The sequence below is a fragment of the Pectobacterium peruviense genome (genome assembly GCF_002847345.1).
In the GTDB taxonomy this organism is placed as follows: Bacteria; Pseudomonadota; Gammaproteobacteria; order Enterobacterales; family Enterobacteriaceae; genus Pectobacterium; species Pectobacterium peruviense.
Genome location: NZ_LXFV01000014.1, coordinates 1 through 57,671, shown reverse-complemented (window position 1 = coordinate 57,671; position 57,671 = coordinate 1). Strand labels below are relative to the sequence as shown.

The following is a 57,671-nucleotide window of genomic DNA, read 5'->3' as shown; positions in this document are numbered from 1 at the left end:
TCCTTTTTTAAGCTACGCAGCAGAAAGCATAAATAATGTGGGGACAAATAATACGAGTAGCACGACGAATCTCGCACCCGCTGCGGCTGATGCCAAGGATTCGGCATCGGAAAAGCATGAGGAAAGCTGGTGGCAGAAAAGTAAAAATAATCTATCTACGACCTGGAATTCGCCACAGAGCCACGATATCTATATCCCGACCATCACCTGGCATAACCGCTGGACATACGATAAAGAAAAGACCGATAGATATAATGAAAGGCCGTGGGGCGCGGGTTACGGCGTTTCCCGTTTAGATAAGGACGGGGACTGGCACGGGCTTTATATCATGGCGTTTAAAGACTCCTATAACAAATGGGAGCCTATCGGTGGCTACGGTTATGAAAAGCGTTGGCGGCCAACCAGCGATCAGGATTTTCAACTGGGCCTAGGCTTTACGGCAGGTTTCACAATGCGTGATAACTGGAACTATATTCCAATTCCCGTCTTGTTGCCTTTGGCATCAATAAGCTACAGCAAACTCTCTTTTCAGGCGACTTACATCCCCGGAACATACAATAACGGTAATGTTTTCTTTGCCTGGTTCAGATGGCAGATTTAATTCTTAGGTCACTGAGCCTCTTTTATTTTATAAAAAGAGGCTCTATTTCTTCTGTAATAAAACATATTTAGCGGCGCAATGGCTATCTTGGCAAAGGTTATTTAACGCCATGCCTCCTCATTGTTGAGTTTATTTTCTGGTTGTCCATTATTTAACCCAATGTAAACCACATTGACTGAAATTCATTCAGCCATCTCCGCTACAATGGCGCTACTTTTTTCTCAGTGGATGCTGTCGTGCCATTACTTATTATCACCACTATTTTGTGGGCATTTTCATTCAGCCTGATTGGCGAATATCTGGCGGGTCAGGTCGATAGCTGGTTTTCTGCGATGTTCCGTTTAACTGCCGCAGCAGTGGTGTTTTTGCCCTTCTTACGTTGGCGGGGCTACGCGCCGCGCGTCATTTTCCTATACATGTTAGTGGGTGCTTGCCAACTGGGTATCATGTACCTGTTTGTGTTCCAGGCATACCTGTACCTGACCGTACCTGAGTTTTTACTCTTCACAGTGATGACGCCGTTGTACGTTACGCTGATTTACGATCTGCTTGCTCGGCAGCGCCTGCGCTTAGGCTACGCGATGAGTGCGCTGCTGGCGGTATTCGGGGCGGCGGTGATCCACTATCACGGCGTGAGTGAGCACTTCTGGTGGGGATTCCTGCTCGTGCAGGTGGCTAATGTGTGTTTTGCCGCTGGTCAGGTTGGTTATAAGCGTCTGATGGAGATTCATCCTGTGCCGCAGCACTGCGCGTTTTCCTGGTTTTATCTGGGAGCTGCGATTGTGACGATAGCTGCATGGCTGCTCTTCGGTAATATGGGTAAATTGCCCACCACAACCTTGCAGTGGGGCGTGTTGCTCTGGCTGGGGATTGGCGCTTCTGGTCTTGGTTATTTTATGTGGAACTACGGCGCAACTCAGGTGGATGCCGGAACGCTCAGCATAATGAATAACTTCCACGTGCCAGCCGGTCTACTGGTCAACTTCGCCATCTGGCACAAAACGCCAGACTGGCTGAGCTTTATCGTGGGGACGGCGATCATTACGTCCTCGTTGTGGGTACACCAGCATTGGGTCGTGAAGCGTCCTTTACGAACGGCAAATGATCACAAGCGTGCTGACGCGCCGAACGAGTAAACGCATCAATGACCGGTTGGCGCTGCTCTCCGTCGCGGACAGCGGCGTACAACCGGCTCCAAAGCCCATCACCCAGCGATTTGGTCACAATCAGCCCTTGGCGTTCAAAACTTTCCACCACCCAGTGCGGTAATGCGGCGATGCCCATGCGGGCGGCGACCATCTGAATCAACAGCAGCGTATTATCCACGCTTTTCAGCGCAGGACTGACGCCCGCTGGCTGTAAAAAGTGACGCCAGACGTCCAGCCGTTGCCGCTGTACCGGATAGATCATCAGGGTTTCGGTGCTGAAATCTTCCGGTTCGATTTTTTCTTTTTTTGCCAGTGGGTGTTCGGGAGCCAGTACCAGCCTGACTTCAAAATCAAACAGAGGCGAATAGTGCAGACCGCTGCGCGGCATAATGTCCGAAGTCATGACCAGATCCAGCTCGCCTTGCTGGAGTGCGGGCTGCGGATCGAACGTCACACCCGATTTAAAATCCATCACCACCTGTGGCCAGTGTTGGTGAAATTCGTCTAGCGCAGGCGTCAGCCACTGAATACAGCTGTGACACTCGATTGCCAGACGCAGCATGGTTTGGTGCGGCTCATGACACGCTTGCAACGCCTGCTGAATTTGCGGTAACACCTGCTCTGCCAACTGCAGCAGAATTTCTCCCTGAGGCGTAAAGCGCAGCGGTTGGCTTTTACGCACGAATAACCTGAACCCAAGGCGCTGTTCCAGATCGCTGAACTGATGGGATAACGCCGATTGGGTTTGATGAAGTGCAGCGGCAGCGGCGGCTAACGATCCAGTATTACGCAGTGCTTGCAGCGTTCGCAGGTGTTTAAATTCGATCATGAGAGTCCTTCACAGTGACAGTGAACAAATTGCGCTTGTGCTTACTACAGTACCTGCGGATTATGGATGTGTAAACATCTGGACGGCTAAATGAGGAGTTAACGATGGCGATTGTGAATCACACACTGGGTTTTCCGCGCGTTGGACTACGCCGTGAACTGAAAAAAGCACAGGAAAGCTACTGGGCAGGTAGCGCAACACAGGAAGAGTTGCTGACTGTTGGACGCGAGCTGCGTGCACGTCATTGGCAACAACAGAAGGATGCTGGCGTTGATCTGTTGCCAGTGGGTGATTTCGCCTGGTACGACCATGTGCTGACGACAAGTCTGCTACTGGGTAACGTACCTGCACGTCATCAGAATGAAGACGGCTCTGTCGATCTGGACACGCTGTTCCGCATTGGCCGTGGACGTGCACCAACCGGTCAACCTGCCGCTGCGGCAGAAATGACCAAGTGGTTTAACACGAACTATCACTACATGGTGCCGGAATTTACCAAAGGGCAGCAGTTCAAGCTGACCTGGACACAGTTGCTGGATGAAGTCGATGAAGCGCTGGCGCTGGGTCATAAAATTAAACCTGTTCTGCTAGGCCCAGTTACCTACCTGTGGTTGGGCAAAGTGAAAGGCGAGCAGTTTGACCGTCTGTCGCTGTTGCAGGACATTCTGCCGGTTTACCAGCAGGTGCTGGCTGAATTGGCGAAGCGTGGCATTGAGTGGGTGCAGATCGATGAACCTGCACTGGCGCTGGAACTGCCGCAAGAGTGGCTGGCCGCGTTTAAACCGGCTTACGATGCACTGCAAGGTCAGGTGAAACTGCTGCTGACGACCTATTTCGATAGCGTTAGCCAGAATCTGGAAACGATCAAAGCGCTGCCGGTCCAAGGGCTGCATATCGACTTGGTTCACGGTAAGGATGATGCCGCTACGCTGAGCGCCCAACTGCCTGCTAACTGGGTACTGTCTCTGGGTGTGATTAACGGGCGTAACGTATGGCGTGCTGACCTGAGCAGCTGGTTCGAGCGTTTACAACCGCTGGTGGGGACGCGCGATCTGTGGCTGGGAAGTTCATGCTCACTGCTACATAGCCCTATCGATCTGAGCGTGGAAGTCCGTCTGGATGATGAAGTGAAGAGCTGGTTTGCCTTTGCGATTCAGAAATGTGCGGAACTGTCACTGCTGTCACAGGCCCTGAACAGCGGGAACGGTCAGGCACTGGAGGCCTACAGCGCGCCGATTCGTGCTCGCCGCACCTCTACCCGTGTGAATAACGCGGCCGTTGCGCAGCGTCTGGCGGCTATCACCGCACAGGACAGTCAGCGCCAGAACGTGTATTCGGTGCGTGCCGATGCTCAGCGCGAGCGCTTTAATCTGCCTGCATGGCCGACGACCACGATTGGTTCTTTCCCACAAACCACCGAAATTCGCGGCCTGCGTCTGGATTTCAAACAGGGGCGTCTGGACGGTAATAACTACCGCACCGGTATTGCTGAACACATCAAGCAAGCTGTGGCTGAGCAGGAGCGTCTGGGTCTGGACGTACTGGTACACGGTGAAGCTGAGCGTAACGACATGGTCGAGTACTTCGGTGAGCATCTGGATGGGTTTGTCTTTACCCAGAATGGTTGGGTGCAGAGCTACGGTTCTCGCTGCGTGAAGCCGCCGGTCATCATCGGTGATGTGAGTCGTCCAGAAGCAATCACCGTTGAATGGGCGAAATACGCACAGTCTCTGACTGACAAGCCGATGAAAGGCATGCTGACAGGTCCGGTGACGATCCTGTGCTGGTCTTTCCCGCGTGAAGACGTCACACGTGAAACCATCGCTAAGCAGATTGCGCTGGCGCTGCGTGATGAAGTTGCCGATTTGGAAGCCGCAGGCATTGGCATCATCCAGATTGACGAACCGGCGTTGCGTGAAGGTCTGCCGCTGCACCGCTCGGATTGGGATGCTTATCTGGCCTGGGCAGTGGATGCCTTCCGTCTGAATGCCGCTGTGGCGAAAGACGATACGCAGATCCATACCCACATGTGTTATTGCGAGTTCAACGACATCATGGATTCTATTGCTGCGCTGGATGCGGACGTGATTACGATTGAAACCTCTCGCTCCGATATGGAGTTGCTGGAGTCGTTTGAAGAGTTCGAATATCCGAATGAAATCGGTCCAGGCGTTTATGATATCCACTCCCCGAACGTTCCGAGCGTGGAATGGATGGAAGCCCTGCTGAAGAAAGCGGCACAGCGTATTCCTGCTGAACGCCTGTGGGTGAACCCGGATTGCGGTCTGAAAACCCGTGGCTGGCCGGAAACGCGTCAGGCTCTGGCAAATATGGTTCAGGCAGCACAGCGTCTGCGTAAAACCCAGTAATATTAATTGCTGATGACATCAGGGAGGTATCGCCTCCCTGATTCTTTTATGCCTTGCTAATAGATAAAATACGCATTATTTCCCATTCCTCCCGATTTTTTATTATTTTCTCTCTTCATTTTTTTCCTTCCTAAAAATTAACTATATTGTCTTTCCTTTAATAAAATAACTGCGCTATCCCCCTTTTTTTCTGCATCAACTGGTCGGTTATTTTCCAGAAATGAATATTTATCTGCTATCGAGACATCTATTATTCAGCGGGTTTAATCGACATCGCCATAAAGCTAGTGAGCATTGTGCCGATAAGGTAAACGGCATGGCGGCGGCTCAAGATGTACTCATCGATCGAGGTTGCTGTATTTTTTAACGTATTACTTATGTTGAAAGTTCACCTGCAATTACTCCTTAGTGGGTATTTAAAATATACCCATTAAGCATATTTGTTTTCCCGAAAAAAAACGATTAATTGCCACTCCGTGACGTTATTAAACGGACGGTGGCTGTGCGCAGTAGTCATTATTATTTATTACCTAAAAGGAGTGAGATGTGAATTTAGCGAATTGGCGTATTGGCTATCGATTAGGCGGCGGATTTGCCATCTTGATTCTGATGTTATTTACCGTGAGTATTTTCTCTCTCTCTAAACTGTCCGGCTTTCAGGATGGTGCCAGAGATATCGTCAAAGAGGTTTACCCACAAACGGTGGATGCGAATGACCTCATCGATAACGTGAATGGGCATTTTGTCGCTTATTTGCAGATGATGCTGGTGTCCGGTAAGGAGCAGCGTCAGGGGTATGTCGATCGGATCATGGCATACCGCAAAGAGATTAGCCGCCTGCTTGATAATCTGGAAAGCAATGCCTCAGGAGAGCTTTCTCGTAAACAGGTAGTGACTATCCGCGCGCTTCGTGCCGAGTTCATAACGTCCGGTGACAAAATTATTAGTGATGCGCTGGCGGGCAATAACGACGTCGCTGTAGAAGAATTCAATAGCAACCTGAACGTGATTCAACGCAAATACCGCGAGTCGGTGAAGCAGTTGGTGAATTACCAAAATGACGCGATGAATAATTCTGTCGAGACCATGGCCGAGGTGTATAACAATACTCGCATGATTTTACTGATTATTTTGGCGATGGGTGCTGCATTTGGGGCGCTGATTGCCTGGGCGATTACCCGCAGCGTAACCCGACCAATCGAGCAGGCTTTGCAAGTGGCAGACCGAGTGGCGCAGGGCGACCTGACCTCACGTATCACCGTTACCAGCAAGGATGAAACCGGATTGCTGCTGCAATCATTGGATCGTATGAACACCAGCCTGAGCTCTATTGTCGGCCAGGTGCGTGATGGGGCGGAAACGATTTCGACTGCGGCATCGCAAATCACGGCAGGGAATCAGGATCTGTCATCGCGCACAGAGGAACAGGCCAGTTCGCTAGAAGAAACGGCAGCCTCGATGGAGCAGTTGGCATCCACCATTAAAAACACGGCGGAAAACACCCAACAGGCGACGGAGATTGCCAATAAGGCCACCGGTGCTGCGCAAAAAAGCGGTGATGTCATGCTTTCTGTGACGCAGAAAATGCGTGGGATACGTGATTCGTCTCAGCGTATGGCGGAGATCATTGGCGTGATTGACGGCATTGCGTTCCAGACCAATATTCTGGCACTGAATGCGGCGGTTGAGGCGGCACGTGCGGGCGAACAAGGGCGTGGTTTTGCAGTAGTGGCGGGGGAAGTGCGTTCACTGGCACAGCGTAGTGCGACTGCCGCACGGGAGATCAAGGACTTAATCGACGATTCCGTGAGCAAAATTCGCGAAGGTATGGATCTTGTCGATACTGCTGAAGAAACAATGGGTGGATTAACGGCTCACGTGAAGGACGTACACGGCATCATCAGTGAGATTTCACAAGCCAGCCGTGAACAGAGCGATGGGATTAACCAGATGAATCTGGCGATTGGACAGATTGATACCACGACCCAGCAAAACGCGGCTCTGGTTGAGGAATCCGCTTCTGCGGCTCTGTCGCTGCAATCGCAGGCTTCTGTTCTGGCAGAGGCGGTGAGCGCGTTTAAAATACAGTCTTATAGCCACGATAGCGCCAGTTCTTATGCGCCGATGCCGATGAGCACGCCAACGCTGTCTCTAGCGCTGATGGGGGCGAAGAAAGCGTAAACTTACCGCAATAATTTGGCCGTGTTGCAACGTGCCGTCTATTCCCGCAGGGGGGCTGTGCCTCCCTGATTCTGTTATTTCGATAGATAGAGTAAAGACGGGTTTTCCTCTTCTTATTCAGCCTGTTATCCTTTTTTAAGAAAAATTCGCATCTCTTTATTTTTAATATCAAACATGTCTGACTATCCTTTTATGTAATTGAGACGTTATTAATGTTAATTATTGGTGGATTAATCTGTGATTTTTCCGATCGAAACTTGATTTCTGATAGTTAAAATCTATTTATTATCTATTTTTGAATGATTTAAACGATCAAATTGTAAAGATAAGAAACAAATTGCCGATAAAATGAATAACACAGGAACGGCTATGGATGCACGAATACGGAGAGGGAAGGTCATCATCTCACCTCGATAACGTCTCTGCGGTCTTATCAACCGTATTTGTACTACTGTTAGATTTATTGCCACTTTTACACCTCAACATCTGAGGGAAACTATTTGATTTTTGATCGCGCCTCTCATGCTGAGAGCGTGCGTAGAAATGCCTGCCTAAAGGTATCTCTGGTGCGTCAGAGGGAAACCGCTTTTTCCTTCAGATAGCCAGCCATTCTCCGCCCTGTGGTTCCACAAGCTGCGACATGTGCGCAATTGATATTGCTATGCATTACCTAAAAGGAGTGAGACATGAATTTAGCAAACTGGCGTATTGGTTATCGATTGGGAGCGGGATTTGCCATCCTGATTGTGATGTTGTTCGTCGTGAGTATTTTTTCCCTGTCTAAGCTATCCAGCTTTCAGGATAGTGCCAGAAGCATCGTGAAGGATGTTTATCCACAGACGGTGGATGCCAATAATCTCATCGATAATGTCACCAGTATTTTGGTTGCCTATCAGCGGCTCATGCTGGTCTCTGATCAGGTGCAAATTCAGACAAACGTTACGCGTGTGAATGAGTTCCGTCAGGAAATTGGTCGTCTGCTGGACAAGCTAGAAAGCCAAACCGTTGAAGAACGTTCGGTCACCCAGCTACGTGCTATCCGCGCGATTCGTACCGAGTTTCTGAAATCTGGCGATAAAATCATTAGCGAAGTCGTGGCGGGCAATCGGGAAGCGGCGATCGAGGAGTTCAACAATAATCTGAACGTGGTACAGCGGCAGTACCGTGATGCAGTGAAGCAATTAGTGAATTACCAAGATGATGCGATGGACACCTCCGTTGAAGCCATGGCAGAGGTATACAGTAATACCCGCATGATTTTATTGCTGATTTTAGTACTGGGTGCCGTATTTGGGGCGTTGATTGCGTGGTCGATCACGCGCAGCGTAACCCGACCGATACAGCAGGCTTTGCAAGTGGCAGACAGAGTGGCACAGGGCGACCTGACCTCTCGCATCACTGTTACCAGCAAAGATGAAACGGGATTGCTGCTGCAATCGTTGGATCACATGAACACGAGCCTGAGTACGATTGTCGGGCAGGTGCGTGACGGGGCGGAAACGATCTCAAGCGCGGCCTCGCAGATCGCCGCAGGGAATCAGGATCTGTCATCGCGCACCGAAGAGCAGGCCAGCTCACTGGAAGAAACGGCAGCTTCAATGGAACAGCTGACCTCTACCATTAAAAATACGGCGGAAAACACGCAGCAGGCGACAGACATTGCGAACAAAGCCTCTGGTGCTGCTAAGCAAAGCGGTGACGTCATGGTTTCCGTCACGCAGAAAATGCGTGGGATACGTGATTCATCCCAGCGTATGGCTGAGATCATTGGCGTGATTGACGGCATTGCCTTCCAGACCAATATTCTGGCGCTTAACGCAGCGGTTGAGGCGGCGCGTGCAGGCGAGCAAGGGCGTGGTTTTGCGGTGGTGGCGGGGGAAGTTCGTTCTCTGGCACAGCGCAGTGCGACAGCCGCTCGTGAGATTAAAGATTTGATCGACGACTCCGTGAGCAAAATTCAGGAAGGGATGTCGCTGGTGGATAACGCCGAAGAAACGATGAGCGGCTTAACGGGCTACGTGCGGGATGTGAATGAGATCATCAGCGAAATCTCTCAGGCCAGCCGCGAACAGAGCGACGGGATTAACCAGATGAACCTGGCGGTTGGGCAAATTGATACCACGACCCAGCAGAATGCGGCGCTGGTTGAAGAATCGGCCTCGGCGGCACTTTCCCTGCAAGCACAGGCCTCTGTTCTGGCAGAAGCGGTGAGCACATTTAAACTGCTGTCGTATGGCAACGGCAAAACTGCTTCTTACGCATCAGCACCAACGCGTACACCAGCGCTGTCCTTAGCGCCAGCAGCGGCGAAAGATCAGGGTAACAACGGTGATTGGACGACGTTCTAAGGTTGGCTTTGTAAAACGCTGAAACCCAAACGCCACCGTTGTTCGGTGGCGTTTTAGATTGTAGGTAAGAACGAAAACGTGTGATGGTGTTACGCCACACCGTTTTTCTGAAACCATGCCAGCATACGTTGCCAACCGTCACGAGCGGATTCTTCATGGTAGCTAGGGCGATAATCGGCATGGAAAGCATGTCCGGCATCAGGGTAGACAATAATTTCTGCCGTCGCGTTGGCTGCACGCAGCGCCTGCCGCATGATATCCACGTGTTCTAGCGGAATACTCCCGTCTTTCGCGCCGTATAACCCCAGCACAGGCGCTTCCAATTCTGTTGCGATATCGACAGGATGTTTGGGGCTATTCAGCGTTTTCTCACCGGTAAATTTGCCGTACCAGGCAACGGCGGCTTTGAGCTGCGGATTATGCGCGGCGTAGAGCCAGGTGATGCGCCCGCCCCAACAAAATCCCGTTATCGCCAGCTTACTGGCATCGCCACCCTGTTTAATCGCCCAGTTGGCGGTGTGATCGAGATCGGACAGCACCTGCGAGTCAGGAACCTTATGCACCAACTCGGTCAGGATTTGCTGAATGTCGTTATATTGGCTAGGGTCGCCCTGACGAAAATACAGCTCTGGCGCAATAGCCATATAGCCCTGCTTAGCCAGCCTGCGGCAAACATCCTGAATGTGTTGATGAACACCGAAAATCTCCTGCACCACCAGGACAATAGGGAATGGCCCGTCATGGTTCGCCGGTCTGGCGATATACGCGGGTAGCTGTTCCCCCTGAGAAGGAATGGTGGTTTCACTGGCAATGATACCGACAGAATCCGTCGTAATGATGGAGAAGCTCTGCGGTTCCACTGCTGGGGATAACCCTTGTGGAAGATGTTTGAAGGTCGTCTGTTCATCAGTCTTCATTACGCGCTCTCCTGTTACCAGCCAGCTGGCTTTCATATAAAGAGGGATTTCAGAACATCGATGATAAATACTATCAATGATTAAAGAATCTACACTAGAAGACAATTAATCGGCAAAAATGAATTACCCACTCGATAAAGAGTGATTCAAGTCACATTTTTTATGTATGTTAATGTCCGTTTCTTTTTTGTAGGTGACTCTCGTCACTTAAAAAAATGGAATGATGCGCTAGAGTCTTTTACTGGACGGACGCTTACAGACTGCGACAAGCAGCATAGATGAGGCGTTCGGCACGATTTCTCTGAATACCCAACTGATTGCCCGGGAGGCAGTTATGTCTACATCTGATGTGTTCCATCTTGGTCTGGTTAAGAACGATTTACAGGGCGCAACGCTGGCTATCGTGCCTGGCGATCCTGAGCGTGTTGAAAAAATTGCTCGCCTGATGGATAACCCGGTACATCTGGCATCACACCGTGAATTTACATCCTGGCGTGCTGAGCTGGACGGCAAAACGGTGATTGTCTGCTCGACAGGTATTGGTGGGCCGTCAACGTCAATCGCGGTAGAAGAATTGGCACAGCTCGGTATTCGTACTTTCCTGCGTGTTGGCACGACGGGGGCGATTCAGTCTGGCATCAATGTGGGTGATGTATTGGTCACCACCGCAGCCGTCCGTCTTGACGGTGCGAGCCTGCACTTTGCGCCGATGGAGTTCCCAGCCGTTGCTGATTTCGGTTGTACCACCGCGCTGGTGGATGCAGCGAAGGCGTCGGGTGCGGCATTGCACGTTGGCATCACGGCGTCTTCCGACACGTTCTATCCTGGTCAAGAACGTTATGACACCTTCTCTGGACGCGTGGTACGTCGCTTCCGCGGTTCGATGGAAGAGTGGCAGAGCATGGGTGTGCTGAACTATGAAATGGAATCCGCCACGTTGCTGACCATGTGCGCCAGCCAAGGGTTAAAAGCGGGCATGATCGCGGGTGTGATCGTGAACCGCACCCAGCAGGAAATTCCAGATGCGGCGACTATGAAGCTGGCCGAAACCACCGTCATCAAGGTGTTGCTGGATGCCACTCGCCGTTTATTAGCGGCTGAATAAGCACAAAAGTTGATGGTATTTTGGGCTGGTCATCGCAGAGGCCAGCCTTTATCCTAATAACTTGTTCTGGTTTATTGGGTTAACCTGCGACGCGCTCTGCGTGTGTAATACGGTTGCCTTGCTCGCCTTTCAACCTCGCAAGGAGATGTATGACCGAACCAACGTTGCTTCATCCCTCTTTATTACCGCTGGACGGCGGAATCAATTTCCGTGATTTAGGTGGCAACCGGGCTGCTGATGGGCGGCTTATCCGACACGGTAAACTTTTTCGCTCTGGCTCGCTGGATCTGCTGAGTCAGGCGGACTGTGAACACCTTGCTGGCGTGCCTATTTCTCATGTCGTGGACTATCGGGATGCCGATGAAATTGCGCAGAAGCCCGATATATTATGGACTGGAGCCAATTATCACGCCTATCCAGCTAATCCATTACGCCACGAAGTGACAGCCAATCTGGATTCGTTGGGATCTGATGTGTTGGCGGCCTTTGATTCCCGAGCGTTTATGTTGGAACTCTACCGCCGCTTGCCTTTCAATAATTCTGCCTATAAACAGCTGGTGTCGTTGCTATTGCGATCGGATGAGGGTGGGCTGGTGCAGCACTGCGCGGTGGGTAAAGATCGCACGGGTATCGGTTCGGCGCTGGTGATGTTTGCGCTGGGGGCAGATGAGCAAACCGTGATGGAAGATTACCTGCTCACGGACACGACACTGACGCCATTCCGCCAGCAGCTACTGGCGCATTTGTCGGAAACGCTGAATGAGAAAGCGCTCGGGCAGTTCTCTTATGTGCTATCAGTACAGGAAGAGTTCATCGTGACGGCGTTGCAGGCTATCTACGAACGACACGGATCGATCGATAGCTGGCTTGAAGTGGAATACGGTCTGGATAATCGTGCGCGGAATTATTTGCAGGATAAATATCTGATTGCAGGATAATTACCTGGTTTATTTTACAATAATGCGTTTTTCGAATCCGTTATTGTGGTCATAATTAGTTCTCTTATCGGTTCATTTTACTAAGTTTAACCAACGCCCGATGAATTTCATCAGGCGTTTTGCGTTTGTTAAATCAGGGAGGAACATGTCTCATATCATAGGGATAGATTTAGGTACGACAAACAGTTTGGTTTCCTTCTGGGATGGCGAGAAAGCCGTACTGATCCCCAATGCACACGGTGATTACCTCACTCCCTCGGTTATCGGCCTTGATGATAACGGCGATCTATTGGTCGGTCGTGTTGCCAAAGAACGCTTGATTACTCACCCACTTAAAACCGCAGCATTGTTCAAACGCTACATGGGGACGAAAAAGTCCTACTCGCTCGGCGATGTACAGACCTACCAGCCTGAGGAATTATCTTCTTTTCTGTTACGCGTGCTGAAAGCCGATGCTGAGGCATTTCTTGGTGCGCCCGTGACAGAAGCGGTCATCAGCGTGCCGGCTTACTTTAATGACAAACAGCGTAAAGCAACGCAGATTGCAGGGCAGCTCGCCGGCCTTAAGGTAGAGCGCTTGGTGAATGAACCGACCGCGGCTGCGCTAAGTTACGGCTTACATGTTAATGATCCAGAAAGCCGTTTTTTAGTATTCGATCTGGGCGGTGGCACCTTTGATGTGTCGGTCCTGACGCTGTTTGACGGCATTATGGAAGTGAATGCCACAGCAGGGCACAACATGCTGGGGGGCGAAGATTTTGTCGATACGCTGGTCAAAGCGTTTCTGAATGTGCATGCGTTGACGTCGCTCGGCTTGTCTGAAATGAGCCGCCTGCGTCAGCATATCGAAATGATGAAGCGCGAGTTAACGCTGCAACACGAGGCGACGATAGCGCCAGAGTTCGGTGGTGTAGCGTATCCGTGGCATCTTACCCGCGATGATTTCGAATCACTTTGTGCTCCTTTAATTGATGCGTTACGGCAGCCTATCGAGCGGGCATTGAACGATGCAGCCATTACTCCGCGTGAGTTGAATTGTGTCATTCTGGTCGGGGGAGCCAGCCGTATGCCCGTGGTAAGAAGCCTGGCTGCCAGGCTGTTCGGCCAGTACCCGGTCGCGACGTTAAACCCTGATGAAATCGTAGCGTTGGGTGCTGCGGTGCAGGCTGGGCTCAAGGCGCGTAGCCAAGGGTTATCGGAGGTCGTGCTGACCGATGTGTGCCCGTTTACTCTAGGGTTGGAAACGGCACGTCGCTTGCCGGATGGACACCTGGAAAGTGGTTATTATACGCCGATCATTGATCGTAATACGGTCGTCCCCGTGAGCCGGGAAAAGGTGTTCAGCACTTGTCATGAAGGGCAAACCAATATGTTGTTGCAAATCTATCAAGGAGAAAGTCGTCTGACGCGCAATAACGTCAAATTGGGTGAGCTGGAAATTGAGTTTCCGCCCACACCAGAAGACGAACCCATTGTGCGGGTGCGTTATACCTACGATATCAACGGCATTTTGGAAGTGCAGGCGACAGACCTCCATGAGGGCAACAGTAAATCAACGATTATCCGCAATGATAGCTGCGATTTGTCGGACGTTGAGATTCAGATGCGCTTACAGCAGTTGGCAGAGATAAAAATACACCCGCGTGAGCGTATGGAAAGTCGACTGTTACTGGCGCGCGGTGAGCGTTTATATGAGCAATTAACGGGCGGAGCACGAGAGCGCATCGCACATGAATTGCAAGCCTTTGAAGATGCATTGGAAACGCAGGACACCTTGCATATTCGCCGGGTAACAAAAGAGATACAGAGCGTATTTGATGAGATGGAGCCTCATTCGTTATGAAAACGTCATGCTGGGTATTTTTAGGGATTGAAGAAACGGTCGACCAAATGGCCATTCGACGTGCGTATGCGCGTTTGTTACGGCAGCATAATCCAGAAGATGACGCCGAAGCGTTTAAAGTGCTCCGTGCAGCGTATGAAGATGCGCTCTTGCAGGCACGCTATCTGGTGGCTAAAGGGGATGTCGAGCAGCAGGGAAATCCTGCGCCAGAGACGGCAGCAGAGGCTAAGAACATTAGCAATCCTGCGGCTAATACAGCGAACGATGACATTGCTGTGATGCAGGATACGATGCAGCAAATTGCAGCGATAAAGCAGCGTGTGGCGACAATCTATGCGGATTTTCAGTGCCGTATCGACGATGACGTTTGGCGTGACGTGCTATCGACATCGGTACTAGACCGTCTCGAAATCAAACAGCCTGTTTCACTGTGGCTGTTTGGCTTTTTAGGCCAATGTGCTTTCTTGCCAGACTCGGTGAAGCAATGCTTATTGGAGACGTTCGACTGGGAACAAAACTTGCTGTTGCTAAAGCGGCACTATTCACCACAGCAGGTGGAGGATGTGCTGGAATGGCTGAATGATGAAGATGTATGGCATATCCCAGTGCGGGGGTTGCGGTTTCCTTCCGGTATAACTGGCGAGGATGTAGACCGCTATTTCCACGATCGGGAACAACTGGTTCGCCTCGTTTATCAGCATGATAATGCGGTATTTGATCGGCAACTGGCGCAGGTGTTATCGCGAGAAATCTGCGATCCAGAGCTGCTCTGTTGGGCTATAACCCACTACCATCACCTTGGTGATTTTTCTCCTGCTCGCGAGTGCTGTCGTCAATTAATTGCGATGGTGCCGGAGCAAATAGACGGTTACCTGCGGTTAGCGCAGATCGAGTTGGATGAGCAACAGTATCTGCTTGCAGCCGATGCGTTTAATCAGGTTCTTGAGATGCAAAGCGATCACGCCGTGGCGTTGAAGGGATTGGCTGGTTGTTTTCTGGCTCAAGGGCTGTTCTTTGAAGCTCGGGAACTGTATCGCTATCTCTGCACGCTGGTGCCGTATGACGTAGAAGCGCAGATTCAGGTGCTTAAAATCAATGCGCAGACGATTGCTGGTGGCTTCACAACGATTAAACCAAAGCGTTACAGCATGGAATACTGTGAAGAAGTCGCAGAATGCTACCTGCAAAATGGTGCTTATACGCTGAGCATCGATTTTATCCAACATCTGATGGCGCGCGCGGAACACAACGCTACGTCACCTTGGCGCGTAATCCGAGGCAGTATTTTTGAGGTCATCTACCGCTCACTTTTCGTCAAGCATGGCGATTTCAGCCAGCGTCATCTTTCCTCGACGCTCTATATGACACTTGGCGATGCCTATTATCGGATGAAGCAGTATGAGAACGCACGGCAGGCCTACACATGGGCGATGGAGGAAGCGCAGCGGCAAGAAGAGAATGGCTACGATGCGCGGATTCGCTTAGCGCGAACCCTGTACGAAATGGAGACGTACAAGGACATGATCCCGCTATTGGAAAATGTATTGAGCTATCATCAGGACAATTCCGAAGTCTGGTTTATGCTCTCGGAGGCTTTCCGTTTTACTGATGAACCTGATAAGGCGTTGACGTGTGTGGATAAGGCGATTGCGCTGGATGCATCACATTGGGTGTATTTTTCCGCCCGTTCGATAATGTTGCTTTATACCTTTCATCGTTACCATGAAGCGTTACCCGATCTGGATTTTGCGGTGAGGTGCAAACCGTCCGATGATGGACTCTGGCATCGTCGCGGTATATGTCTAAGTCGCTTAGGGCGACACCGTGAAGCGATAGACTGTTTTGACGAAGCGATCGAGTGGGGCACTCGGCGGCCGATTACCGCGCTGGAATTGTTGAAATCTGCCTTCGAATTAGGCCTGTATGACAAGGCTCAGCATGGCGTGAGGCTATACCAGGAATACGGTGGCGATATGGATGATATCGGCGAGTGGTTGATGAAACTGGAGCGGATAGCGCCGGGGCGGCAGGGAGTAGATAACGCATGAGCGTAGAAAACCAGGAAAATACGCAGCTTTTATCCAAGATTCAGCTATGGGGACTGGGGTTGTCAGCCATTCTGACGGAAATGAATCGCGATCGGCATGATGTGCTGGATGGCGGTGGTGATAAACAGGAAGCGCTGGGGGCGATCCGACATATTCTGAAACGGGATTGGGGCATTGAAACTCGCGAAGCGCTGCTGCGTCAGATCCATCGACTGATCAATGGCCACGGGCACGGGCCTGGTTACCGCCGTCTACAGCATAGGTTGTCTGCGATGTCTGAAGCGGAGATAGATGCGTATATTCAGCGCCGTCGGCATGACGAAGAACATTACAGTGAATTGCTGATAGTGAGGCTCAATCGGTTTGCGTTGGATCGTACTGGGATTGATGCCTGGGACGAAGGGCGTAGCGTCAATCTGTGCCGCTGGGGTATGGCTGTGGGCATGGTGGGCGAAGAGGAAGGTTGGGATATGATCATGTCTATGGCGCGGGATGCGCAACAGAAATATGACAGCTGGTATCACTTTGCCATTAGTTACGTGGTCGGACGGCAATATTGGCGCTCACTGGTGACGGAGGATTTTATTAACGATCAGATGGATATTCTGCGTCGCTTAGCGGGTAATCCTGAAAGCCCGTGGAACACGTTGGACTGGCGTTTACCGCTAGGTAGTACCACGGCGGTTATCCCTTAACCAATGTACAGGAGGCCTCTCTGTTGAGAAGCCTCCTGAGTTAGCGCGTTTGGCGCATGAACGTTTTGTCGCGATTAACCCGTATTACGCATACCTGCTGCGACGCCAGCGATGGTAACCATCAGCGCCAGCTCCAGATTGGCATCTGGCTGTTCCTGCTTACGTGAACGATGCAACAGTTCGGCCTGCAACACGTTCAGGGGATCGGTATAGACGTTACGCAGTGCGATCGACTCGGCGATCCACGGCAGATCTGCCATCAGGTGATCGTCGTTGGAGATCGCCAGCACGATGTTGATGTCGGCGGCCAACTGATCGCGCAGCTGCTTCCCTAACGGCCACAGCTTCTCTTCTACCAGACGCTGATCGTAATACTCTGCCAGCCACAAGTCGGCTTTGGCGAACACCATTTCCAGCATCCCGATCCGCGTCGAGAAGAACGGCCAGTCGCGGCACATAGTTTCCAACTGCTCCTGCTTGCCGTCATCGACCACTTTCTGTAGTCCAGCTCCTGCACCGAGCCACGCTGGTAGCATTAGACGGTTCTGCGTCCAGGCGAAAATCCACGGGATCGCGCGTAGGCTTTCCACACCGCCGTTTGGACGACGCTTAGCCGGACGTGACCCTAGCGGCAGTTTACCCAACTCCAACTCCGGCGTCGCGGCGCGGAAGTAAGGAACGAAATCCGGGTTCTCACGAACGTATCCGCGGTACATATCGCAGGACACGCGGGACAGTTCATCCATCACATCGTGCCATTCCTGTTTTGGTTCAGGCGGTGGCAGCAGGTTCGCTTCCAGAATTGCACCGGTGTACAGCGCCAGGCTGCTGATGGTGACTTCCGGCAGGCCGTATTTAAAGCGGATCATCTCGCCCTGTTCCGTCACGCGTAGGCCACCTTTCAGGCTGCCCGGCGGTTGTGATAACAGCGCGGCGTGAGCTGGCGCGCCACCGCGACCGATGGAGCCACCGCGTCCGTGGAACAGCGTCAGTGCGATGCCCGCTTTCTCACAGGTTTTGATCAGCGCGTCTTGTGCACGGTACTGTGCCCAGGATGCGGCCATCACGCCCGCGTCTTTCGCCGAGTCGGAATAGCCGATCATGACCATCTGCTTGCCTTGGATAAAGCCGCGATACCAGTCGATGTTCAGCAACTGCGTCATGACATCATCGGCGTTGTTCAGGTCGTCCAGTGTTTCAAACAGTGGCGCGACCGGCAGGGCAAACGGGCAACCCGCTTCTTTGAGCAGCAGTTGAACGGCCAGCACGTCGGAAGGCGTGCGCGCCATTGAAATAACGTAAGCGGCAATAGAACCCTGTGGCGCTTTCGCGATCACCCGACAGGTATCCAGCACTTCCTTGGTATCCGCACTCGGTTCCCAGTAGCGCGGCAGCAGCGGGCGTTTGGAACTGAGCTCACGGATCAGGAAGGCCTGCTTATCGGATTCTGACCAGCTTTCATAATCGCCCAGACCCAGATAACGGGTAATTTCAGCCAGCGCGTCGGTGTGGCGGGTGCTTTCCTGACGGACGTCGATGCGCACCAATGGCACACCAAAGCAGCGTACGCGACGCAGCGTATCCAGCAGGCGACCATCGGCAATAATGCCCATGCCGCAGGTTTTCAGAGATTGGTAGCAGGCGTGGAGCGGTTCCCAAAGCTGCTCATTGGTAATCAGCAAGTCTTTAGGTGGCAGACGTTCTTCACCCGTCAGGCGTGCTTCCAGATAGCTCAGCGTGCTACTCAACTGAGAGCGTAGTGACTTCATGATAGCGCGGTACGGTTCCTGAACCTCGCTGCCACCGGCCCGCTCCAGCAGCTCCGGTGTACATTCGGACATCGACAGCTCGGAAACCAGCACCTGAATATCACGCAGGAACAGATCGGCGGCTTTCCAGCGGCTGAGTAACAGCACATGGCGAGTGACTTCTGCCGTGACGTTTGGGTTACCGTCGCGGTCGCCGCCCATCCAGGAGGTAAAGCGTACAGGTACGGCGTCAACCGGCAGACGGTAGCCGAAAGCCTGTTCCAACTGTTCATCCAGTTCACGTAAGAACGCAGGCACGCCTTCCCACAGGCTGTTTTCCACCACGGCGAAGCCCCATTTGGCTTCATCTACCGGGGTAGGGCGAATTTTGCGGATCTCATCGGTATGCCAGGACTGTGCGATCAGTTGGCGCAGACGGCGCATGACCTGATTGCGCTCATAATCAGCCAGATCGTTGTGATCGAGCTGCTTGAGGCAGGTATTCACTTCTACCAGTTTGTGGATCAGCGTCCGGCGGGTGATCTCGGTCGGGTGTGCGGTCAGCACCAGCTCAATCGACAGCGATTCCACTGCGTCACGGATATCTCGTTCAGTCAGATTTTTACTTTCTTTCAGGCGCTCAAAAGCGTTGGAAAGCTGTGCCGGATTACTCGCCGCTTCACCGTGTGGTGAAATCGTATGATATTGCTCAGCGGTATTGGTCAGGTTAAGGAACTGGCTGAATGCGCGGGCAACGGGCAACAGTTCATCGTTAGACAGGTTTTGCAGTGTGGTCAGCAACTCCTGACGATGCTTTTCATTCCCCGCGCGGGATGACTTTGACAACTTGCGGATTGTTTCGACTTTATCAAGGATGTTTTCACCCAGTGCTTCTTTGATTGTATCGCCGAGTAGTGTGCCGAGCATACTGACGTTACTGCGCATTGCGGAATATTGTTCGTTCATAGTTACCCTGACCATCCCTACCATTTTTGTAAGTTTATTTCACTTGACATATTTTGACGCACTGCCTCCATCTAGCCACGATAAGGCGAGTTCGTCAATTGACGATTCTTTCTTCTCCTTATTCTTTGTACTTGTATTGGTGAGGGTTTGGCAATTTGTGAAATTTAATTACAGCGGCGCGGATATTAGGCTAACTAATATACTCGTCATACTTCAAGTTGCATGTGCGTTGGCTACGTTCAGTCACCCGAATCACTTACCTGAGTAAGCTCATCGGAATTCCTTCGCTTGCCGCCTTCCTGAAACTCGAATTATTTAGAGTAGCGTGGAGAGAAAGAACGCGGGGCGCAGCGGCCCCGCGAGGGCGATTATGACTGCTTAGAGGCTCTGACAACCAGAATGTAGGTCAGAGTAAAGGAAAGTACGATGGCGATCGCCATACCGGAGATGGCATAGCTGAAGTACGGGCCGATATAGGCTGGCAGGCTGAAAATACTCGACAGAATGTAGCCATATAGCCGGACACCGAAGTACGCGATAAAGGCTGAGGCGATGGAGCTGGCAACGGTGGCGGAGATAAACGCTTTTTTATACTTGGTCAGTACGCCGAAGAGTGCAGGTTCGGTAATACCGAGCAGCGCGGAAACCCCAGCAGACAGTACGACAGATTTGTCCTGACGGGTTTTGGCATGGAAGTAAATAGCAAATGTTGCCCCAGCAATCGCCATATTAGCCATACACATCATTGGCATCAGCATATCGAAGCCTTGATTGCTGAAATTTTGCAGCGCAATCGGCGTCATCGCGTGGTGCATGCCAGTCAGGATAGCGACAGGTCGAATCGCACCGACCACGAAACCAGCAAAGATAGACGACACATCGAACAGGCTCTGAATAAACAGTGCCAGCAGTTTGCCGAGATAGATCCCGAATGGCCCGATAACCGTGAGGGACACCAGTGCGGCGATAAACAGCGTCAGCGTTGGCGTAAATACGGTTTTCAGGATCGAAGGCATGATGCGGTCGACCCAACGATGGATATAGCTCAACGCCAGCACGGAGAAAATCACTGGGATGACGCTAGCAGCATAGTTGAACACGGGAATGGGCAGTACTCCCACGAAGTAAAAGGCGCTGACTGCATTAGGGCTATTGCTGGCTAGTGCCTTCGCCGCTTCCATTAGCGACGGGTACATCAGGCAAGCAGCGACAGCCGCTGCCAGATATTCGTTCGTTTTAAATATCCTGGCCGCTGAGATGGCGAGGAAGAAGGGTAGGAAATAGAACACGCCGCTGGCGATCAGATCGATAACGATAACGGTATCGGTTTTGGCAGAGACTACTTTCAAGGCGATCAGCCCTGCCAGCAGCCCTTTGATCATCCCCGCGCCCGCGATAGCAGGCACGATGGGACCAAATACGCCAGAAACCGTATCCATGAACAGCGAAATCAGCCCTTTTTTCTGCTTCGGCGCGTCTGGCTGTGCCGTGGCGGTAGGAGAAAGCTGCGCGTTCAACAGTTCATAATACTCATTGACCTGTGGCCCGATAATAATTTGAAATTGTTCACTTTGGTGTTGTGCACCTAATATCCCGGGCAGGTTTTTGATTGCGTCGGTTTGTACTTTACTTTCATCAATTAAATCAAACCGAAGCCGTGTCATACAGTGCCAGGCTTTATTTATATTATCGTTTCCGCCAACCAGTTTAATGATTGACTGAATAACCTCATTTTTTCCCATGGAATAAACCCCTGCATAGCACTATGTTATTTTTGGTCAAATCATTCCTGCTGATAATAAGAAACTAAAAATAAAAAAACAAACCAATAAAACATGAACTTCATCACATGATTCGGTGTTTAAGGGGTTTTTGTTACCCATAATTAATAATTGGTCTGGTTTTTTGTTTAATTCATTGGTTTTTTCAAACCAAAATAATTCTTTTAACTAAGAGGTTTACAATAAAGGAAAAAATAAGTAGAAAACAAAAAAAGAAACTGATTTTAGACTGTGTTTTTACCGGGCGTGACTATTCCGGTAAACACATCGGAGGATATTTTTGTGTTGCCGACAATCATTACTGACATTGAATGTCTTGTTACCCGCCCTGACCGCCATAATTTGGTGACGGTGGTGGTGCATACGAATAAAAACGTTACAGGTTATGGGTGTGCGACCTTCCAGCAGCGCCCGCTAGCCGTAAAGGCGATGGTGGACGAGTATCTCAAACCGCTGCTATTGGGAAGAGATGCTAACCATATCGAAGATTTGTGGCACATGATGATGGTCAACGCCTATTGGCGTAACGGGCCGGTTATCAACAATGCGGTCGCGGGTGTCGACATGGCGCTGTGGGACATCAAGGGTAAGCTGGCGGATATGCCGCTCTATCACCTGTTTGGTGGGAAATCTCGCGATGCGATTGCCGCATACAGCCATGCTGCCAGCGATACGCTGGATGGACTGTATCAGGAAGTCGAACGGCTTTATGCGCAGGGCTATCGCCATATCCGCTGCCAGTTAGGGTTCTATGGTGGTAATCCCGATGCGCTGCACAGCACGCGGCAGCCAACGGAGGGAGCCTATTACGATCAGGATCAGTACATGGCTAACACGCTTGCCATGTTCCGTGCCCTACGGGAGAAATATGGCGATCGTTTTCACATCCTACATGATGTTCATGAGCGCTTGTTCCCGAATCAGGCAGTGCAGTTCGCCAAAGCAGTAGAAGTTTATCGTCCCTATTTTATCGAAGATATTTTGCCGCCTGCACAAAACGAGTGGCTGGCGCAGATCCGCAGTCAGAGCGCGGTGCCGCTGGCTACGGGAGAGTTGTTTAACAACCCGGCCGAGTGGCAAAATCTGGTGATTAACCGTCAGGTTGATTTCATGCGCTGCCATGTCTCACAAATTGGCGGAATTACGCCAGCGCTGAAGCTGGGTGCATTCTGTCAGAACTTTGGCGTTCGGTTAGCGTGGCACTGTCCGCCGGATATGACGCCCATAGGCGCGGCGGTCAACATCCACCTCAATATCCACCTGCACAACGCCGCGATTCAGGAATTTGTTGCTTACCCGGACAATACCCGCAAGGTCTTCCCGCAGGCGGTCGAACCGGAGAATGGCTATCTGTACCCGATTGAGCGCCCCGGTATTGGCGTTGGTATCGATCTGGACGCGGCGCGGCAGTTCCCCGTGGTGTATCGTCCGCACGAGTGGACGCAGAGTCGCCTGCCAGATGGCACGATGCATACGCCTTGAGTCGCCTACTGCGACTGGCGGAAGGCCAGGTTATCGAGGTTTAAGCCTTGCCACTATGTGGCATAGGCTATGCTGAGTTGCCTATTGTGAATAGGTGCTAATCCGCTGTTTGTTCAAGATGATTGGCTTTAAAAAGCGAAACGCCTTTTTGCCGTATCGCCGAAATCCATATGTCAGCCATCCAACTGCCAATGTCAAAGCACCGTATGACGGTTTCTCTGATAATACGGTGCTCGTTCGCTATGGTGGTTGGCATTAGGGCACTGTCATCAGTATTAATACAGATCGATAATGGTCCTGAACGTAAGCCATAGCGATTAAATTTTCCGCCAGGCTCCAACCAGTCTGGTTGCGGCGGGTTCCAGCGAAATAGAGGATGCTCGTGGTATTTTTCAAGGCGGCCAATATAAATATTTGAGGTTGGGCATGCTTCAATGACCAAGCCGAGTCGACTGTATTTTTCCATCAGAAAATCCTGTATTGCTTCGTACAACCGAAGTTCTCCTGATGAAAGTAGATCCTCATCTTCTTGTATTTGGGGCGAAAAACACTCTCCGCTGTCTGGTTGGCAGTTAACGGAAATGATACGGTTGATCCAGTCTTGTTCATGTTCTTCTAGCCCACTATTCAGATAGCGTTGCCAGAGCGTTTTTGCTGTTTTACGATCTTTATCGTCCCCCTTATCTTCCAGTAACAACGCTATATCAGGGGCCCACTCCGTGCGATTAGCCAAATCAGCCTGCATATCCTGATAATCAATCCAGTTGCGCCTTAACAACCAGGCACGATAAAGCTGATTAGGTGTATAGATATCGTTGAATATCTGCTGTGACCAGTGATGAATTTTGTCGCGTAGCTGGTGCATCACCGGAATATGTTCAGCAGTGTGTTGAGAGAGCTGTACTGCCTGATGATAGGCCCACACTAAATTATCCAGATGTTGCCCTGCCGTAAGGTACGCACGGCGTTGGCGTTGTGCCCAAAGCGTGACGTCTATCCCTAGCGCTAACCCGTGTCCGATTCGATCCCCTTCACGTAACTGACAAAACTCTACCGCTTCGTCTATCGCCCGAAGGCCACTGAGCAGGTGGCTGTAATCCTCACCGGCGTGTACGGTAATGAAAGGGCGTGGCAAGCGAATGGATTGCAACATGCCAGCGGGGTGTTTAGCGGCGCGTAATACGCGCAAAACGGGAGCAAACACTTCGATGGGCAGTTCATTTTCATTACCTGCAACATCATAGCCACGCACCAGGCGGCGTACATCAATGGTTTTTGCTGGCTGGCTGATATCCGGCTGGTAGGAAACTTCCTGAAGCGTCACTGATGCCGAGAACTTTTCGAACGCGCGGACTTGCTGTAATAATTTGGTGCGAAAATATTGCCAACGTTTATCGTGTGGAGATGAGTTTTTAGGGATGCTGCGGGTAAAATGAACGACTAAATGTGCTTGTTCAGGCACATGCCAGCGCTGGTGTTGTGCAAAAAAATCTCTCAGCTTATGGTGATAAATATTGGGACGCCGTTCAATATCTCCTATCACTTCGTCCGGTGAGACGCGATATTCACGCGATACAGTAGCGGATAGATCGTAACGCACGACCTGCTCTTTGGAATAGGACTTATTGGTGCGGCGAATGTCTGTAGTGAAAAATTCAACAAACTGACCTAACCCAACCGCAGAAACTACCATGTAGTTACGCAGAATCATACAAGCCCGAATCAGGTTATCCAGGCCGCTTTGATAACTGACAGTACGTCTTTGTAACATCAGGCCACAGCAGAACAAGAGCCATCGTTTGTGACCGGGGTAGTCGGTTGGCGATGTGGCATGATGCAGTAACTGTTGTTGGGCATTATTGGCACCATAAGACTCAACGTACTCACGCAGCAGCCACTTTTGCTGTTCGGGCAGATCAAGTGGGGTGAAATCGATCTCTGCTGTTGTGCCGGAGTAAATCTGTTCCAGCAGACAGGCGCTGTACCCTGAAATCCACGCGGGTAACTGGTTTTTCTTCAGGCGTTCACTTTCAAACAGGCGATACTCTTCACGCTGTGGCCAGATGAGCGTCGGTTTTAAACGCACATCCCCCATCATAAAACTGAGCATGGATAATGAGGTATAGCCATGTCCGTTAAAATGCACATGGTTATCGGCATAATGCCTGTCGCTTTGGTCTGCGGGAAACGCAAAGGCGCACTGACGTGTGGTCAATAGCGTAACCAGCTCCCACTCATCCAACACCTGCTGTTGCACTAATTGCACATAAGCACGGGCAATGATCCACGCGGGGTCAATCACCGAGCAGAGTTTAAGCCAGGCATCCAGATGTTCCTGACGGACTTCAAAACAGTCTCCCTGCCAAATGAGAAAGGTATCAGCAAGCTGAGCCAATAGGCTGAAACTATCCTGCTGATATGAGGGTAATTGCCACTGTTGCAGATTACTGGCAATATCCTCTTTACGTAGATGGTTACCAAAAGAAAATTGGTAGTCTTTTACTGCCAGAGTCAACAGACGTTTTTCTTCAGAGGTCACATCCAGATTGATGACTTGGTGGATATGCTGTTGCAAATGGAAATGAAATAGCCTGTCCGATGCCAGATAAGCACAAGGTACTAGCCAACGTGGATCTTGGGTATACATTGTTACCCTCCATACATGCGATCGCGTTTGATTCGATAGCATGAATGAGTTTCTGTCTGTGCTTTGTAAGGGAGATCAAAAAGTGGATGTTTCCATATGATTTCCAGTAAAAGGCCAATTTTCGAGATTTCAATATCTTTTATATTTTTAAAGTGTTCTATTTCAGGCGTTTTCTGTGATTTTTTGGGAGAATTTTTTTTCTCTTCTAACGTCAAAAAACCATCAATGTTATTTTTTAGGTTCTTGCTTTTTGATAAAAAAGTATGCCTATGTCTTATATTTTCGGATGGATCCATTGTGGCAACATCTGGCATCATGATCTTTTCTGTTTTTAAACAACATAAAAGAGAGTTCATGAATATATATTCGAAACGAATTGTGATGTCAGTGAAACGTTCTCTTAGGATATTAAAATTACGATCAGCCTTCATTCTGTGAAGTTGTGAAAACACATTGTAAAATACTTCACTTAGTAGAGGGAGTAGATTGGTGTTATTAAATGAGCTGAGATTGTTCTTATTATCCCTAATCCATTTAATGATTCCCTCTGTTATTTCATCGTCACCGGCCCCTTTTTCATGAGATGCCAATTCCATTCCAATTCCGTCTACATCGAAAACCATATAAGAATAGAAGTGCAAGCGTTTCAATATACTATTGAATAGTTCTTTGTAATTACTCGGGTTAAGATTTCCTGTTACGGCTAGTATAGACCAAAATAGAATCTCAAATGCTCGTCCAAAAAGAACGTTATGACGCTTATTATCATCGCTGTAACTATATATTAATATTAATTTCTTTGTATTAGGACTGGCTTGTGGAATGGTACTATCACTCTCTGCTTCAAAGTAAAATTTCTTAAACTCTATCGGCGGCATCTCCCATAGAGTATTGATAGATTTTATGTTTTCTTTAGCTATTTTTATTGCAGAGTCTATGGCGTTTTCACTACCATTCACTTTAGCACGACACCGATTTTGAATATGATAAAAATCACTCTTTCCCCAGTCATACATCGTATTTTGTATAAAGGGATTAAAAGATATTAGGTGATATAGGAAAAGTGTTTTTTTATTCATTTCTGGCGTTTTATTATTGTTGTCGATAATATCAAGATAAGATATTGCATCTGTAAGTTCTTGACCTTTCCGCCTTATTTCCGCTAACCCCTTAAATTTTTGCCATAAATCTTCTCTGGGGTTATTCTGATTTTCTAAATCAATAGGATGAAAAAGTCTGACTCGTTGCACCAGTTCACGAGCATTTCCAGGTTCCAACCACTCTGTCTTGCTAGACACTTTGTCTTCTCTATATTCGGCATCATGACAAAAAGCATAAAATAATGAAATAAATTTTTCGTGGTAGGTTTTATACTCTTCCTCTTGATTACCCTTGCTCCCAGTATATTGTATAGATAAGTTGGGTAATAGTTGGGCAATAGGCTGAAGTGGTAGTCGATTATGAAGCGGGAAAATTTTTGTCAAATAGGCATGCGATAGATTTCTTGCTGCTACCTTTCTCTCCTCAAAGTTACTGGACTTTTCATCTTTTGCTAAAATCCCTTCAAATTCCATCGTTGTGGTATGTTGGTAAAGATCGTCATCACCGCTCACAATGGGCAATATTAGCGGGCAGGAAAGCAAGCAGCGAATATCATCTAATGTGCTAAATGCCTTATCGATCTTCATATCAAGGTCATCGATAGGGAGCACCAGAGCATCGCAGTCAAGAATCTCTACGCTTGCGATTAAATATTCATGGAAATACCGTTCTAGGTGGATGCCGGAACGATATTTTTGGATGCGATCAATACCTCTGAGATCTTCAAAATCAGATTTGTTTCCTAGCGCATTTGATAGATTTTTTAATGCTTTTAGAAATTTATCTTGGTTGCACCCTTTGTTAGCTATGTTTTTAAGTTTCTGTTCTACTGCGGCATAGATAGACGCTATAATTACCTCAGAGAAATTATCTTCAATATGCAGCAATGTTGGATCTATAGTGTCGATGAAATATAAATTAGGCGTGTCTGAAGGCGGTTTTTTTTGTGTGTTCCAGATGGTTTCAATATTACGTAAAAAAATTGTTTTTCCTGCTCCCCGAGTGCCACTGATAAAAATAGCATGATGGTAACAGCTTAATTTTCCTTTTTGATCTTCGCTATCTTTTATTTTTTTCTTATACACCCTTGCTGTCAGTCCCATTGCTCTTAGCCTATCGGCTAATGTCACACTGGCTGCCTTTTGCCATAACCCACTATTTTCAACTATAGAATTTTCTGAAACAAAGTCACTTTGATATTCCGTTAAATCAAGGTTGAAATTTATTTTTTCCATGATTAATTCATCTATAATAATTAGCTTTAAAATAATAAACTAAAGTGTTGGGGATTTAATCCACTGAGAATAAATGAAAGTAGCATAAAAAAGTCAGAACTAGAATTGAAAGCGTCCTGATCAAAAAAATCATGCCCGCCATTTTATGAATATAAATCATAAGCTATAAAATAAGTAGCCTGATAATAGTTTTAATTAAATATCATCGAGTGGTGTATATGAGCATTTAATCAATGATGCCAATATGCTAGCATCTTGTTGATCGTGGCTTCATGCTTCTATCATCATCTTCGGGCTGAGGTTTTTTCTTTTTATCGAACGTCCGCTTCCGTTAAAGAATAGACCTGAATCATGTAACTGATTTAAATATAAAGGTTTTATTATGGAATGTTTAGATTTGTCATTTGAAGTCGTTAGCAACACCAATGCGACTGCACAGTATACCGGTGGGTGTTCCGGCGAACGTAGCGATTGCTGCACGCGAGTTTGCACTCGCGCAGGCAATGATGACCAAAATTCCGGTCTTGATGCGTGGGAAAAGTACCTTGAGGTGAATGCTGGTGTGCTTCAGTATTAATCTTTAGTTTGGAATCGCCCTTAATGGGCGATTTTATTAGGAATAAGGGATGAACAGAAAAAAATATAAGATAAAAGAGACCGTTGATATTTTTATATCAGAGGATGAGCAGGAAAGTACGGTTCTATTAACGTTCCATATTATGACTACACGTGACAGAATAGAAATAAAAACGAATAAGAATGTTGCGAGTTTTATTGCTAACTTGGATGGTGAGAAAAGTATTGATGATATTATTCATTTCATGGGAAGTTTTCGACTGGATGAGATATCTAAACTGATGGAGTTTCTTCTAAATCAGCACCTAATTTTCGATGTGGAGGATAAAGAGAATGATAATTTACGCTTCTCCAGGCAAATTACATTTTGGGATGATTTTGTTCTGGATCGTTCAGGAAAAGAAACACAAGCTATCTTAGAAAATAAAAAAATTGTTTTATTTGGCTGCGGTGCCGTAGGCGCTAAAATTATTGAAATTCTTGTTCGTGCGGGTATTAATAATGTCACTTTGATAGATTATAAATCCATGTCCGCCTCGAATGCAGTAAGACATTGTTATTATAGTGCTGATTACATTGGAAAGCCTAAGGTAGAGGCGCTTTCTGAGTTCTTAACCAAGATTAATAAAAATATTAAAACTCATACAAATTTTGATAAACTTGTACCCAATAGTGATTTATCAACCTTAATTCCTGATGATGCTGACTTAGTTATTAACACATGTGATGAACCTTATATAGGCCATACTTCATTGAAATTGGGACGATATGTCCAATCAAAGAATATACCATTTTATGTTGCTGGTGGATTCGATGCCCATTTGATGAGCTCGGGGGAGTTAATTTTTCCACCGAGAACGCCCTGTATTGATTGTGCTCAGCACACCTTTTCAAAGGCATTAAAAGAGTGGAAGCCAGTTTACAGTATGGTCGAGAGTCAGACTTCGACCTCTTTAACGCCAGTGCAGAGTAATCGCTATATTCCTGGTGGTCCAGGGGGGCTGGCAATGATGAGTGGTTTTTCCGCTAATCTATGTTGTATGCAGTTGTTACACTTTCTTTTAGATGACTCCGCATTTTCTTACAATAATCATCGCCATGAGTATCTTCCAAACAGCGGTCTGATGACTCAATTCGAATTGGTAAAGCAAAATGGATGCAAAATCTGTAATGGATAATTTTAGATTGCGTCAAAGTGTTGGCATTGTTGTTCAAGACGACATGGTAGAATTTTTTAAATCTAATGTCAGAGAAAGTGTAAAGATAAAAATTAAATTCCCAAAATTAATTCTTCTGTTACAAATGTTTGATGGAAAAACGTCATTAAAATCAATAGTAGAAAAATTTCCTGGTTTGAATGTTGAACAGCTCGATAATATTGCAAATTTTTTAAATGTAAATAACGTCCTGATTCGTCAGGACTGTCCATATCCTGATGAGATTACGGATAATAAATATAGACTGATTAATACATTTGAAGATTACTGTCATACAACCAGTGAAGTGCTTTCCTGTATTAATCGAATTAAATCCTCAAAGGTTGTGATTGTTGGTGTTGGCGCCGTCGGGAGCAATGTGGCAACCTATCTCGCGCATTGTGACGTAGGAACACTGTTTTTTGTTGATCATGACAGTGTTGATCTTAGTAATTTACATCGTCAATATTTTTTTGAGAATGATATTGGAATAAAAAAAAGTGAAGCGTTATGTGAAAGTTTAAAAAATATTTCATCGAATATTAACGTTGAAACGATTTCTGATACGATTGATGATGGCTTCTTTCAAAGAAATGAATTGCCATTGGATATTGATTTAATTATAAATTGTGCCGATGAACCTAATGTTGATTATACTAGCAAAATAATTTCATCTTATTGCATGCTTCATCGTATACCGCATATTGTCGGCGGTGGATATAACTTGCATCAAACGCTGATTGGCCAGACGATTATCCCCTATGAGACGTCATGCTTTAACTGCTTTAACCGTTATTTAAATCAAATAAACAGCAAAGATCTCGCTAATGTTAAGAAATTACATCGAACAAAGCGTAAGCTGGGATCGTATTCTCCATTATCTGGCATGGCAGCAAGCCTTGCGAGTCTGGATGCAATAAAATTACTCAGTGGAAAGAAAGAATATTTGCAGCAAGCAAGCAAAAGAGTTGAGTTTAACCTACGGACGCTATCTTTTAATGTCAAGGATGTTCCCCGTGATCCACTGTGTGAATGGTGTGGAGATAAAAAATGAGCGAAATGATTTTTGAAGGTATAGAAACACACAACCTGAAAAATATAAGTGTTAAGATACCAATAAATAAAATAACGGTTATTTATGGTCGTTCAGGCGCGGGGAAAAGTTCTTTAGCATTCTCATCCATTTATCAATTATGCAAAGATGAGTTTGATGCCATAGAGAATGGTTATTTAAATGAGGGTGATTATAAGATCACTCACTATGACGGGTTAAAGCCTGCGGTTGCGTTGCCGCAGCGAAATACGAATAATAATCCTCGTTCAACAATATATTCATATTTAAATATTCCACAAGCATTGTCATCGTTAAAAGTTAAGAGTAATTCATCAATACCTGATTATCATCAGTTAAAATTGAATAAGTATGAAAATGCGTGTCCACATTGTCTTGGGCGTGGTGATGTCGTTCAAGTTGATGAGGATGAATTAATAAATGAACATTGTAGATTAGATGAGAAGCCTTTTTTATGTTGGCGAAGTGGAGAGTTGTCTGATTATTACAATCAACTTTTTTTATCCTATTGTCAGAAAAATAACATTAACATAGCGAGTGATTTTTCATCACTTTCTCAAGAAGAAAAACGTATTGTTCTATATGGAGAAAGTGACGAAAAAATAACATTCAGATGTAAATATAAAGGGAAAATAAAACAGAGAAGAGCTTTTTATAAAGGCGTTATGTTATATGCTAACAATAACATAGGGCGAAACCAATCAACCTCTCAATATGGAAAGGAAACTACATGTCCTTCCTGTAAAGGTAGTCGGATAAACCCAACGTTAGCACGATTAGATGTTATTGGATTGAGTTTTGAAGAGTTTTTATTATTACCGATATCAGCATTATGTACTGTACTTGAAAATGAGTCTAGTGAGTCAACATTGTTGAGAGTCTTATCCTCAATTAACAATATCGGATTAGGGTATTTGAATTTATCACGATCAATTCCTAGCCTTTCTGGTGGTGAATTGCAAAAGCTCATGTTTAGTCGGTTACTTACATCAAATACAACGGGTATGCTTATTGTTATTGATGAAATATCGTCTCAAGTTAATCCTGTCGATTACCCCTATATTTTATCAAAAATACGAAAAATATCAGAGAGGAATACCGTAGTATTAGTAGAACACAGCCAATATTTTATTGACCATTCAGATAAAAATATTCACATTGGTAAGTTCGCGGGTTCTGCGGGGGGAGAAATATGTGAATATGAAGCTATTCAACCATTAAGAAATTTGAATGGCAGGAATGAAGTTTCTGATTTTCATCATTTTAAAGAACTTAATAAAAATAATGTTATTAATCAAAATGTAAGCTTTCCGAAAGAAGGTGTTACGATTTTTTCTGGTGTATCGGGTTCAGGAAAATCGTCTTTGGCAAAAGCCATTTGTGAGGTTACTGAATCAACTTACATTAGCCAGAAATTACCCTCGTATACTGGCCGTTCTTCAGTGGCATCTATAACTGAGTTAAATAAATCCATTGCTAGCCATTTTTCTCAAAAAACAGGGCTGGATGATGTTTTTTTTCTCCCCAGCATAGATAAAAAAGGAAATGGAGGTGGGTGTAAGGTCTGCGAAGGTAAAGGTGTTATAAAATATGAAAGAGGATTTGAAAAAGATATTTATATTACCTGTCATGAATGTAATGGAATGCTTTTTGACTCGCACTCGGATGAGGTAAATACGGTTGTTAATGGTATGAGTATCATCGATATTTATAATGCCGAGCTGAAGGATCTCCTTAATTTTTTTAACGACCCTAAAATTGATCAAATGCTTTTTACGATCGACACATTAGGATTATCTCATTTAAAACTAAATAGAAAAACGCAATCACTCTCCGGAGGAGAGATGCGCAGAATAAAGTTGTGTGAGATATTATCGAAAAAAAGAAAAAGTAATAAGTTACTCTTTATTGACGAGCCCGCTGCTGGCCTTGATCCTGAAATGGCGTCGAAAGTCTTGAGCTTTATCTACCAAAAATCGTCGCTATTTGGTGCAATCGTCGTGATTGAACATCGGCCTGAGGCGGAAGATTATGCTGACTTTAAGGTCTCTATTGGTCCAGGTTCCGGTGAACAAGGTGGACAAATCCTGGCTCAGGAAAAAATTTAAGCGTTACGGCGACTGGCGGAAGGCCAGGTTATCGAGGTTTAAGGGGATGACGTAGGTGCAGGTGTAGTCTATATCGATGATATCGCTCGATTCGTACACGCGCCCGCCCTGTAAAATTCCGCGATTAAGAATATGCATCGCCGCCGTGCCTTTCTTGCAGCCCAACAGCTCAGCCTGTGCTTTAGTGACGTTAACTGCCTGATAATGTGTCAGGTAGTGTGAAATCGCATAGCCCTTGCTGAGCACATACTGCTGAATCGAGCCTTCAATAATCTTCTGGCTCATATCCGGGAAATCTGCGGCAGGCATTTTCGATATTTCGATCTGCACCTTGCGGTTATCGACATAACGTAAGCGGCTGAATTCCCAGATGAACGCATTGTCGCTGATAGCAAATACCTGCTGCTCCTCTCGGTTCGGCAGGCGTTTATGTAGGCTAAGCAGGCGGGATGAAATCTGAGTAAATTTCTTTTCGGTAATCGAGTTATAAACCAGCGGGTTACTGCGTACGCCCTGATTAATGAAATTACCCGATCCTTGCACCATATGGATTGCACCGATACTGGCGAGCTTTTCCAGCGCCTGACGAATAGTGAAGCGCGACACGCCGTATTCCTCCGCCAACTGGCGTTCCGGCGGAAGCTTTTCTGGTAGCGGATCGGTGTGCTGATAGATTTTGCTCAGTAAATCCTGCGCGATGAAATCTTTCTTTTTCATGAGCTGTCTCGAAATGGCCTTGCCAGCGTCGCTGACAAGGCCGCTTTCATCGGATCAGTGGTGACAGAAGTGATGAATAACCTGCGAAATTAGTTCCCGCGTCGGTTTGATAAACGCGGTATCAATATATTCATCCGGCTGATGCGCCTGTTCAATCGATCCTGGCCCCAAGACTAGCGTTGGGCACAGCGTCTGAATAAACGGCGCTTCGGTGCAGTAGTTCACAATTTCCGTTTTCGTCCCCAGCAGATTCTCCACGACTGATATCAGACGGTGATCGGGCGGACACTCATAGCCAGGAATCGGCGGATGCAGTTCGCTGATGGTCAACCGACCCGGCCAGCGTTGGCTGACGGGCTCAAGCGCTTCTGACAGCAGTCCGTCGAGATCGTTAAGCGTAATGCCTGGCAGCGGACGGATATCCATATGCAGTTCACAGCAGCCGCAGATACGGTTGGCTGCATCGCCGCCGTGAATGTGGCCGAGGTTCATCGTCGGGTAGGGAATATGGAAAATCGGGTTGTGATAGCGTTCTTGTAAGGTATTGCGCAGCACCAACAGGTGCGAAATCGCTTCGTGCATCAGTTCAATCGCGTTCACGCCGCGCGAAGGATCGCTGGAATGGCCGGACTGCCCCTGAATACGAATCGCATTGGACATATGCCCTTTGTGGGCGCGCACCGGTTGCAGCGAAGTGGGTTCGCCGATGATGGCGCAGTCCGGGCGAATCTGCGTGGATTCGGAGAAATACTTGGCGCCAGCCATCGTCGTTTCTTCATCCGCCGTCGCCAGCACATAGAGTGGTTTCGTGAGTTTAGTCGGATCGATATCGCGCAAGGCATCCAGAATAAAGGCAAAGAACCCTTTCATATCTGCGGTGCCCAAACCGTACAGCTTGTTGTCGTGTTCCGTCAGCGTGAAGGGATCGCGCGTCCACCGACCGTCGTCGAACGGAACGGTATCGGTGTGCCCTGCCAACAATAAGCCACCTTTTCCTTCACCAATCCGCGCCAGCATATTAAATTTATTAAGGGTGCCGGGGACCGGTTGAACTTCAACATGGAAGCCGATATCACCGAACCAGCCTGCCAGCAGGTTGATTAAGGTATGATTACTTTGATCGAGCGCGCTGTCGGTAGCACTGATGGACGGTGTGGCGATCAATGCCCGATATAGCTCAATAAAAGGGGGTAAATTCATCTTCACTGTTGACAGCCTCTGGTTAGGATAGTATCAATATTCATGCATTTATTTTGAATAAAAATACAATATTGCTCGGCGAAAGGAAACCCAAAGGTACGGCGATGACGATTCGTCACTTTCACTGAGTTTCGCGGGTGAACAGCGTATCGACGCTGGTGAACCCTGTTACCTGTTCCATAGATAGATAAGAAGGTATACGGATCCCATGCTGAATACGCTGATTGTTGGTGCAAGTGGTTATACCGGCGCTGAGCTTGCGCTCTACCTGAACCGTCACCCACAGATGAACATAACCGCTTTGATGGTTTCTGCGCAAAGTGTCGATGCAGGAAAATTGATTTCTGATTTACATCCGCAGCTCAAAGGCATCATCGATGTACCGGTAAAACCGCTGACTGATGCTGAAGATGCGGCGAAAGGCGTGGATGTTGTTTTTCTGGCGACCGACCACAAAGTCAGCCACGATCTGGCCCCGATTTTTCTGGCGGCAGGCTGCACTGTTTTTGATTTGTCCGGCGCGTTCCGCGTACAGGATGCTGAATTTTATCGCCGCTATTATGGCTTCGAACATCAGCACACTGACTGGCTGGAAAAAGCGGTTTACGGGCTGGCCGAATGGCGCGCTGAAAGCGTAAAACAGGCACAGTTGATTGCCGTGCCAGGTTGTTATCCAACGGCAGCACAGTTGGCGCTGAAACCGCTGCTGGATGCGCAACTGTTGAACCCAGCCCAGTGGCCAGTGATTAATGCCGTGAGCGGCGTGAGCGGAGCGGGGCGTAAAGCGTCACTGACCAGTAGCTTCTGTGAAGTCAGCTTGCAACCGTACGGCATTTTCAACCACCGCCATGAGCCTGAAATTTCAACACACCTTGGTACGCCAGTGATTTTCACGCCGCATTTGGGCAACTTTGCCCGTGGCATTCTGGAAACCATCACCTGCCGCCTACAACCCGGCGTAACCCAGCAGGATGTTGCCGAAGCCTATCACAACGCTTATCACGATAAGCCATTGGTTCGCCTGTATGATAAGGGTGTCCCGGCGCTGAAATCCGTTGTTGGCCTGCCGTTCTGTGATATCGGTTTCGCCGTTGACGGTGAGCACCTCATCGTGGTGGCAACCGAAGATAACCTGCTGAAAGGTGCGGCGGCGCAGGCTGTGCAATGCATGAACATTCGTTTTGGTTTCCCTGAAACCCAATCGTTAATTTAATGACTACTGGTCCCGACATTTCGAGGCACGAAGCATAATGAATCCGTTAATTATCAAGTTAGGTGGCGTTTTACTGGATAGTGAAGAAGCGCTGGAGCGTCTGTTCACCGCGCTGGTGGCTTACCGTCAGGAACATCAGCGTCCGCTGGTGATTGTGCACGGCGGTGGCTGTCTGGTGGATGAGCTGATGAAAAAACTGTCGCTGCCTGTCGTGAAGAAAAACGGCCTGCGCGTCACGCCTGCCGATCAGATCGACATCATTACCGGTGCGCTGGCGGGTTCAGCCAACAAGACGCTGCTGTCATGGGCGAAGAAGCACGATATCAACGCAGTGGGCTTGTGCCTGGGCGACGGCGGCAGTACGACGGTAACACAGTTAGATGAATCTCTGGGCTTTGTGGGTAAAGCGGAAGCCGGATCGCCTGCTTTGCTGAACACGCTGTTGTCTGCGGGCTATCTGCCTGTCGTCAGCTCCATCGGTATTACGGCGCAGGGCGACCTGATGAACGTCAACGCCGATCAGGCGGCGACGGCGCTGGCGCAAACGCTGGGCGCGGATTTAATTCTGCTGTCTGATGTGAGCGGCATTTTGGACGGTAAAGGTCAGCGCATTGCCGAAATGACGGCGGAGAAAGCCGAGCAACTGATTGCTCAGGGCATTATCACCGACGGCATGATTGTTAAGGTCAATGCCGCGCTGGATGCCGCTCGTGCGCTGGGGCGTCCGGTTGATATCGCCAGCTGGCGTCATGCCGAGCAATTGCCTGCACTGTTTAACGGTGTGGCGATTGGCACGCGTATTCTGGCGTAAGTCGTTTCTGGGTATGGCATGATGCGATACCAACATGAATGATATTTTTAGGAGTAAGGGTTATGGCTTTGTGGGGCGGTCGGTTTAGTCAGGCAGCAGATCAGCGTTTTAAACAATTTAATGACTCACTGCGGTTTGATTACCGTCTGGCGGAACAGGACATCGTTGGTTCGATTGGCTGGTCGAAAGCGCTAGTGACGGTCAATGTGCTCAGCGAGCAGGAACAGCAACAACTGGAGCAGGCGTTGAATGCGCTACTGGTTGAGGTGCAAGCCGATCCTGAGATGATCCTGCAAAGCGATGCAGAAGACATTCACAGCTGGGTTGAGCTGCGCCTGATTGAGAAAGTCGGTGATTTAGGTAAGAAATTACATACCGGTCGCAGCCGTAACGATCAGGTCGCGACCGATTTGAAACTGTGGTGCAAGGCGCAGATTGCCGAGCTGCTGCTGTCAGTACGCCAGCTGCGTCAGGCGCTGGTCACGACGGCGGAAGCGAATCAGGATGCGGTGATGCCGGGTTACACCCACTTACAGCGTGCGCAGCCGGTGACGTTTGCACATTGGTGTCTGGCTTATCATGAAATGCTGGTACGTGATGAAAGCCGTCTGGAAGATACGCTGAAGCGTCTGGATGTCAGCCCGCTGGGCTGTGGCGCGCTGGCCGGAACGGCTTATCCGATTGACCGTGAGCAGTTGGCGGGCTGGCTGGGCTTTGCCTCCGCCACGCGCAACAGTCTGGACACGGTTTCCGATCGCGATCATGTGCTGGAACTGCTGTCCGATGCGTCGATCGGCATGATCCATCTGTCGCGTTTTGCCGAAGATCTGATCTTCTTCAACAGCGGTGAAGCGGCGTTCGTCGAGCTGTCTGACCGTGTGACATCCGGTTCCTCCCTGATGCCACAGAAGAAGAACCCAGATGCGCTGGAGCTGATTCGTGGTAAATGCGGTCGCGTACAGGGTGCATTGACTGGCATGATGATGACGCTCAAAGGCTTGCCGCTGGCGTATAACAAAGACATGCAGGAAGACAAGGAAGGGCTGTTTGACGCGCTGGATACCTGGCACGATTGCCTAATGATGGCAGGTCTGGTGCTGGAAGGCATTCAGGTTAAACGTCCGCGCTGCAAAGAAGCCGCTGAGCAAGGCTACGCCAACTCTACAGAGCTGGCTGACTATCTGGTCGCGAAAGGCGTTCCGTTCCGCGAAGCGCACCACATCGTGGGTGAAGCGGTAGTTGAAGCTATTCGTCAGGGCAAAGCGTTGGAAGCACTGCCGCTGGCCGATCTGCAAAAATTCAGCGCCGTGATTGGCGATGACGTGTACCCGATTCTGGCGTTGCAATCCTGCCTGGATAAGCGTGCGGCACAAGGTGGCGTATCACCACAGCAGGTTGCCAAAGCCATTAGCGATGCGAAGCAGCGTCTAGGCTAAGAACCTATCCATTAGGCTATTTTGTTTGCCATTTTGAACCTGGGCAGTGCTCGAAATCCTCACGTACTACGTGTACGCTCCGGTTTCTCCGCGCTGTCCGAGTCCAAACTGGCTGCACCAATAACGCCTACTAGAATAGGTCTAAGCTATACCTTAAATTCCCTCAACGTTGGTGCTTCGCGTTGGGGGATTTCTTTGTTACCGCTCTGATTCTTCTACACATTATCGTATGTCCATATTCATATGGAATGCGGCTCGCATTTTTCTACTCAGTCTATTCTCCACCAGAATTGTTTCTGGACATCCATACAGTATCATTTTACCTTGACCGACAGCGTGAAAGGCCTGCGGAGGCAAAGTGGATATCAGCATATTTTATGGTCTAGGCGGTGGTGCGGTGGGTTTGCTGATTGGGTGGTTAATTGCCAGTCTGATTCAGCAGCAGAAGCTGTCGCAGCATGATACCGAACAGCGGTTGCTGGCGCAGACATTGCAGCAGACTCAACAGTCACTCAGTGAACAGCAGCAGGCAAAGCAGCAGGACGAACAACGACTGCGGCAAAACGAGCTGGAACTGCGCACGGTTCACGCTCAACTCTCCGCCAGCCATGAAAAGCTGCAACAGCTTGGTGAACTCCGCACTGAGTGCGTGCAGTTAAATCAGGAACTGCGAGCGTTGCGTGAGATAAATAGCGCGCAGGAAGCCGAGCTGCGTGAAGTCACCATTCGGCTGGAAGAAACCCGGATGGCGGCGGAAGAGAAGCAACGGCTTTTGGCAAGCAGCGAACAGCGGTTGACGACGCAGTTTGAGAATCTAGCGAACCGCATTTTTGAACACAGTGGCCGCAAGGTGGATGAGCAGAATAAGCAGAGTCTGGATACGCTGTTGACGCCGCTGCGTGAGCAACTTGATGGGTTTCGCCGTCAGGTGCAGGACAGCTTTGGTGCGGAAGCGCGCGAGCGTCACACGTTGGCGCATGAGATCCGCAATCTACAACAGCTGAACGCGCAGATGGCACACGAGGCCATCAACCTGACGAAAGCGTTGAAAGGCGACAATAAAACGCAGGGCAACTGGGGCGAAGTCGTGTTAAGCCGCGTGCTGGAAGCCTCCGGTCTGCGTGAAGGCTATGAATATCAAACACAGGTCAGCGTGCAAACGGGGACAAATAGCCGCCTGCAACCCGATGTCATCGTGCGTTTACCGCAGGGCAAAGATGTCGTGATCGATGCGAAGATGTCGCTGGTGGCTTACGAGCGCTACTTCAATAGTGACGATGACGTAGAACGTAGTGCGGCGCTGAACGAACATTTACTCTCGGTTCGCAGTCATATTCGGCAGTTGAGCAGCAAAGATTACCAGCAGCTTCCGGGACTGCGTTCGCTAGACTACGTGCTGATGTTTATTCCCGTCGAACCCGCTTTTCTGGTCGCTATCGATCGCCAGCCCGAGTTGATCAACGAGGCGCTAAAGAACAATATTATGCTGGTCAGCCCGACCACGTTGCTGGTGGCATTGCGTACTATCAACAACTTATGGCGTTATGAACAACAGAGCCGCAATGCACAGCAGATCGCCGAAAAAGCCTCACGGCTGTACGATAAGCTGCGGTTGTTTGTGGATGATATGGAATCGCTGGGTCAGAGTCTGGATAAAGCGCAGGGCACTTATCGTCAGGCGATGAATAAACTTTCGTCTGGGCGTGGTAACCTTATTGGCCAAGCTGAGGGATTCCGCGTTCTGGGTGTAGAAATTAAACGCACGATCAGCCCGTCATTGGCGGAAAAAGCAACGGCCCATGAGCACGCTGAACGCGATGAATTACCGGGTTCTGTCGCTCCCGATACTGCCTCGCCGACCGTAAAAACGGAAGGTGAAGAAGGGCAGTCAGCGCACAGGCAGCTTGAAGTATGAAAGCATAAATAGGTATGAATTTCGCGGGGTTGGCTCTCATGCTATGCGAAATTAGTGCAGTGGGGTTTTTATCCGGGTCTGGTACACTCTGACCATTAATGGGTAGACCCGAAATTTGACTGAAATAGTAGGCGGATAAGATGGCAAGTGAGCAGGAGAATACGGCCGACTTTGGTTTCCGGACTGTCGCCAAGGATGAAAAAGAAGTCATGGTGGCTGAGGTTTTTCATTCTGTAGCAGCAAAGTATGACCTGATGAATGACCTGATGTCTTTTGGTATCCACCGTGTCTGGAAGCGTTTCACTATCGAATGCAGTGGTGTAAGGCGTAACCAGCGTGTTCTGGATCTTGCCGGAGGAACAGGGGATCTAACCGCCAAGTTCTCCCGTATGGTCGGTGAAGGTGGTGAAGTCATTCTGGCGGACATCAATGCCTCCATGTTGAAGGTAGGCCGCGAGAAACTGCGCAACAAAGGCATTATCGACAACATCAACTACGTGCAGGCTAATGCAGAAGCGCTGCCGTTCCCTGATGACTTCTTCGACTGCATTACTATTTCCTTTGGTCTGCGCAACGTGACGGACAAAAACAAAGCGCTGCGCTCCATGTACCGCGTTCTGAAGCCCGGTGGTCGGTTGCTGGTGTTGGAATTTTCCAAACCGGTGATTAAACAACTGAGCACCATTTATGATGCCTATTCATTTCATATCCTGCCGAGGATTGGCGAAGCTGTGGCAAGCGATGCCGGAAGTTACCGCTATCTGGCGGAATCCATCCGTATGCACCCCGATCAGGAAACGCTGAAAGGGATGATGAGCGATGCCGGTTTTGACAGCGTTAACTATTTCAACCTCACCGGTGGAATTGTTGCGCTGCATCGTGGGTTTAAATTCTGATTGGAAACGCCAATGCTGATAACGTCTTTTCTGACAGCTACGCTGGAAACCGCGCTGAATCAGCTGCTTTTTCACGATACCGTTTCTTGTGATCGAAGCATGAAGTCTGCCCGCCAGCGCTTACAGGGAAAAACACTCCAGATCGAACTGGCTGAACTGGATGTTCCCTTAGTGCTGGTGTTTAACGAACAGCGACTGGACGTTGTCAGTCAGTGGGGCGAGTTGGCTGATTGCCGCCTGAAAACACGCGTTCCGGTTCTGATGAAATTACGCGATCGTCAACAGCTTTCGTCACTGATGCGCAGCGGCGAACTGGTTATTGAAGGCGATATTCAAGTCGTTCAACAGTTCATCGTGCTGTGCGATCTGGCGGAGTTCGATCCGGCGGAATGGTTATCCCCTTATCTGGGCGATATTGTCGCTCAGGGTCTTAGCCAGACGGCACAGAAGACATTGAGTTTCCTGAGAAGGTCACTCCATCAGCAGCAAAATTTCCTTTCCGAGACGTTAACGGAAGAGTGGCGACTAGCACCCGGAAAACTGGAGAACGCCTGGTTCCATGAGGAAATTGTTGCGTTGGATAAATCCGTCGATATGTTGTCCGAACGGCTGGCGAAACTGGAGGCTTTACGATGACGCCCAGTGAATTACGCCGCCTCTACAGTATTGTGCGCGTGCTGTTGAGCTATGGTCTGGACGAACTCATTCCTAAGATACGCCTGACGTTTCCGCTGCGTGTGGGCCGTCGCCTGTTGTTCTGGCTACCTAACCGTCACCGTAACATGCCTTTAGGGGAACGTCTGCGTTTAGCGCTTCAGGAACTGGGGCCTGTGTGGATTAAGTTTGGGCAAATGATGTCGACGCGCCGCGATCTATTCCCACCGGCTATCGCCGATCAACTGGCGATGTTGCAGGACAAGGTTGAGCCGTTTGATGGCAAACTGGCGCGTGAGCAAATTGAACTGTCGATGGAGGGGATCCCTCTTGAAGAGTGGTTTGATGATTTTGACATCAAACCGTTGGCCTCAGCCTCGATTGCACAGGTTCATACCGCCCGTCTGAAGAGTACGGGAAAAGAGATCGTTATCAAGGTGATCCGCCCGGATATTTTGCCCGTCATCAAGGCAGACATGCGCCTGATGAAACGTCTGGCTGGCTGGCTACCCCGCCTGTTGCCGGATGGTCGCCGCTTGCGCCCGCGTGAAGTGGTGCTGGAATATGAAAAAACGTTGCTTGATGAGCTGAATTTGCTGCGAGAAGCGGCAAACGCGATCCAACTACGGCGTAATTTTGATAATAGCTCGATGCTATATGTGCCTGAAATTTATTCGGATTATTGCAGCGAAAGTATGTTGGTCATGGAGCGTATCTACGGCATTCCGGTTTCGGATATAGACGCGCTGAAAGCCAATGGCACGGATATGAAGTTACTGGCAGAGCGTGGCGTTCAGGTTTTCTTCACCCAGGTATTTCGCGACAGTTTCTTCCACGCGGATATGCATCCCGGCAATATTTTTATCAGCTATGAGCACCCAGAAGACCCGCAATACATCGGTATTGATTGCGGTATCGTCGGTTCGTTGAATAAAGAAGATAAGCGCTATCTGGCCGAGAATTTTATTGCTTTCTTCAACCGTGATTATCGCAAAGTCGCCGAACTGCATGTGGATTCGGGCTGGGTACCTCTAGACACCAATGTTGCAGATTTTGAGTTTGCTATTCGTACGGTCTGTGAACCAATCTTCGAGAAGCCGTTGGCGGAAATTTCGTTCGGTCACGTATTATTGAATTTATTTAATACGGCACGTCGCTTCAATATGGAAGTACAGCCTCAACTGGTGTTGCTGCAAAAAACGTTGCTGTATATTGAAGGCGTGGGCCGACAGCTTTATCCGCAGCTAGACTTGTGGAAAACCGCCAAGCCGTTTCTGGAAAGCTGGCTGAAGCAACAGGTCGGTTTACCCGCTGTCTTCCGTGCGCTCAAAGAAAAGGCTCCGTTCTGGGCTGAGAAATTGCCGGAGCTTCCCGAACTCTTTTATGATGGGCTGCGTCAGCATAAGATGTTGAAGCAAAGTGTCGATAAGTTGGCACATGAACTGAAAACGCAGCAGGCTCGTCAAGGACAGTCACGATATCTTTTGGGTATTGGCGCGACGCTGCTAATCGGTGGTACGTTGTTACTGATCAGCCGTGTTGAAGCCGATATGGTTCCCGCAGGGTTGATGGCGGCAGGAATCGTCGCCTGGATTATCGGTTGGCGTCGAACTCGTTGAAGCAGATCATGATGCGCGTCAGAATTACCCGATATAATAACGAGAATTCTGTCGTTCCCCTTTTTGAAAAGAGGTAAATGTTATGGGTGGTATTAGTCTCTGGAACCTGTTGATTATCGCGGTTATTGTCATCTTACTGTTCGGAACCAACAAGTTGAGAACGCTGGGCTCGGATCTGGGTGCATCCATCAAAGGCTTTAAAAAAGCGATGGGTGACGATCAGCCGTCTACTAATGCAGACAAAACGCAGCCCGATGCTGATTTCTCTACCAAATCTATCGCTGACAACCAATCAGATGCCAAGCCGGGCGACACGAAGAGCCAGCATAAAGAGCAGGTGTAATCTGTGTTCGATATCGGTTTTGGTGAATTGCTATTGGTAATGGTTCTCGGCCTAATTGTCCTTGGGCCGGAGCGTTTGCCTGTTGCAGTCAGAACGGTTGCAAGCTGGATCAGAACGCTGCGTTCACTGGCGTCTACGGTTCAGAATGAGCTGGCTCAGGAGCTGAAACTCCAAGAGTTTCAGGAAAGCCTGAAGAAAGTCGAAAAAGCCAGTTTGCAGAATCTGTCGCCTGAGTTGAAAGCCTCAATGGATGAACTCAAGGAAGCGGCAGAAGCGATGAAACGTGGCTATACCGAGACGCCGTCACCGCAGAAGTCAGATGATCCCAAAAAGTCAGACGATCACAGTGCGACGGTGGATCCGCAGAGTAATACCCCGTTAAACGATCCTGAAGCGGCCTACGATGGGGTGATTGAAGCGGAAACCGCAGTACGTCCGACAGCCAGCCAGCAGAAGCCTGAAAACGCTGCAGTTGCTGAGAATCACAATAATGGCGGTAACGCCACAAGTGAGGAAACTGTCGGTAACGATAATGTCAAACCTGAGCAGTCCCAGTCTTCCGCTGTTTCTGCCCGCCAACCGAGCGATAGTCGTTAGTTTATGGCCGATGAAGATACTCAACCGCTAATCAGTCACCTGATTGAGCTACGCAAGCGGCTACTGAACAGCATTATTTGTGTGCTGGCGGTATTTGTTGTGCTGGTGTACTTTGCGAATGACATTTACCAAGTGGTTTCTGCACCGCTCATCAAGCAATTGCCTGCGGGTGCCAGCATGATCGCGACTGATGTCGCCTCGCCTTTCTTTACGCCGATAAAGCTGACGATGATTGTCTCAGTATTTGTCGCAGCACCGCTGGTGCTGTATCAGGTATGGGCGTTTGTGGCTCCTGCTTTGTATAAACACGAACGCCGCTTAATGATGCCGTTGCTGGTATCCAGCAGCCTGCTGTTTTATTCAGGCATGGCGTTTGCATACTTTGTGGTGTTCCCCCTGGCATTTGGCTTTTTCGCGAAAACCGCGCCCGTTGGCGTGTTGATTGCGACCGACATCAATAACTACCTCGATTTTGTTATGGCGCTATTCATGGCGTTTGGCGTATCGTTTGAGGTACCAGTTGCCATTGTACTGCTCTGTTGGAGTGGAGTGGTGACGCCAGAAGATCTGAAGAAAAAGCGGCCTTATATTTTGGTGGGCGCATTCGTTGTCGGGATGCTGCTGACGCCACCGGACGTTTTCTCACAGACGCTACTGGCGATTCCGATGTATCTGCTGTTTGAGATCGGTGTGTTCTTCGCGCGGTTTTATGTTGGCAAAGGTCGACGGACTGGAACGGAAGAGCCATCGCAGTAACTCACGGTTTCCTGCGGCAGGACGATAAAATGACCTCTCTTTGAGAGGTCTTATTTTTTTATTCGCTAGAGTGAAAGTCATGTTTGATATTGGTGTCAACCTAACCAGTTCTCAGTTCGAAAAAGACAGAGAGCAGGTCGTCATCCGAGCAAAGCAAGCGGGTGTCAGTGGCATCTTGATCACGGGAACCAACGCCCAGGAAAGCCATCAGGCAATGTTGCTGGCGCAAACCTATCCCGATTACTGTTGGTCAACGGCGGGTGTCCATCCGCATGATGCGAGCCAATGGAATGACGCTATCGCTGAACAACTTCACCACATGGCAAACGCTGCCTGCGTGGTTGCCATTGGCGAGTGTGGGTTGGATTTTAACCGTAATTTCTCTACTCCAGATGAGCAAGAACGCGCATTCAGCGCACAGTTAGCGATAGCGGCTGAGCTGTCTATGCCCGTTTTCCTTCATTGTCGTGACGCACATCCCCGTTTTATTTCCCTGCTGACGCCATGGCTGAGTCAGTTACCTGCCGCTGTGGTTCACTGCTTTACCGGTAATCGCCACGAGTTGGATGAGTGTCTGTCCGCGGGTCTGATGATCGGCATCACGGGCTGGGTTTGCGATGAGCGTCGCGGGCTTGAGCTACGCGCTTTATTGCCGCACATTCCTGCCGATCGGCTGTTAGTGGAAACCGACGCACCTTATCTGTTACCCCGGGATTTACGCCCTAAACCGGCATCCCGCCGTAACGAACCCTGTTATTTGCCCCATATTATTCGCCAGATTGCGGAGTGGCGTGGAGAAGATGCCACATGGCTGGGACAGACAACAGATGAAAATGCCCGCCGGGTTTTCCGGCTGGCCTGATTCAGGAGAATAATGACATGAGCAATGCTTTTCCCGGCACTTTCCCTGGCCGACGTATGCGTCGCATTCGCCGCCATGATTTCAGCCGTCGCCTTGTTGCTGAAAATCAACTGACGGTAAATGATTTGATTTATCCCGTTTTCGTGATGGAAGGGACAAATCATCGTCAGGAAGTTCCCTCAATGCCGGGGGTATACCGGATGACTATCGACGTGCTTCTGAAAGAAGCCGAAGAGATCGCTAAGCTTGGCGTTCCGGTACTGTCGCTGTTCCCCGTTATTGAAGCGGATAAGAAATCGCTCTATGCCGAAGAAGCCTATAACCCAGATGGTCTGGTTCCTCGCACGATCCGCGCGCTGAAAGACGCCGTTCCAGAGCTGGGTTTGCTGACGGATGTGGCGCTCGATCCCTATACCACACACGGGCAGGACGGGATTATTGACGAAGATGGCTATGTGATTAATGACGTCACCAAGGAGATTTTGGTGCGTCAGGCGCTGTCTCATGCTGAAGCCGGAGCAGAAATTATTGCGCCTAGCGATATGATGGACGGCCGCATCGGCGCTATTCGCGACACTCTTGAAGCACAGAACCTGATCAATACTCAGATCATGGCCTATTCGGCTAAGTATGCATCGTGCTATTACGGGCCTTTCCGTGATGCCGTGGGCTCAGCGGGCAATCTGAAAGGTGGCAACAAGAAAACCTACCAGATGGATCCGGCCAACAGCGATGAAGCCTTGCAGGAAATCGCGCAGGATTTGCAGGAAGGCGCGGACATGGTGATGGTCAAGCCGGGGATGCCTTATCTGGACGTGGTTCGTCGCGTCAAAGATACGTTCGGTGTGCCGACGTTTGCTTATCAGGTATCTGGCGAGTATGCGATGCACATGGCGGCGATTCAGAACGGCTGGTTGCAGGAACAACCGGTAGTGATGGAGTCTCTGCTGTGCTTTAAACGTGCGGGTGCAGATGGTGTCCTGACCTATTTTGCCAAGCGTGTTGCACAGTGGCTACACGATCAGCATATGCAACGCTAAGCCAGTTCTCATCCGGTGCGGTGTAAACGCACCGGATAGGGCAAAGGGGCAAACTAGGCTTTGCGAAACTCGCGATTATCGATGCTCTGCCTGACCTGCTTGTTCAACATATTCAGCAATAACATCGAGCGGGCTTCGCCATCAGGTTCGGTGTAGATAGCCTGAATACCAGAGAAGATACCGTCGGTAATGACCACGCTATCGCCGGACTGTGGTGTCAGCGGGTCAATGATTACCTGCATGGGACGAAGTGACAATTCATCGATAACCTGCTGCGGAATAGTCGCTGGCAGTGCGCCAAATCGCACAAAGTTACTCACCCCGCGCGTCGCACTGATGGTGGTGGTGTGGATGCGTTCAGGGTCGAATTCCACAAACAGGTAGTTCGGGAACAGCGGCTCACACACGTCAGTTCGCTTACCGCGAACGATTTTATCCAGCGTGATCATCGGGCTCACGCAGGTTACGTCCTGGCGTTCCAGATGCTCTTTCGCTCGCAGCAGTTGACCACGTTTACAATATAGTAAGTACCAGGCTTCCATAATTTCGCAGACTTATGATTCCGACGAGCAAGCATAACAAAAGCGCGCACGGATAAAAAATTTTCGGCAGATATTTTTGTTACCACATTCTGGCGATCAAATTTTTGATGGTGATTAGATTCTTGCCACAAATAGGCGCTGCGGGAAGCGACAGGTTGGCGAAGAGACTTTATAATAGCCAGAACGATAGACTGCCCCCGATGAATAGCATGAAATACCGTGACTTACGCGAGTTCCTCTCGCTGCTGGAAGAGCGAGGGGAGTTGAAACGCATTACTCAGCCCATCGATCCCTACCTTGAAATGACGGAAATTGCCGACCGGACGCTGCGTGCGGAAGGTCCTGCCCTCCTGTTTGAGAACCCTAAAGGCTATGACATGCCGGTGCTGTGCAATTTATTTGGTACGCCGAAACGTGTTGCATTGGGCATGGGACAGGAAGAGGTCAGCGCATTGCGAGACGTGGGCAAACTGCTGGCATTTTTGAAAGAGCCAGAGCCGCCGAAAGGGTTTCGCGATCTGGTCGATAAAATGCCGAAGTTCCGTCAGGTACTGAATATGCCAACGAAACGGCTGTCTTCGGCACCGTGTCAGGAACAGGTTTGGCAGGGTGATGATGTTGACCTGCGTCGGATTCCGGTGATGCAGTGCTGGCCGGAAGATGCTGCGCCGCTCATTACCTGGGGGCTCACCGTGACGCGCGGGCCGCACAAAGAGCGACAGAATCTGGGGATCTATCGCCAGCAGGTGCTAGGCAAAAACAAACTGATCATGCGCTGGCTATCTCATCGCGGCGGCGCACTAGATTTCCAGGAGTGGTGTCAGGAAAATCCAGGGCAGCGTTTTCCCGTGGCTGTTGCGCTGGGTGCTGACCCAGCGACGATTCTCGGTGCGGTGACGCCTGTGCCTGACACGCTGTCGGAATATGCCTTTGCGGGTTTATTGCGTGGGCATAAGACTGAAGTTGTGAAGTGTTTGTCGAACGATTTGGAAGTCCCCGCCAGTGCGGAAATTGTTCTTGAAGGCTATATTGAACCCGGAGAAATGGCGGCTGAAGGGCCTTATGGCGACCATACCGGCTATTACAATGAAGTCGATCACTTCCCTGTTTTTACCGTCACGCATATTACTCAACGCCAGAATGCCATTTATCACTCGACTTACACAGGGCGGCCACCGGATGAACCCGCCGTGCTGGGCGTGGCGTTGAACGAAGTTTTCGTGCCGATCCTGCAAAAGCAGTTTCCTGAGATTGTCGATTTTTATTTGCCACCGGAGGGTTGCTCTTACCGTCTGGCGGTCGTTACCATGAAGAAACAGTACGCGGGTCATGCCAAACGCGTCATGATGGGCGTCTGGTCTTTTTTACGCCAGTTCATGTATACGAAATTTGTTATTGTCTGCGATGATGACATTAACGCGCGCGACTGGAAGGACGTGATATGGGCGATCACGACACGCATGGATCCGGCACGTGATACGGTATTAGTGGAAAATACACCGATAGACTATCTTGATTTCGCCTCACCGGTTTCTGGTCTTGGCTCCAAAATGGGTCTGGACGCCACCAATAAATGGCCTGGCGAAACGCAGCGTGAGTGGGGACACCCCATCAAGAAAGACCCGCAGGTTTGTGCCCGCATTGATGAAATATGGGACGAGCTAGCCATTTTTAGTGACAGAGAGCCCCGGCGTTAACGGCTGCTGCTCCGTTCTCAGTTTTGCTTTTATGACCCTATAGAGGGAATGCATGACAACATTGAGCTGTAAAGTGACTTCGGTCGAAGCCATAACCGATACGGTCTATCGCGTTCGTTTATTACCGGAAGCGCCTTTTTCCTTTCGGGCTGGTCAGTATTTGATGGTGGTGATGGGCGATCGAGATAAACGTCCTTTCTCACTGGCATCGACCCCGATGGATAAAAACTTTATCGAGTTACACATTGGGGCATCCGAACTGAATCTTTACGCGATGGCGGTGATGGAACGCATTCACAAGGAAAAAGCCCTGACGGTCGATATCCCGCATGGCGAAGCCTGGTTGCGTGAAGAGAGTACGCGTCCACTGGTGTTGATTGCAGGTGGAACCGGATTTTCGTACGTACGTTCTATTCTACTGACCGCGCTGGCGCAGCAACCCGATCGCGATATTTCCATTTACTGGGGCGGGCGTGAATCCCAGCATCTGTATGATTTAACAGAGCTTGAGGGGTTTGCGGCTAAGCACGCTAATCTGCGAGTGGTGCCTGTTGTCGAACAGCCAGAAGAAGGATGGGATGGCAGAACGGGTACCGTTCTGAGCGCGGTCCTGCAGGATTATGGCTCACTGGCAGAGCAGGATATTTATATTGCTGGCCGCTTTGAAATGGCGAAAATTGCGCGTGAACGTTTTTGTAACGAGCGCGGTGCGCTGACAGCTCACATGTTCAGCGATGCGTTTTCGTTTATTTAAAGCCGTCGGCGACAGTAAGAGATAAGCAGTAAAAATCCCACAGCTGTGGGATTTTTTGTTTCTACGGGTGTTGCTTACAGAGCTTGTCTACGCTCAGGCTCGTTCAAATACCGTCGCAATACCCTGTCCCAAGCCGATGCACATCGTCGCTACGCCAAACTGAACGTCGCGGCTTTCCATCAGATTAATCAATGTGGCGGATATACGTGCCCCCGAGCAGCCGAGCGGGTGACCCAACGCGATGGCTCCGCCGTTGAGATTGACCTTTTCATCGAGCTGTTCCAATAGACCCAGATCTTTAATGCAGGGTAGCGTTTGGGCGGCGAATGCCTCATTCAGTTCAAAGATACCGATATCGGCCAGGCTCAAGCCTGCTCGCTTCAGCGCCAGTTTAGTGGCTGGGACGGGGCCGTACCCCATAATTGAGGGATCGCAGCCTACCACGGCCATCGCCCGAATGCGGGCCCGCACCGGTAAGCCTAGCGATGCTGCGCGAGATTCGCTCATGATCAACATGGCCGATGCGCCATCGGACAGCGCTGAGGATGACCCCGCCGTCACCGTGCCGTTAGCTGGATCGAATGCCGGTTTGAGCGCAGCAAGGCTATCGACGGTAGTCTCCGGGCGAATGACTTCATCATAATCGAAACGTTGTAGCGCACCGTCTGCATCATGGCCTGCTGTGGGGACGATTTCATGACGAAATGCGCCAGATTGGGTGGCGTTGTAAGCTCGCTGGTGTGAGCGGGCGGCGAATTGATCCTGCATCTCACGGCTAATGTTGTGCATACGCGCGAGCATTTCGGCCGTCAGCCCCATCATTCCGGCGGCTTTAGCTATGGTGCGGCTCAGTCCCGGATGAAAATCGACGCCATGATTCATCGGCACATGTCCCATATGCTCAACGCCGCCGATTAAACAGACATTCGCGTCGCCAACCATAATCGCGCGAGCGGCATCGTGGAGCGCCTGCATAGAAGAGCCACAGAGTCGGTTAACCGTTGTAGCCGGTACGCTCATCGGGATTTCAGCCAGCAACGCCGCGTTGCGAGCCACGTTGAAGCCTTGCTCTAGCGTCTGCTGCACACATCCCCAATAGATGTCGTCGATCTCATGGGCGTCTAGCGCGGCGTTACGGCTCAATAGGCTACGCATCAGGTGCGCAGACAGGTCTTCGGCTCTCACCTGACGGAAGGCGCCGCCTTTGGATCGCCCCATCGGCGTGCGTACGGCATCAACAATCACTACCTTTTCCATATTTTCTGCCCTCATGCTGGTTGACCGTGGGAAACGTCCGCGTGTGGCACGACCGATGGATAATAGCCTTCATTGCTTCTGGCTTTTTGCTGTAAGCCGTCAGGCACCTGATAGATGGCGCCGAGGTGAGCCAGCTGTTGCGCCATTTCGACATAACGCTCGCTGCCCAACGTATCCAGATAGCGGCAGGCTCCGCCGTGGAAGGGAGGGAAACCTAATCCGTATACCAGCGCCATGTCCGCTTCGGCAGGGCTGGCGACGATACTTTCTTCCAGACAGCGCGCGACTTCATTAATCATTGGGATCATCATGCGAGCGATAATCTCTTCTGCGCTGAACGTCTTCTTCGGTTGGCTGATGTCTTTAAGGAGTGCATCTACGGCGTCATCCTGTTCTTTACGCTGCTTCCCTTTGCTATCGGTTTGATAACGATAGAAGCCCTGACCATTTTTCTGCCCAAAGCGTTGATGTTCAAACAACGCGTCGATCGCATCGCGATAGTCTTTTGCCATCCGTTGTGGAAAGCCTTCTGCCATCACGGCTTGAGCATGGTGAGCGGTATCAATGCCGACAACGTCCAGCAGATAGGCTGGCCCCATCGGCCAACCGAATTTTTTCTCCATGACGTTATCGATCTCGCGGAAATCGGCTCCGTCTCTGAGCAGTAAGCTGAAGGCTGCAAAGTAGGGGAACAAGACGCGATTCACGAAGAATCCGGGACAGTCGTTCACGACAATAGGCGTCTTGCCCATTTTGCTGGCGTAAGCCACCACGCTGGCGATGGTACTGTCACTAGTTTTAGGGCCGCGAATAATTTCGACCAGCGGCATGCGGTGTACTGGGTTAAAGAAGTGCATACCGCAGAAATTTTGCGGCCGTTTTAAGGCCGCAGCCAGCACCGTAATTGGAATTGTTGAGGTATTCGAAGCGAGAATCGTGCTCTCGCTAATGCGCGATTCGGTTTCTGCTAATACGCTCGCTTTGATTTTCGGGTTTTCTACCACGGCTTCAACGACGATATCGGTACGTTCAAACCCAGCGTAATCCAGCGTTGGCTGAATACTGGCCAGAATCGTCGCCATTTTCATTCCGTCCAGCTTGCCTCGTTCCATTTGTTTATTCAGGAGCTTAGCTGCTTCATTCATCCCCAGCGCGAGCGGCTTCTCGTTGATATCTTTCATCCGAATCGGCACGCCTTTGAACGCGGATTGATAGGCAATGCCGCCGCCCATAATGCCTGCCCCTAGCACGGCGGCTTGCTTCGGTACGGATGTCTCGCCAATCAGCTTCTTAGCTTTGCCTTTAACATATTGATCGTTGAGGAAAATGCCGACGAGTGCGCGAGCTTCATTTGAACGTGCCAGTTGAACGAAGTGCTGCGTTTCGAGCTGCAATGCGTCATCGCGTGTCATGGTCGCGGCGGCTTCGATGGTTTTTACCGCTAACATCGGTGCTGGATAGTGTTTCCCCGCGGTTTGTAGCACCATCGCTTTGGCGGTGGTAAAGCTCATCATGGCTTCAATTTTACTGAGCTTCAGCGCCTCAAGTTTCGGGCGTCGGTAACCCTGCCAGTCCAGTTCGCCCTTTATGGCCTGCTTTAACATCTTGATAGCGGCGGGAATCAGTTTTTCATTGGCGACAACAGCCTGTACCAGTCCCACTTTTAAGGCATCCGCTGCGCTGACGTCTTTACCTGCGGCGATAATCTCCAGCGCGCTGTCTGCACCCAGCAGGCGCGGTAGCCTGACCGTGCCGCCAAAACCCGGCATGATCCCGAGTTTAGTCTCGGGCAACCCGATTCGAGCATCCGGTGTTGCTAAGCGAAAATCAGTCGCCAGCACACATTCACATCCGCCACCCAACGCATAACTATTAATCGCGGACAGTGTGGGAACGGGTAAATCCTCAAGACGGTTGAAAATACGGTTGGCGAAGACAAGCCACTCATGCAGCTTCTCTGCTGGCGCGGCAAAAAGAGAAAGAAATTCCGTGATGTCGGCACCAACAATAAATGCAGGTTTGTCAGAACGTAGCAGTAATCCCTTCAGGTCTGGCTGTTCTGCCAGAACGTCCAGCGCTTTACCCAAGCTGGCAACCGTGCGGGTATCTAGTGTGTTTACGGAGCCCGGGGCAGAAAATACCAGCTCGGCAATGCCGTCCTCAAGCCAGTTAAGGTAGAGGGATTCACCTTGATAAAGCATGTTTATCTCCGCTGTTTGTGTGAGTGATCTGGTATGACCAGATGGTTCAATTGTGGTTATAATGTTAATTTTTTGCAAACGGGAGATTAATTTTTTGCCGAATCGATCACAAAGCACCGGACGCTGCCCTTGAGTGATGCCTGTGTTAAAATGGAGGGATAATGTCGTGACGTACAAGGATACTCATGGAAAAGCTGGCTTCTTTATATCATCACCATCTGGCTACGCTGCAAACGCGTGCTCAGGCGGTTTTAGCGCGCCATCAGCTTGATGCATTACTGATTCACTCTGGTGAACTGTTGACCGTTTTTCTGGACGATCACGACTATCCTTTTAAAGTTAACCCGCAGTTTAAAGCGTGGGTGCCGGTTACTCAGGTACCTAACTGCTGGCTATGGATTGACGGCGTTAATCCGCCGAAGCTGTGGTTCTACTCGCCAGTTGATTACTGGCATAGCGTAGCGCCGGTTCCTGAGAGTTTCTGGACCGAAGAGATTGAAATTACCGTGCTGCGGAATGCCGATGATATCGGGCAACTACTTCCATCGCAGCGTGAGCGTGTTGCCTATATCGGCTATGCACCACAACGTGCGCAGGATTTGGGAATTCGAGCGGACAATATCAATCCTCAGGGCGTGTTGGATTATCTGCACTATCATCGAGCCTACAAAACAGACTACGAGCTGGCCTGCATGCGTGAAGCTCAGAAGACGGCGGTTATCGGTCATCGTGCAGCGCATGAAGCATTTCTTTCCGGCATGAGCGAGTTTGATATTAATCTGGCGTATCTGACGGCTACTGGTCATCGCGATATTGATGTGCCTTACGGCAATATCATTGCGCTCAATGAGCATGCGGCGGTGCTGCACTATACCCAGCTAGATCATCAGGCGCCTTCCGATGTCCGCAGTTTTCTGATTGATGCGGGCGCTGAATATAACGGATATGCCGCTGACCTCACGCGAACCTATTCTGCACAGAGTGACGGGGCGTTTGCTCAACTGATTAAAGATATCAATCAGGAAATGCTTGCGCTGATTGATACCATTCAGGCGGGAGTGCGCTATACCGATTACCACATTCAGATGCATCAGCGGATTGCGAAGCTGCTGAAATCACATCAACTGGTGCGTGACATCAGCGAAGAAGCGATGGTAGAGCAGGGGTTTACCTCGCTTTTCCTGCCGCACGGCCTTGGTCACCCGCTGGGCTTGCAGGTGCATGACGTCGCTGGGTTTATGCAAGACGATCGCGGTACACATCTGGCAGCACCGACGCAGCATCCTTACCTACGTTGTACCCGTGTGCTCGAACCTGGCATGGTCATGACGATCGAACCGGGCATCTACTTCATCGAATCCTTGCTCACTCCGTGGCGCGAGGGTGAATATAGTCAACACTTTGACTGGCAAAAAATCGATGCGCTGAAACCGTTTGGTGGTATTCGTATCGAGGATAATATTGTCATTCATGAAGGACGCGTGGAAAACATGACGCGCGACCTGAATCTGGCCTGATGCACGTGTATCCCATTCTTACTGCGCCCGTGAGCTTCAGTGAGGAAATCAAGAAAAGCCGCTTTACTACGATCCTGGCGGCAACGCCGGGAATCAACGCGGCAAAAGCGTTTATCCAGCACGTCAGAGAAGAATATGTCTCGGCGGGGCATCACTGCTGGGCGTTTGTTGCGGGAGCGCCTGACGATTCCCAGCAGCTTGGTTTTTCTGACGATGGTGAGCCGTCCGGCACGGCGGGTAAACCGATGCTGTCGCAACTGATGGGAAGCGGTATCGGTGAGATTACGGCTGTGGTGGTACGTTATTATGGTGGCATCCCACTAGGCACTGGTGGATTAGTGAAGGCTTATGGCGGTGGCGTTCAGCAAGCGCTGAAGCTGATATCGCTGCAAGAGAAAGTCTTGCAAAAAGAGTATGGCTTACAATGTGACTATGCGCTGTTGCCCCAAGTGGAATCACTGATCTTTCAGCTTGGCGGAAAAGTGCTGCATAGCGAGTATGGCGTGGACGTCGTATTGCGGTTCTCTCTCCCTATCAGGGGAACCGAGGAAGCGGCAACGAAATTGCGTGATTTAAGTCGCGGTGCGTTGCATTTATTGCCGATTCCATAATAATCCCAGCGCTTTTTTATGAATCATTAAGGAATTCCCTGCGATGCACTTGCGCGCCATAACCCGTATTGTCGGCCAGTTGGTTATCCTTTTTTCCGGAACGATGGTTATTCCCGGCCTGGTGGCGCTAATTTACCGCGATGGCGCAGGCCGTGCGTTTACGCAGACATTTATTGTCGCGTTGGCAATTGGCATCATGCTGTGGTTACCAAACCGCAAACAGAAGCATGAACTGAAATCTCGAGAAGGGTTCCTGATTGTTGTCCTTTTCTGGACGGTGCTGGGAAGTGTTGGTGCACTGCCTTTCCTGTTTGCTGAACACCCTAATCTTGGCGTAACGGATGCTTTTTTCGAATCGTTCTCTGGGTTAACGACAACGGGAGCAACCACGCTGGTCGGGTTGGATTCATTGCCTAAAGCCATCCTGTTCTATCGACAAATGCTGCAATGGTTTGGTGGGATGGGGATCATCGTACTCGCGGTTGCTATCCTGCCGATTCTGGGTGTCGGTGGGATGCAGCTTTATCGTGCCGAGATGCCGGGGCCGTTGAAGGAAAACAAAATGCGCCCGCGTATTGCCGATACGGCTAAAACGCTGTGGCTGATCTATCTCTTACTCACCATTGCCTGTGCCGTTGCGCTGTGGCTGGCTGGCATGCCGGTATTTGATGCGATTGGGCATAGCTTCTCTACGGTGTCGGTCGGAGGGTTCTCTACTCATGATGCCAGTATCGGTTACTTCAATAGCCCAACGATTAACACCATCATCGCGATATTCCTGCTGATTTCCGGCTGTAACTTTGGTTTGCACTTTGCTCTGCTGAGCGGCCGCAGCCTGAAGGTATACTGGCGTGATCCAGAATTCCGCATGTTCATTTTTGTTCAGTTGTCGCTGGTGGCTGTGTGTACGATTGTCCTGTGGTTCCACCATGTTTATGACAGCGGGATGCAGACGATTAACCAGGCATTTTTCCAGGTTGTCTCCATGGCGACAACGGCAGGGTTTACGACGGATAGCATTGCATCGTGGCCACTTTTTCTTCCGGTTTTGCTCCTGTGCTCTGCGTTTATTGGTGGATGTGCGGGGTCAACCGGCGGTGGCCTGAAAGTGATTCGTATCCTTCTGCTTTTCCTGCAAGGATCGCGTGAGCTCAAACGTTTAGTGCATCCGAATGCGGTTTACACGATTAAGTTGGGTCACCGAGCGCTGCCGGAGCGCATCCTTGAAGCGGTATGGGGATTCTTTTCTGCATATGCACTGGTTTTTATTGTCAGCATGCTGGCCGTCATTGCGACAGGCGTTGATGATTTCTCCGCGTTTGCTGCGGTCGCTGCCACATTGAATAACCTAGGGCCGGGGCTGGGCGTCGTCGCTGAGAATTTTACGTCGATGAATGATACGGCGAAATGGATTCTGATACTGACAATGCTGTTTGGTCGTTTGGAAGTCTTCACGCTTTTAGTGCTGTTTACGCCAACCTTCTGGCGGGAATAGTACCAATAAGGATAAAGAACAATGAAAGCTTTGATCGTGTTTTCGAGTCGGGATGGGCAAACAAGGGCGATTGCCTCCTATATTGCGAATACGCTGAAAGGAACCCTGGAGTGTGATGTTGTTAACGTGCTCAATGCGAATGATATCGATCTGGGTCAATACGACCAGGTCCTTATGGGAGCGTCCATTCGGTACGGGCGCTTTCATCCAGCGGTAAATCAATTTATCCATAAGCATCTGGCTTCTCTGCAACAACGGCCTAGCGCATTCTTCTCAGTGAACCTCACCGCACGCAAACCAGAAAAGCGCACAATACAAACCAATGCCTATACGCGTAAGTTCCTGCTGAATTCCCCTTGGCAGCCAGATCTGTGTTGTGTGTTCGCAGGTGCTCTGCGTTATCCGCGTTATCGTTGGTTCGATCGGGTAATGATTCAATTAATTATGCGTATGACGGGCGGCGAAACGGATAGTACTAAAGAAGTTGAATACACGGACTGGCAGCAGGTTGCCCGTTTTGCTCAGGATTTCGCTCAATTAGCGGCGAAAAATCCGGCATAACGCTGTCTTTTACTGCGCTTTGCTGAAGAAATCCCCACTCGAT

Annotated in this window: 44 protein-coding genes (1 of these 44 running past the window's edge); 33 read left to right on the top strand and 11 right to left on the bottom strand. The window is 49.6% G+C overall.

Annotated elements, in window-relative coordinates; all coding sequences use genetic code 11:
* Together pagP and A0G03_RS12485 are read left to right on the top strand one after the other, a co-directional pair.
* A protein-coding gene (gene pagP, locus A0G03_RS12490) for a lipid IV(A) palmitoyltransferase PagP (protein ID WP_048258248.1) crosses the window boundary here: on the top strand, nucleotides 1-601 show its 3' portion. It extends 53 nt beyond the left edge of the window; the window shows 601 of its 654 coding nt (coding positions 54-654); its start codon lies off the left edge, out of view; its stop codon occupies nucleotides 599-601.
* A 236-nt stretch (nucleotides 602-837) separates the two neighbouring features.
* Nucleotides 838-1,737, top strand: coding sequence for a carboxylate/amino acid/amine transporter (locus A0G03_RS12485; protein ID WP_048258249.1), 900 nt, complete (start codon nucleotides 838-840; stop codon nucleotides 1,735-1,737).
* Here A0G03_RS12485 and metR read toward each other — a convergent pair.
* Nucleotides 1,643-2,578, bottom strand: a complete 936-nt coding sequence (gene metR, locus A0G03_RS12480; protein WP_048258250.1) for an HTH-type transcriptional regulator MetR — start codon at nucleotides 2,576-2,578, stop codon at nucleotides 1,643-1,645. The two genes, A0G03_RS12485 and metR, sit on opposite strands and share 95 nt — an antisense overlap.
* 104 nt (nucleotides 2,579-2,682) lie before the next feature.
* On the opposite strand from metR, the gene metE reads away from it, so the two are divergent.
* The 3 genes from metE (at nucleotide 2,683) to A0G03_RS12465 (ending at nucleotide 9,476) form a co-directional block, all read left to right on the top strand.
* Nucleotides 2,683-4,947, top strand: a complete 2,265-nt coding sequence (gene metE / locus A0G03_RS12475; RefSeq protein ID WP_048258251.1) for a 5-methyltetrahydropteroyltriglutamate--homocysteine S-methyltransferase — start codon at nucleotides 2,683-2,685, stop codon at nucleotides 4,945-4,947.
* Nucleotides 4,948-5,493: 546 nt separating this feature from the next.
* A complete protein-coding gene (locus A0G03_RS12470) occupies nucleotides 5,494-7,128 on the top strand; it encodes a methyl-accepting chemotaxis protein (protein WP_048258252.1) in 1,635 nt (544 codons plus the stop codon).
* A 686-nt stretch (nucleotides 7,129-7,814) separates the two neighbouring features.
* Nucleotides 7,815-9,476 carry a methyl-accepting chemotaxis protein gene (locus A0G03_RS12465; RefSeq protein ID WP_048258253.1) on the top strand — a complete coding sequence of 554 codons (1,662 nt, stop codon included), beginning with the start codon at nucleotides 7,815-7,817 and terminating at the stop codon, nucleotides 9,474-9,476.
* Between the two features lie 89 nt (nucleotides 9,477-9,565).
* On the opposite strand, the gene A0G03_RS12460 is transcribed toward A0G03_RS12465, so the two are convergent.
* On the bottom strand, nucleotides 9,566-10,393 hold the full coding sequence (locus A0G03_RS12460) for a dienelactone hydrolase family protein (protein WP_048258254.1): 828 nt from the start codon (nucleotides 10,391-10,393) through the stop codon (nucleotides 9,566-9,568).
* A 334-nt stretch (nucleotides 10,394-10,727) separates the two neighbouring features.
* On the opposite strand from A0G03_RS12460, the gene udp reads away from it, so the two are divergent.
* From udp to A0G03_RS12435, 5 genes are all read left to right on the top strand, one after another.
* Nucleotides 10,728-11,498 carry a uridine phosphorylase gene (gene udp / locus A0G03_RS12455; protein WP_048258255.1) on the top strand — a complete coding sequence of 257 codons (771 nt, stop codon included), beginning with the start codon at nucleotides 10,728-10,730 and terminating at the stop codon, nucleotides 11,496-11,498.
* A 149-nt stretch (nucleotides 11,499-11,647) separates the two neighbouring features.
* Entirely contained in the window at nucleotides 11,648-12,436 is a 789-nt protein-coding gene (locus A0G03_RS12450; protein ID WP_048258256.1) for a tyrosine-protein phosphatase, read from the top strand.
* A 145-nt stretch (nucleotides 12,437-12,581) separates the two neighbouring features.
* Nucleotides 12,582-14,279, top strand: a complete 1,698-nt coding sequence (locus A0G03_RS12445; RefSeq protein ID WP_048258257.1) for an Hsp70 family protein — start codon at nucleotides 12,582-12,584, stop codon at nucleotides 14,277-14,279.
* Nucleotides 14,276-16,327, top strand: coding sequence for a J domain-containing protein (locus A0G03_RS12440; RefSeq protein WP_048258258.1), 2,052 nt, complete (start codon nucleotides 14,276-14,278; stop codon nucleotides 16,325-16,327). The genes A0G03_RS12445 and A0G03_RS12440 overlap by 4 nt, the downstream gene beginning before the upstream one ends.
* Nucleotides 16,324-17,022 (top strand): DUF1266 domain-containing protein, encoded by a 699-nt coding sequence (locus tag A0G03_RS12435; RefSeq protein ID WP_048258259.1) that lies wholly within the window; start codon nucleotides 16,324-16,326, stop codon nucleotides 17,020-17,022. The genes A0G03_RS12440 and A0G03_RS12435 overlap by 4 nt, the downstream gene beginning before the upstream one ends.
* Nucleotides 17,023-17,096: 74 nt before the next feature.
* Here the strand turns inward: A0G03_RS12435 and ppc are convergent, their stop codons facing one another.
* Both ppc and A0G03_RS12425 read right to left on the bottom strand, forming a co-directional pair.
* Nucleotides 17,097-19,736, bottom strand: coding sequence for a phosphoenolpyruvate carboxylase (gene ppc / locus A0G03_RS12430; protein ID WP_048258260.1), 2,640 nt, complete (start codon nucleotides 19,734-19,736; stop codon nucleotides 17,097-17,099).
* A gap of 368 nt (nucleotides 19,737-20,104) precedes the next feature.
* Nucleotides 20,105-21,478, bottom strand: a complete 1,374-nt coding sequence (locus tag A0G03_RS12425; RefSeq protein WP_048258261.1) for a PTS transporter subunit EIIC — start codon at nucleotides 21,476-21,478, stop codon at nucleotides 20,105-20,107.
* Between the two features lie 321 nt (nucleotides 21,479-21,799).
* On the opposite strand from A0G03_RS12425, the gene A0G03_RS12420 reads away from it, so the two are divergent.
* Nucleotides 21,800-22,999, top strand: coding sequence for a starvation-sensing protein RspA (locus A0G03_RS12420; protein WP_048258262.1), 1,200 nt, complete (start codon nucleotides 21,800-21,802; stop codon nucleotides 22,997-22,999).
* 97 nt (nucleotides 23,000-23,096) lie between these two features.
* Here A0G03_RS12420 and rdrB read toward each other — a convergent pair whose 3' ends face one another.
* Together rdrB and rdrA are read right to left on the bottom strand one after the other, a co-directional pair.
* A complete protein-coding gene (gene rdrB / locus A0G03_RS12415) occupies nucleotides 23,097-25,646 on the bottom strand; it encodes an antiviral RADAR system adenosine deaminase RdrB (RefSeq protein WP_048258263.1) in 2,550 nt (849 codons plus the stop codon).
* A gap of 2 nt (nucleotides 25,647-25,648) precedes the next feature.
* A complete protein-coding gene (gene rdrA / locus A0G03_RS12410) occupies nucleotides 25,649-27,982 on the bottom strand; it encodes an antiviral RADAR system adenosine triphosphatase RdrA (protein WP_053075278.1) in 2,334 nt (777 codons plus the stop codon).
* A gap of 382 nt (nucleotides 27,983-28,364) precedes the next feature.
* Between rdrA and A0G03_RS12405 the strand changes: the two genes are divergently transcribed.
* The 4 genes from A0G03_RS12405 to A0G03_RS12390 are packed head-to-tail and all read left to right on the top strand — an operon-like array spanning nucleotide 28,365 to nucleotide 32,934.
* On the top strand, nucleotides 28,365-28,559 hold the full coding sequence (locus A0G03_RS12405) for a hypothetical protein (protein WP_072036076.1): 195 nt from the start codon (nucleotides 28,365-28,367) through the stop codon (nucleotides 28,557-28,559).
* Nucleotides 28,560-28,608: 49 nt separating this feature from the next.
* Nucleotides 28,609-29,736, top strand: a complete 1,128-nt coding sequence (locus A0G03_RS12400; protein WP_048258264.1) for a ThiF family adenylyltransferase — start codon at nucleotides 28,609-28,611, stop codon at nucleotides 29,734-29,736.
* Nucleotides 29,711-30,808 (top strand): HesA/MoeB/ThiF family protein, encoded by a 1,098-nt coding sequence (locus tag A0G03_RS12395; RefSeq protein WP_223250528.1) that lies wholly within the window; start codon nucleotides 29,711-29,713, stop codon nucleotides 30,806-30,808. The genes A0G03_RS12400 and A0G03_RS12395 overlap by 26 nt, the downstream gene beginning before the upstream one ends.
* Nucleotides 30,805-32,934 (top strand): ATP-binding cassette domain-containing protein, encoded by a 2,130-nt coding sequence (locus A0G03_RS12390; RefSeq protein ID WP_048258266.1) that lies wholly within the window; start codon nucleotides 30,805-30,807, stop codon nucleotides 32,932-32,934. The genes A0G03_RS12395 and A0G03_RS12390 overlap by 4 nt, the downstream gene beginning before the upstream one ends.
* Nucleotides 32,935-32,937: 3 nt before the next feature.
* On the opposite strand, the gene A0G03_RS12385 is transcribed toward A0G03_RS12390, so the two are convergent.
* Both A0G03_RS12385 and argE read right to left on the bottom strand, forming a co-directional pair.
* Nucleotides 32,938-33,651, bottom strand: coding sequence for a GntR family transcriptional regulator (locus A0G03_RS12385; RefSeq protein WP_048258267.1), 714 nt, complete (start codon nucleotides 33,649-33,651; stop codon nucleotides 32,938-32,940).
* A 54-nt stretch (nucleotides 33,652-33,705) separates the two neighbouring features.
* Nucleotides 33,706-34,857 carry an acetylornithine deacetylase gene (gene argE / locus A0G03_RS12380; RefSeq protein WP_131701677.1) on the bottom strand — a complete coding sequence of 384 codons (1,152 nt, stop codon included), beginning with the start codon at nucleotides 34,855-34,857 and terminating at the stop codon, nucleotides 33,706-33,708.
* Between the two features lie 202 nt (nucleotides 34,858-35,059).
* Here argE and argC point away from each other — a divergent pair, with 202 nt between their 5' ends.
* The 12 genes from argC to hemB all read left to right on the top strand — a co-directional run bounded on the left by argC (nucleotide 35,060) and on the right by hemB (nucleotide 46,993).
* On the top strand, nucleotides 35,060-36,064 hold the full coding sequence (gene argC, locus A0G03_RS12375) for an N-acetyl-gamma-glutamyl-phosphate reductase (RefSeq protein ID WP_048258269.1): 1,005 nt from the start codon (nucleotides 35,060-35,062) through the stop codon (nucleotides 36,062-36,064).
* Nucleotides 36,065-36,101: 37 nt separating this feature from the next.
* A complete protein-coding gene (gene argB / locus A0G03_RS12370; RefSeq protein ID WP_048258270.1) occupies nucleotides 36,102-36,875 on the top strand; it encodes an acetylglutamate kinase in 774 nt (257 codons plus the stop codon).
* A 62-nt stretch (nucleotides 36,876-36,937) separates the two neighbouring features.
* A complete protein-coding gene (gene argH / locus A0G03_RS12365; RefSeq protein ID WP_048258271.1) occupies nucleotides 36,938-38,311 on the top strand; it encodes an argininosuccinate lyase in 1,374 nt (457 codons plus the stop codon).
* A 358-nt stretch (nucleotides 38,312-38,669) separates the two neighbouring features.
* The gene (gene rmuC, locus A0G03_RS12360; protein ID WP_048258272.1) at nucleotides 38,670-40,226 is read left to right on the top strand and encodes a DNA recombination protein RmuC; all 1,557 of its coding nucleotides are present in this window, start codon (nucleotides 38,670-38,672) and stop codon (nucleotides 40,224-40,226) included.
* Nucleotides 40,227-40,366: 140 nt separating this feature from the next.
* Nucleotides 40,367-41,122, top strand: a complete 756-nt coding sequence (gene ubiE / locus A0G03_RS12355) for a bifunctional demethylmenaquinone methyltransferase/2-methoxy-6-polyprenyl-1,4-benzoquinol methylase UbiE (protein ID WP_048258273.1) — start codon at nucleotides 40,367-40,369, stop codon at nucleotides 41,120-41,122.
* A gap of 12 nt (nucleotides 41,123-41,134) precedes the next feature.
* Nucleotides 41,135-41,758: a ubiquinone biosynthesis protein UbiJ gene (gene ubiJ, locus A0G03_RS12350; RefSeq protein WP_048258274.1), complete on the top strand. Its 624-nt coding sequence runs from the start codon at nucleotides 41,135-41,137 to the stop codon at nucleotides 41,756-41,758.
* Nucleotides 41,755-43,395, top strand: a complete 1,641-nt coding sequence (gene ubiB, locus A0G03_RS12345; RefSeq protein WP_048258275.1) for a ubiquinone biosynthesis regulatory protein kinase UbiB — start codon at nucleotides 41,755-41,757, stop codon at nucleotides 43,393-43,395. Before ubiJ ends, ubiB begins: the two co-directional genes overlap by 4 nt.
* 82 nt (nucleotides 43,396-43,477) lie before the next feature.
* Nucleotides 43,478-43,738, top strand: a complete 261-nt coding sequence (gene tatA, locus A0G03_RS12340) for a Sec-independent protein translocase subunit TatA (protein ID WP_048258276.1) — start codon at nucleotides 43,478-43,480, stop codon at nucleotides 43,736-43,738.
* A 3-nt stretch (nucleotides 43,739-43,741) separates the two neighbouring features.
* Nucleotides 43,742-44,335 (top strand): Sec-independent protein translocase protein TatB, encoded by a 594-nt coding sequence (tatB, locus tag A0G03_RS12335; RefSeq protein WP_048258277.1) that lies wholly within the window; start codon nucleotides 43,742-43,744, stop codon nucleotides 44,333-44,335.
* 3 nt (nucleotides 44,336-44,338) lie between these two features.
* Complete coding sequence (gene tatC / locus A0G03_RS12330; protein ID WP_048258278.1) at nucleotides 44,339-45,091, top strand: Sec-independent protein translocase subunit TatC; 753 nt, start codon at nucleotides 44,339-44,341, stop codon at nucleotides 45,089-45,091.
* A gap of 79 nt (nucleotides 45,092-45,170) precedes the next feature.
* Nucleotides 45,171-45,953, top strand: a complete 783-nt coding sequence (tatD, locus tag A0G03_RS12325; RefSeq protein WP_048258279.1) for a 3'-5' ssDNA/RNA exonuclease TatD — start codon at nucleotides 45,171-45,173, stop codon at nucleotides 45,951-45,953.
* A gap of 17 nt (nucleotides 45,954-45,970) precedes the next feature.
* On the top strand, nucleotides 45,971-46,993 hold the full coding sequence (gene hemB, locus A0G03_RS12320) for a porphobilinogen synthase (RefSeq protein ID WP_039307260.1): 1,023 nt from the start codon (nucleotides 45,971-45,973) through the stop codon (nucleotides 46,991-46,993).
* Between the two features lie 53 nt (nucleotides 46,994-47,046).
* Here the strand turns inward: hemB and rfaH are convergent, their stop codons facing one another.
* On the bottom strand, nucleotides 47,047-47,535 hold the full coding sequence (gene rfaH, locus A0G03_RS12315; RefSeq protein WP_048258280.1) for a transcription/translation regulatory transformer protein RfaH: 489 nt from the start codon (nucleotides 47,533-47,535) through the stop codon (nucleotides 47,047-47,049).
* Nucleotides 47,536-47,735: 200 nt separating this feature from the next.
* On the opposite strand from rfaH, the gene ubiD reads away from it, so the two are divergent.
* On the top strand, nucleotides 47,736-49,232 hold the full coding sequence (gene ubiD / locus A0G03_RS12310; RefSeq protein WP_048258281.1) for a 4-hydroxy-3-polyprenylbenzoate decarboxylase: 1,497 nt from the start codon (nucleotides 47,736-47,738) through the stop codon (nucleotides 49,230-49,232).
* A gap of 52 nt (nucleotides 49,233-49,284) precedes the next feature.
* Nucleotides 49,285-49,986, top strand: coding sequence for an NAD(P)H-flavin reductase (fre, locus tag A0G03_RS12305; protein ID WP_048258282.1), 702 nt, complete (start codon nucleotides 49,285-49,287; stop codon nucleotides 49,984-49,986).
* A 93-nt stretch (nucleotides 49,987-50,079) separates the two neighbouring features.
* Here the strand turns inward: fre and fadA are convergent, their stop codons facing one another.
* The gene (fadA, locus tag A0G03_RS12300) at nucleotides 50,080-51,243 is read right to left on the bottom strand and encodes an acetyl-CoA C-acyltransferase FadA (protein ID WP_048258283.1); all 1,164 of its coding nucleotides are present in this window, start codon (nucleotides 51,241-51,243) and stop codon (nucleotides 50,080-50,082) included.
* Between the two features lie 11 nt (nucleotides 51,244-51,254).
* Nucleotides 51,255-53,444, bottom strand: coding sequence for a fatty acid oxidation complex subunit alpha FadB (gene fadB, locus A0G03_RS12295; RefSeq protein ID WP_048258284.1), 2,190 nt, complete (start codon nucleotides 53,442-53,444; stop codon nucleotides 51,255-51,257).
* A gap of 185 nt (nucleotides 53,445-53,629) precedes the next feature.
* On the opposite strand from fadB, the gene pepQ reads away from it, so the two are divergent.
* The 4 genes from pepQ to hemG are packed head-to-tail and all read left to right on the top strand — an operon-like array spanning nucleotide 53,630 to nucleotide 57,628.
* Nucleotides 53,630-54,961: a Xaa-Pro dipeptidase gene (pepQ, locus tag A0G03_RS12290; RefSeq protein WP_048258285.1), complete on the top strand. Its 1,332-nt coding sequence runs from the start codon at nucleotides 53,630-53,632 to the stop codon at nucleotides 54,959-54,961.
* Nucleotides 54,961-55,572, top strand: coding sequence for an IMPACT family protein (locus tag A0G03_RS12285; RefSeq protein ID WP_048258286.1), 612 nt, complete (start codon nucleotides 54,961-54,963; stop codon nucleotides 55,570-55,572). Before pepQ ends, A0G03_RS12285 begins: the two co-directional genes overlap by 1 nt.
* Nucleotides 55,573-55,615: 43 nt before the next feature.
* Entirely contained in the window at nucleotides 55,616-57,067 is a 1,452-nt protein-coding gene (gene trkH, locus A0G03_RS12280) for a Trk system potassium transporter TrkH (protein ID WP_010298674.1), read from the top strand.
* Nucleotides 57,068-57,088: 21 nt separating this feature from the next.
* The gene (hemG, locus tag A0G03_RS12275) at nucleotides 57,089-57,628 is read left to right on the top strand and encodes a menaquinone-dependent protoporphyrinogen IX dehydrogenase (protein WP_048258287.1); all 540 of its coding nucleotides are present in this window, start codon (nucleotides 57,089-57,091) and stop codon (nucleotides 57,626-57,628) included.
* The last annotated feature ends 43 nt before the right edge of the window (nucleotides 57,629-57,671 follow it).

Bases quoted from the DNA above. Each gene is read 5' to 3' on its own strand.
- A0G03_RS12440 (WP_048258258.1), top strand. From the start codon at position 14,276: ATGAAAACGTCATGCTGGGTATTTTTAGGGATTGAAGAAACGGTCGAC.
- ubiE (WP_048258273.1), top strand. From the start codon at position 40,367: ATGGCAAGTGAGCAGGAGAATACGGCCGACTTTGGTTTCCGGACTGTC.
- A0G03_RS12395 (WP_223250528.1), top strand. From the start codon at position 29,711: ATGGATGCAAAATCTGTAATGGATAATTTTAGATTGCGTCAAAGTGTT.
- ubiD (WP_048258281.1), top strand. From the start codon at position 47,736: ATGAATAGCATGAAATACCGTGACTTACGCGAGTTCCTCTCGCTGCTG.
- fadA (WP_048258283.1), bottom strand. From the start codon at position 51,243: ATGGAAAAGGTAGTGATTGTTGATGCCGTACGCACGCCGATGGGGCGA.
- A0G03_RS12400 (WP_048258264.1), top strand. From the start codon at position 28,609: ATGAACAGAAAAAAATATAAGATAAAAGAGACCGTTGATATTTTTATA.
- trkH (WP_010298674.1), top strand. From the start codon at position 55,616: ATGCACTTGCGCGCCATAACCCGTATTGTCGGCCAGTTGGTTATCCTT.
- A0G03_RS12425 (WP_048258261.1), bottom strand. From the start codon at position 21,478: ATGGGAAAAAATGAGGTTATTCAGTCAATCATTAAACTGGTTGGCGGA.
- A0G03_RS12390 (WP_048258266.1), top strand. From the start codon at position 30,805: ATGAGCGAAATGATTTTTGAAGGTATAGAAACACACAACCTGAAAAAT.
- hemB (WP_039307260.1), top strand. From the start codon at position 45,971: ATGAGCAATGCTTTTCCCGGCACTTTCCCTGGCCGACGTATGCGTCGC.
- udp (WP_048258255.1), top strand. From the start codon at position 10,728: ATGTCTACATCTGATGTGTTCCATCTTGGTCTGGTTAAGAACGATTTA.
- A0G03_RS12285 (WP_048258286.1), top strand. From the start codon at position 54,961: ATGCACGTGTATCCCATTCTTACTGCGCCCGTGAGCTTCAGTGAGGAA.
- A0G03_RS12445 (WP_048258257.1), top strand. From the start codon at position 12,582: ATGTCTCATATCATAGGGATAGATTTAGGTACGACAAACAGTTTGGTT.
- tatA (WP_048258276.1), top strand. From the start codon at position 43,478: ATGGGTGGTATTAGTCTCTGGAACCTGTTGATTATCGCGGTTATTGTC.
- A0G03_RS12435 (WP_048258259.1), top strand. From the start codon at position 16,324: ATGAGCGTAGAAAACCAGGAAAATACGCAGCTTTTATCCAAGATTCAG.
- A0G03_RS12465 (WP_048258253.1), top strand. From the start codon at position 7,815: ATGAATTTAGCAAACTGGCGTATTGGTTATCGATTGGGAGCGGGATTT.
- fadB (WP_048258284.1), bottom strand. From the start codon at position 53,444: ATGCTTTATCAAGGTGAATCCCTCTACCTTAACTGGCTTGAGGACGGC.
- pepQ (WP_048258285.1), top strand. From the start codon at position 53,630: ATGGAAAAGCTGGCTTCTTTATATCATCACCATCTGGCTACGCTGCAA.
- rdrB (WP_048258263.1), bottom strand. From the start codon at position 25,646: ATGTATACCCAAGATCCACGTTGGCTAGTACCTTGTGCTTATCTGGCA.
- A0G03_RS12450 (WP_048258256.1), top strand. From the start codon at position 11,648: ATGACCGAACCAACGTTGCTTCATCCCTCTTTATTACCGCTGGACGGC.
- argB (WP_048258270.1), top strand. From the start codon at position 36,102: ATGAATCCGTTAATTATCAAGTTAGGTGGCGTTTTACTGGATAGTGAA.
- ubiJ (WP_048258274.1), top strand. From the start codon at position 41,135: ATGCTGATAACGTCTTTTCTGACAGCTACGCTGGAAACCGCGCTGAAT.
- rfaH (WP_048258280.1), bottom strand. From the start codon at position 47,535: ATGGAAGCCTGGTACTTACTATATTGTAAACGTGGTCAACTGCTGCGA.
- argH (WP_048258271.1), top strand. From the start codon at position 36,938: ATGGCTTTGTGGGGCGGTCGGTTTAGTCAGGCAGCAGATCAGCGTTTT.
- tatD (WP_048258279.1), top strand. From the start codon at position 45,171: ATGTTTGATATTGGTGTCAACCTAACCAGTTCTCAGTTCGAAAAAGAC.
- rdrA (WP_053075278.1), bottom strand. From the start codon at position 27,982: ATGGAAAAAATAAATTTCAACCTTGATTTAACGGAATATCAAAGTGAC.
- A0G03_RS12405 (WP_072036076.1), top strand. From the start codon at position 28,365: ATGGAATGTTTAGATTTGTCATTTGAAGTCGTTAGCAACACCAATGCG.
- tatC (WP_048258278.1), top strand. From the start codon at position 44,339: ATGGCCGATGAAGATACTCAACCGCTAATCAGTCACCTGATTGAGCTA.
- ppc (WP_048258260.1), bottom strand. From the start codon at position 19,736: ATGAACGAACAATATTCCGCAATGCGCAGTAACGTCAGTATGCTCGGC.
- metR (WP_048258250.1), bottom strand. From the start codon at position 2,578: ATGATCGAATTTAAACACCTGCGAACGCTGCAAGCACTGCGTAATACT.
- ubiB (WP_048258275.1), top strand. From the start codon at position 41,755: ATGACGCCCAGTGAATTACGCCGCCTCTACAGTATTGTGCGCGTGCTG.
- A0G03_RS12460 (WP_048258254.1), bottom strand. From the start codon at position 10,393: ATGAAGACTGATGAACAGACGACCTTCAAACATCTTCCACAAGGGTTA.
- A0G03_RS12385 (WP_048258267.1), bottom strand. From the start codon at position 33,651: ATGAAAAAGAAAGATTTCATCGCGCAGGATTTACTGAGCAAAATCTAT.
- metE (WP_048258251.1), top strand. From the start codon at position 2,683: ATGGCGATTGTGAATCACACACTGGGTTTTCCGCGCGTTGGACTACGC.
- fre (WP_048258282.1), top strand. From the start codon at position 49,285: ATGACAACATTGAGCTGTAAAGTGACTTCGGTCGAAGCCATAACCGAT.
- argC (WP_048258269.1), top strand. From the start codon at position 35,060: ATGCTGAATACGCTGATTGTTGGTGCAAGTGGTTATACCGGCGCTGAG.
- hemG (WP_048258287.1), top strand. From the start codon at position 57,089: ATGAAAGCTTTGATCGTGTTTTCGAGTCGGGATGGGCAAACAAGGGCG.